Source organism: Streptomyces sp. NPDC051921, from assembly GCF_040680975.1.
Classification (GTDB): Bacteria; Actinomycetota; Actinomycetes; order Streptomycetales; family Streptomycetaceae; genus Streptomyces.
Genome location: NZ_JBFAXU010000009.1, coordinates 1 through 54,257, shown reverse-complemented (window position 1 = coordinate 54,257; position 54,257 = coordinate 1). Strand labels below are relative to the sequence as shown.

Annotated in this window: 51 protein-coding genes and 6 tRNA genes (1 of these 57 running past the window's edge); 20 read left to right on the top strand and 37 right to left on the bottom strand. The window is 73.7% G+C overall.

Annotation, left to right across the window (positions count from 1 at the left end; translation table 11 throughout):
• Together AB0M16_RS14290 and AB0M16_RS14285 are read right to left on the bottom strand one after the other, a co-directional pair.
• Positions 1-246, bottom strand: the start of a protein-coding gene (locus AB0M16_RS14290) for an aminodeoxychorismate lyase (RefSeq protein WP_365342462.1). It extends 585 nt beyond the left edge of the window; the window shows 246 of its 831 coding nt (coding positions 1-246); it begins with the start codon at positions 244-246; the stop codon falls past the left edge of the window.
• On the bottom strand, positions 243-1,295 hold the full coding sequence (locus tag AB0M16_RS14285) for a chorismate-binding protein (protein ID WP_365342460.1): 1,053 nt from the start codon (positions 1,293-1,295) through the stop codon (positions 243-245). The genes AB0M16_RS14290 and AB0M16_RS14285 overlap by 4 nt, the downstream gene beginning before the upstream one ends.
• Before the next feature lie 276 nt (positions 1,296-1,571).
• On the opposite strand from AB0M16_RS14285, the gene AB0M16_RS14280 reads away from it, so the two are divergent.
• The 6 genes from AB0M16_RS14280 (at position 1,572) to AB0M16_RS14255 (ending at position 2,139) form a co-directional block, all read left to right on the top strand.
• Positions 1,572-1,644: transfer RNA gene (locus AB0M16_RS14280), tRNA-Gly, on the top strand.
• Positions 1,645-1,683: 39 nt separating this feature from the next.
• Positions 1,684-1,757: transfer RNA gene (locus AB0M16_RS14275), tRNA-Cys, on the top strand.
• 1 nt (position 1,758) lies between these two features.
• Positions 1,759-1,830 (top strand) — tRNA-Val (locus AB0M16_RS14270).
• Between the two features lie 34 nt (positions 1,831-1,864).
• Positions 1,865-1,936: transfer RNA gene (locus AB0M16_RS14265), tRNA-Val, on the top strand.
• Positions 1,937-1,964: 28 nt separating this feature from the next.
• Positions 1,965-2,036, top strand: a tRNA-Val gene (locus AB0M16_RS14260).
• Between the two features lie 28 nt (positions 2,037-2,064).
• A tRNA-Val gene (locus AB0M16_RS14255) sits at positions 2,065-2,139 on the top strand.
• Between the two features lie 134 nt (positions 2,140-2,273).
• Here the strand turns inward: AB0M16_RS14255 and AB0M16_RS14250 are convergent.
• The 3 genes from AB0M16_RS14250 to AB0M16_RS14240 form a co-directional block, all read right to left on the bottom strand.
• Positions 2,274-2,546, bottom strand: coding sequence for a zf-TFIIB domain-containing protein (locus AB0M16_RS14250; protein WP_365342458.1), 273 nt, complete (start codon positions 2,544-2,546; stop codon positions 2,274-2,276).
• A gap of 39 nt (positions 2,547-2,585) precedes the next feature.
• A complete protein-coding gene (locus tag AB0M16_RS14245; protein ID WP_365342456.1) occupies positions 2,586-3,521 on the bottom strand; it encodes an aminoglycoside phosphotransferase family protein in 936 nt (311 codons plus the stop codon).
• Between the two features lie 343 nt (positions 3,522-3,864).
• The gene (locus tag AB0M16_RS14240) at positions 3,865-4,032 is read right to left on the bottom strand and encodes a hypothetical protein (RefSeq protein ID WP_365342454.1); all 168 of its coding nucleotides are present in this window, start codon (positions 4,030-4,032) and stop codon (positions 3,865-3,867) included.
• Positions 4,033-4,470: 438 nt separating this feature from the next.
• On the opposite strand from AB0M16_RS14240, the gene AB0M16_RS14235 reads away from it, so the two are divergent.
• Positions 4,471-5,715, top strand: a complete 1,245-nt coding sequence (locus AB0M16_RS14235) for a serine/threonine-protein kinase (protein WP_365342452.1) — start codon at positions 4,471-4,473, stop codon at positions 5,713-5,715.
• Between the two features lie 213 nt (positions 5,716-5,928).
• Here AB0M16_RS14235 and AB0M16_RS14230 read toward each other — a convergent pair whose 3' ends face one another.
• From AB0M16_RS14230 to AB0M16_RS14195, 8 genes are all read right to left on the bottom strand, one after another.
• Positions 5,929-6,747 (bottom strand): RNA methyltransferase, encoded by an 819-nt coding sequence (locus tag AB0M16_RS14230; protein WP_365342450.1) that lies wholly within the window; start codon positions 6,745-6,747, stop codon positions 5,929-5,931.
• A gap of 62 nt (positions 6,748-6,809) precedes the next feature.
• Entirely contained in the window at positions 6,810-8,042 is a 1,233-nt protein-coding gene (gene cobA, locus AB0M16_RS14225; protein WP_365342448.1) for a uroporphyrinogen-III C-methyltransferase, read from the bottom strand.
• Between the two features lie 274 nt (positions 8,043-8,316).
• Positions 8,317-11,784 carry a nicotinate-nucleotide--dimethylbenzimidazole phosphoribosyltransferase gene (gene cobT, locus AB0M16_RS14220; RefSeq protein ID WP_365342446.1) on the bottom strand — a complete coding sequence of 1,156 codons (3,468 nt, stop codon included), beginning with the start codon at positions 11,782-11,784 and terminating at the stop codon, positions 8,317-8,319.
• A gap of 308 nt (positions 11,785-12,092) precedes the next feature.
• Positions 12,093-13,271 carry a precorrin-6y C5,15-methyltransferase (decarboxylating) subunit CbiE gene (cbiE, locus tag AB0M16_RS14215; RefSeq protein WP_365342444.1) on the bottom strand — a complete coding sequence of 393 codons (1,179 nt, stop codon included), beginning with the start codon at positions 13,269-13,271 and terminating at the stop codon, positions 12,093-12,095.
• A 60-nt stretch (positions 13,272-13,331) separates the two neighbouring features.
• Complete coding sequence (locus AB0M16_RS14210; protein ID WP_365342442.1) at positions 13,332-14,006, bottom strand: GNAT family N-acetyltransferase; 675 nt, start codon at positions 14,004-14,006, stop codon at positions 13,332-13,334.
• Between the two features lie 100 nt (positions 14,007-14,106).
• Positions 14,107-14,964 (bottom strand): MetQ/NlpA family ABC transporter substrate-binding protein, encoded by an 858-nt coding sequence (locus AB0M16_RS14205; RefSeq protein ID WP_365342440.1) that lies wholly within the window; start codon positions 14,962-14,964, stop codon positions 14,107-14,109.
• 87 nt (positions 14,965-15,051) lie between these two features.
• Positions 15,052-15,720: a methionine ABC transporter permease gene (locus AB0M16_RS14200; protein WP_365342438.1), complete on the bottom strand. Its 669-nt coding sequence runs from the start codon at positions 15,718-15,720 to the stop codon at positions 15,052-15,054.
• Positions 15,717-16,775 (bottom strand): ATP-binding cassette domain-containing protein, encoded by a 1,059-nt coding sequence (locus tag AB0M16_RS14195; RefSeq protein ID WP_365342436.1) that lies wholly within the window; start codon positions 16,773-16,775, stop codon positions 15,717-15,719. The genes AB0M16_RS14200 and AB0M16_RS14195 overlap by 4 nt, the downstream gene beginning before the upstream one ends.
• A gap of 953 nt (positions 16,776-17,728) precedes the next feature.
• On the opposite strand from AB0M16_RS14195, the gene AB0M16_RS14190 reads away from it, so the two are divergent.
• Positions 17,729-18,091 (top strand): hypothetical protein, encoded by a 363-nt coding sequence (locus tag AB0M16_RS14190; RefSeq protein WP_365342434.1) that lies wholly within the window; start codon positions 17,729-17,731, stop codon positions 18,089-18,091.
• Positions 18,092-18,093: 2 nt separating this feature from the next.
• A complete protein-coding gene (locus AB0M16_RS14185; RefSeq protein WP_365342432.1) occupies positions 18,094-18,516 on the top strand; it encodes a hypothetical protein in 423 nt (140 codons plus the stop codon).
• Here AB0M16_RS14185 and AB0M16_RS14180 read toward each other — a convergent pair.
• Positions 18,513-18,914 (bottom strand): hypothetical protein, encoded by a 402-nt coding sequence (locus AB0M16_RS14180; protein WP_365342430.1) that lies wholly within the window; start codon positions 18,912-18,914, stop codon positions 18,513-18,515. The genes AB0M16_RS14185 and AB0M16_RS14180 overlap by 4 nt on opposite strands.
• 154 nt (positions 18,915-19,068) lie before the next feature.
• Here AB0M16_RS14180 and AB0M16_RS14175 point away from each other — a divergent pair, with 154 nt between their 5' ends.
• Positions 19,069-20,118, top strand: a complete 1,050-nt coding sequence (locus tag AB0M16_RS14175; protein WP_365342428.1) for a helix-turn-helix domain-containing protein — start codon at positions 19,069-19,071, stop codon at positions 20,116-20,118.
• Positions 20,119-20,131: 13 nt separating this feature from the next.
• Here the strand turns inward: AB0M16_RS14175 and AB0M16_RS14170 are convergent, their stop codons facing one another.
• The 3 genes from AB0M16_RS14170 to AB0M16_RS14160 all read right to left on the bottom strand — a co-directional run bounded on the left by AB0M16_RS14170 (position 20,132) and on the right by AB0M16_RS14160 (position 22,451).
• Positions 20,132-20,617 (bottom strand): GNAT family N-acetyltransferase, encoded by a 486-nt coding sequence (locus tag AB0M16_RS14170; protein ID WP_365342426.1) that lies wholly within the window; start codon positions 20,615-20,617, stop codon positions 20,132-20,134.
• Between the two features lie 37 nt (positions 20,618-20,654).
• Entirely contained in the window at positions 20,655-21,176 is a 522-nt protein-coding gene (locus tag AB0M16_RS14165; protein WP_365342424.1) for a sigma-70 family RNA polymerase sigma factor, read from the bottom strand.
• Between the two features lie 90 nt (positions 21,177-21,266).
• The gene (locus AB0M16_RS14160) at positions 21,267-22,451 is read right to left on the bottom strand and encodes a glycerophosphodiester phosphodiesterase (RefSeq protein ID WP_365342422.1); all 1,185 of its coding nucleotides are present in this window, start codon (positions 22,449-22,451) and stop codon (positions 21,267-21,269) included.
• A gap of 225 nt (positions 22,452-22,676) precedes the next feature.
• Between AB0M16_RS14160 and AB0M16_RS14155 the strand changes: the two genes are divergently transcribed.
• Complete coding sequence (locus AB0M16_RS14155) at positions 22,677-23,351, top strand: lysophospholipid acyltransferase family protein (RefSeq protein ID WP_365342420.1); 675 nt, start codon at positions 22,677-22,679, stop codon at positions 23,349-23,351.
• A gap of 70 nt (positions 23,352-23,421) precedes the next feature.
• On the opposite strand, the gene AB0M16_RS14150 is transcribed toward AB0M16_RS14155, so the two are convergent.
• Entirely contained in the window at positions 23,422-24,963 is a 1,542-nt protein-coding gene (locus AB0M16_RS14150) for an MFS transporter (protein ID WP_365342781.1), read from the bottom strand.
• Positions 24,963-25,514, bottom strand: coding sequence for a helix-turn-helix domain-containing protein (locus tag AB0M16_RS14145; protein ID WP_365342418.1), 552 nt, complete (start codon positions 25,512-25,514; stop codon positions 24,963-24,965). The genes AB0M16_RS14150 and AB0M16_RS14145 overlap by 1 nt, the downstream gene beginning before the upstream one ends.
• A gap of 87 nt (positions 25,515-25,601) precedes the next feature.
• On the opposite strand from AB0M16_RS14145, the gene AB0M16_RS14140 reads away from it, so the two are divergent.
• Positions 25,602-26,108, top strand: a complete 507-nt coding sequence (locus AB0M16_RS14140; protein ID WP_365342779.1) for an HAD domain-containing protein — start codon at positions 25,602-25,604, stop codon at positions 26,106-26,108.
• Positions 26,109-26,117: 9 nt separating this feature from the next.
• On the opposite strand, the gene argH is transcribed toward AB0M16_RS14140, so the two are convergent.
• Positions 26,118-27,545 carry an argininosuccinate lyase gene (argH, locus tag AB0M16_RS14135; RefSeq protein WP_365342416.1) on the bottom strand — a complete coding sequence of 476 codons (1,428 nt, stop codon included), beginning with the start codon at positions 27,543-27,545 and terminating at the stop codon, positions 26,118-26,120.
• Positions 27,546-27,646: 101 nt separating this feature from the next.
• Positions 27,647-28,840: an argininosuccinate synthase gene (locus AB0M16_RS14130; RefSeq protein WP_365342414.1), complete on the bottom strand. Its 1,194-nt coding sequence runs from the start codon at positions 28,838-28,840 to the stop codon at positions 27,647-27,649.
• Positions 28,841-28,980: 140 nt separating this feature from the next.
• Here AB0M16_RS14130 and AB0M16_RS14125 point away from each other — a divergent pair, with 140 nt between their 5' ends.
• The 3 genes from AB0M16_RS14125 to AB0M16_RS14115 all read left to right on the top strand — a co-directional run bounded on the left by AB0M16_RS14125 (position 28,981) and on the right by AB0M16_RS14115 (position 31,741).
• Positions 28,981-30,348, top strand: coding sequence for a hypothetical protein (locus AB0M16_RS14125; protein ID WP_365342412.1), 1,368 nt, complete (start codon positions 28,981-28,983; stop codon positions 30,346-30,348).
• Positions 30,349-30,402: 54 nt separating this feature from the next.
• Positions 30,403-31,008 (top strand): pyridoxamine 5'-phosphate oxidase family protein, encoded by a 606-nt coding sequence (locus AB0M16_RS14120; RefSeq protein ID WP_365342410.1) that lies wholly within the window; start codon positions 30,403-30,405, stop codon positions 31,006-31,008.
• Positions 31,009-31,075: 67 nt separating this feature from the next.
• Positions 31,076-31,741 (top strand): L,D-transpeptidase family protein, encoded by a 666-nt coding sequence (locus tag AB0M16_RS14115; RefSeq protein WP_365342777.1) that lies wholly within the window; start codon positions 31,076-31,078, stop codon positions 31,739-31,741.
• Between the two features lie 103 nt (positions 31,742-31,844).
• On the opposite strand, the gene AB0M16_RS14110 is transcribed toward AB0M16_RS14115, so the two are convergent.
• Genes AB0M16_RS14110 through argC form a run of 5 tightly spaced genes read right to left on the bottom strand, consistent with a single transcriptional unit; the run spans position 31,845 to position 36,705 of the window.
• Entirely contained in the window at positions 31,845-32,405 is a 561-nt protein-coding gene (locus AB0M16_RS14110) for an arginine repressor (RefSeq protein ID WP_365342408.1), read from the bottom strand.
• A gap of 7 nt (positions 32,406-32,412) precedes the next feature.
• Positions 32,413-33,612 carry an acetylornithine transaminase gene (locus AB0M16_RS14105; protein WP_365342406.1) on the bottom strand — a complete coding sequence of 400 codons (1,200 nt, stop codon included), beginning with the start codon at positions 33,610-33,612 and terminating at the stop codon, positions 32,413-32,415.
• Positions 33,609-34,532 carry an acetylglutamate kinase gene (argB, locus tag AB0M16_RS14100; RefSeq protein WP_365342404.1) on the bottom strand — a complete coding sequence of 308 codons (924 nt, stop codon included), beginning with the start codon at positions 34,530-34,532 and terminating at the stop codon, positions 33,609-33,611. Before argB ends, AB0M16_RS14105 begins: the two co-directional genes overlap by 4 nt.
• Entirely contained in the window at positions 34,529-35,680 is a 1,152-nt protein-coding gene (gene argJ, locus AB0M16_RS14095) for a bifunctional glutamate N-acetyltransferase/amino-acid acetyltransferase ArgJ (protein ID WP_365342402.1), read from the bottom strand. Before argJ ends, argB begins: the two co-directional genes overlap by 4 nt.
• Positions 35,677-36,705: an N-acetyl-gamma-glutamyl-phosphate reductase gene (gene argC, locus AB0M16_RS14090; RefSeq protein WP_365342400.1), complete on the bottom strand. Its 1,029-nt coding sequence runs from the start codon at positions 36,703-36,705 to the stop codon at positions 35,677-35,679. Before argC ends, argJ begins: the two co-directional genes overlap by 4 nt.
• Before the next feature lie 158 nt (positions 36,706-36,863).
• Here argC and AB0M16_RS14085 point away from each other — a divergent pair, with 158 nt between their 5' ends.
• Entirely contained in the window at positions 36,864-37,652 is a 789-nt protein-coding gene (locus AB0M16_RS14085; RefSeq protein WP_365342398.1) for an RNA polymerase subunit sigma-70, read from the top strand.
• Positions 37,653-37,837: 185 nt separating this feature from the next.
• Entirely contained in the window at positions 37,838-39,442 is a 1,605-nt protein-coding gene (locus AB0M16_RS14080; protein WP_365342396.1) for an ABC-F family ATP-binding cassette domain-containing protein, read from the top strand.
• Here the strand turns inward: AB0M16_RS14080 and AB0M16_RS14075 are convergent.
• The 4 genes from AB0M16_RS14075 to AB0M16_RS14060 all read right to left on the bottom strand — a co-directional run bounded on the left by AB0M16_RS14075 (position 39,429) and on the right by AB0M16_RS14060 (position 43,276).
• Entirely contained in the window at positions 39,429-40,589 is a 1,161-nt protein-coding gene (locus AB0M16_RS14075; RefSeq protein ID WP_365342394.1) for a methyltransferase, read from the bottom strand. The two genes, AB0M16_RS14080 and AB0M16_RS14075, sit on opposite strands and share 14 nt — an antisense overlap.
• Before the next feature lie 39 nt (positions 40,590-40,628).
• Positions 40,629-41,204: a histidine phosphatase family protein gene (locus AB0M16_RS14070; RefSeq protein ID WP_365342392.1), complete on the bottom strand. Its 576-nt coding sequence runs from the start codon at positions 41,202-41,204 to the stop codon at positions 40,629-40,631.
• A 69-nt stretch (positions 41,205-41,273) separates the two neighbouring features.
• Positions 41,274-41,726, bottom strand: a complete 453-nt coding sequence (locus AB0M16_RS14065; protein WP_365342390.1) for a GNAT family N-acetyltransferase — start codon at positions 41,724-41,726, stop codon at positions 41,274-41,276.
• Between the two features lie 113 nt (positions 41,727-41,839).
• The gene (locus AB0M16_RS14060; RefSeq protein WP_365342388.1) at positions 41,840-43,276 is read right to left on the bottom strand and encodes a PLP-dependent aminotransferase family protein; all 1,437 of its coding nucleotides are present in this window, start codon (positions 43,274-43,276) and stop codon (positions 41,840-41,842) included.
• Between AB0M16_RS14060 and AB0M16_RS14055 the strand changes: the two genes are divergently transcribed.
• Complete coding sequence (locus tag AB0M16_RS14055) at positions 43,275-44,252, top strand: DMT family transporter (RefSeq protein WP_365342386.1); 978 nt, start codon at positions 43,275-43,277, stop codon at positions 44,250-44,252. The two genes, AB0M16_RS14060 and AB0M16_RS14055, sit on opposite strands and share 2 nt — an antisense overlap.
• A gap of 94 nt (positions 44,253-44,346) precedes the next feature.
• Positions 44,347-44,550: a DUF1918 domain-containing protein gene (locus AB0M16_RS14050; protein ID WP_365342384.1), complete on the top strand. Its 204-nt coding sequence runs from the start codon at positions 44,347-44,349 to the stop codon at positions 44,548-44,550.
• A gap of 138 nt (positions 44,551-44,688) precedes the next feature.
• On the opposite strand, the gene AB0M16_RS14045 is transcribed toward AB0M16_RS14050, so the two are convergent.
• Positions 44,689-45,942 carry a family 10 glycosylhydrolase gene (locus AB0M16_RS14045; protein WP_365342382.1) on the bottom strand — a complete coding sequence of 418 codons (1,254 nt, stop codon included), beginning with the start codon at positions 45,940-45,942 and terminating at the stop codon, positions 44,689-44,691.
• Positions 45,943-46,112: 170 nt separating this feature from the next.
• Between AB0M16_RS14045 and AB0M16_RS14040 the strand changes: the two genes are divergently transcribed.
• Entirely contained in the window at positions 46,113-46,973 is an 861-nt protein-coding gene (locus AB0M16_RS14040; protein WP_365342380.1) for a 3-hydroxybutyryl-CoA dehydrogenase, read from the top strand.
• A gap of 93 nt (positions 46,974-47,066) precedes the next feature.
• Here the strand turns inward: AB0M16_RS14040 and AB0M16_RS14035 are convergent, their stop codons facing one another.
• From AB0M16_RS14035 to AB0M16_RS14010, 6 genes are all read right to left on the bottom strand, one after another.
• Complete coding sequence (locus AB0M16_RS14035) at positions 47,067-47,597, bottom strand: NUDIX domain-containing protein (protein WP_365342378.1); 531 nt, start codon at positions 47,595-47,597, stop codon at positions 47,067-47,069.
• 135 nt (positions 47,598-47,732) lie between these two features.
• Positions 47,733-49,073 carry a transcriptional regulator gene (locus tag AB0M16_RS14030; protein ID WP_365342376.1) on the bottom strand — a complete coding sequence of 447 codons (1,341 nt, stop codon included), beginning with the start codon at positions 49,071-49,073 and terminating at the stop codon, positions 47,733-47,735.
• 283 nt (positions 49,074-49,356) lie between these two features.
• Positions 49,357-50,424, bottom strand: a complete 1,068-nt coding sequence (locus tag AB0M16_RS14025; RefSeq protein ID WP_365342374.1) for a PP2C family protein-serine/threonine phosphatase — start codon at positions 50,422-50,424, stop codon at positions 49,357-49,359.
• Positions 50,425-50,543: 119 nt separating this feature from the next.
• Positions 50,544-51,032, bottom strand: coding sequence for a tetratricopeptide repeat protein (locus tag AB0M16_RS14020; RefSeq protein ID WP_365342372.1), 489 nt, complete (start codon positions 51,030-51,032; stop codon positions 50,544-50,546).
• A 19-nt stretch (positions 51,033-51,051) separates the two neighbouring features.
• Positions 51,052-52,188 carry an NAD(P)-binding domain-containing protein gene (locus AB0M16_RS14015; protein WP_365342370.1) on the bottom strand — a complete coding sequence of 379 codons (1,137 nt, stop codon included), beginning with the start codon at positions 52,186-52,188 and terminating at the stop codon, positions 51,052-51,054.
• Positions 52,189-52,442: 254 nt separating this feature from the next.
• Positions 52,443-54,089 (bottom strand): LuxR C-terminal-related transcriptional regulator, encoded by a 1,647-nt coding sequence (locus AB0M16_RS14010; protein WP_365342368.1) that lies wholly within the window; start codon positions 54,087-54,089, stop codon positions 52,443-52,445.
• Positions 54,090-54,257 lie beyond the last annotated feature (168 nt).

Sequence of the window (54,257 nt, the reverse complement as noted above, 5' to 3'; positions counted from 1 at the left end):
CTCCATCGGGTTGGCCTCGAGGACGGCGGCGCAGGCCCGGCGGACCTCGTCGAGGTCAGGGTCGGGCAGCCCGAGGCCGCGGGCGGAGCGGGTGAGGCGCTCCAGGTGGAGGGTGAGCGCAAACGTTTCGCCTCGCTCGGCCTTGACCGTCTCGAAGATGCCGTCGCCGACGGTCAGACCGTGGTCCAGGACGGACACCTGCGCGGTCTCGGCGTCGTGCAGTCCGCCGTTGACCCAGAGTTTCATCGAGATATGGCCCTTCCGCTCGCCTCGTACGCGCCAGACGCTATCGCGACGAGCCGGGCGGCCTTGAGCTCGGTCTCGGCCCATTCGCGCTCGGGGTCGGAACCCCAGGTGATGCCGGCGCCGGTGCCGAAGCGCAGCATGCCCTCGGGCCGGTCGATCCAGAAGGTGCGTATGCCGACGGCCAGCTCGGCGGTGCGCCGGTCGGCGTCGACCCAGCCGATGCCGCCGCAGTACGGACCGCGCGGGGCGGTCTCCAGGGCCTCGATGATCCGCAGGGCGCTCGACTTGGGCGCGCCGGTCACGGAGCCGGGCGGGAAGGTGGCGGCGAGCAGCTCGTGCCAGCCGGCCCCGTCGCGGAGCTCGCCGCGGACGGTGGAGACCAGGTGGACGAGGCCGGGGTGGGGTTCGACGGCGCACAGCTCGGGCACGGTGACCGACCCGGTGGAGCAGACGCGGCCCAGGTCGTTCCGTACGAGGTCCACGATCATCACGTTCTCGGCGTGGTCCTTCTCCAGGAGGTCCTCGGCGGTCCGGCCGGTGCCCTTGATGGGGCCGGACTCGACGGTGCCTCCCGTACGGCGCAGATAGAGCTCGGGCGACGCGGTGGCGATCTCCACCCCGTGCGCGGGCAGCCGGATCGTGCCCGCGTAGGGGGCGGGGTTGCCCTGGGCGAGCAGAGCGGTGAGCGCGTCGACGTCGGCGCGGGCCGGATCGGGCAGCGGCGCGGACATCACCCGGCAGAGGTTCGCCTGGTAGACCTCGCCGCGCGCGATGTGCTCGCGCACGCGGCGGACGCCCGCGGTGTACGCGGCGCGGTCGAGCGAGGACGTCCAGTCGCCGGCAGCGGGGCCGTGCCAGGCGCCCGGCACGGGCGCGGGCACCGGGTCGGGCCGCACGTCACCGAAGCGCGCACAGGTGAGACGGCCCTCGAAGTCCGCGCAGACGGCCCAGAAGCCGGAGGAGTCCAGGGCCTCGGGGTCGTGGGTCACGTCCCGGAGGTCGGTGGCGAGGAGGCCGCCGAAGCGGGCCAGAGGAGCGAGGGAATGCACGCTTGTGAGTCTAGGTGGGGGAACGGCTGGGCCGCCGGGTCGCGCGCGGACGCGGGAGACCCGTGAGGCGGCCGGGGGGCGGAGGATCTTCCGAGGCTCCTGGGGGCGCCTTCGCGCCACCTCGGGAACACGTGGAGTGAACGCCGCGCGAACGCTCCCGGACGCCCCGGCTGGTCCGCAGGTCAGCACGCTGCGGAAACGCGTTTTTGTGCTGGCCCAGGAATCCGCTAGAGTTCAACACGTCGCCGGGACGCGCAAGCGGAACGGAAACGACAAGCGGACGTGGCTCAGTTGGTAGAGCATCACCTTGCCAAGGTGAGGGTCGCGAGTTCGAATCTCGTCGTCCGCTCGATGTGGGGGATCATCCCGAACCCCCGTATTCACTCCTGGTGGAGTGGCCGAGAGGCGAGGCAACGGCCTGCAAAGCCGTCTACACGGGTTCAAATCCCGTCTCCACCTCCAAGGACGATTAGCTCAGCGGGAGAGCGCTTCCCTGACACGGAAGAGGTCACTGGTTCAATCCCAGTATCGTCCACTGGATCTTCGGATCCTGGATCTTCGGATGCCCCGCGCGATTAGCTCAGCGGGAGAGCGCTTCCCTGACACGGAAGAGGTCACTGGTTCAATCCCAGTATCGCGCACGCAGCACCTGCACCTTCGGGTGTGCCCGCGCGATTAGCTCAGCGGGAGAGCGCTTCCCTGACACGGAAGAGGTCACTGGTTCAATCCCAGTATCGCGCACGCAGTACCCGCACCTTCGGGTGCGCCCGCGCGATTAGCTCAGCGGGAGAGCGCTTCCCTGACACGGAAGAGGTCACTGGTTCAATCCCAGTATCGCGCACCAGACACGAAGCCCCCGGCCACGAACAGCGGCCGGGGGCTTCGTCGTGCGGTCGATCGTCCGGCCGCGGTGCGCGCACGCGCGCGCGTTCCCGCGAGCAGGAGGCGGGCAAGGCCCCCGGAGGGGCCCGCCATGCGTCAGGAGGAGAAGAGCATCCGGCCGAAGCCGCGGTGGTGGCCGCCGTGGTGACCGTGGTGACCGCCGTGGTGCGGGGCACCCCAGGCCGGAGCCGCCGGCTGCGCCGGGTAGGCCGGCGGGGCGGGCGGCGCCTGCCACTGCGACTCCAGGCGGGTCAGGGCCTCGAGCTCCCCGTAGTCCAGGAAGATGCCGCGGCAGCCGCTGCACTGCTCTATCTGGACGCCGTTGCGGTTGTACGTGTGCATGGGCGCGTGGCACTTGGGACACTGCATGCGGTCTCAACTCCCTGCCGTTCGAATGGTGCTCTCACCCTACGGGGACGCCGGCGGAGCCAACTCGGTTCGGAGCGAAGCGATTCGGGCGCAGGTGTCGATCATCACGTCCTCCACCTCGTCCAGCGGGCGCCCCTCGGCGGTGGACTTGGCGAGGGCGAGCGCGGCGGTCTGCACGGCGAGGGCGCGGGCCGGGACGTCGAGACGGGCCCAGGGGTCGCCCGACGGGCTCGTGGTCGCGGGGCCGCCGGCCGCCAGGTACGCGCCGAGGAAACGCGCCCAGACCTCCGGCGGCAGCAGGCCGGCCGCGAACCAGGCCGCCGGGCGGGCCAGGTCCCAGGCCGGGTCGCCGACCCCGAGGTCGTCGACGTCGATCAGGCGCCAGTACGGGGCACGGACGAGCTGGCCGAGGTGGAAGTCGCCGTGGCAGAGGGCGGGCCCTGCGGGCGGCGGGGCGTCCGGCGGGTCGGGGAGGGTCCGCCAGGCGCTCAGCACCGTCGCCGTGCCGGGATGGTCCGGAGCCGCGCGGCGCATGCGCGCGACGGCGAGCGCCGCCTTCACCGGGGCCCGCATGGGCGGGAGGCCCGGCGGGGGCGGGGTCCGGTGCAGGGCGGCCAGCAGGCGGGCGGCCTCCTCCCAGGGCGCGGCGTCGGGCGCGTCCGGGTCCACCGGGGCCCCGTACGGCCAGGCCGTGAGGGGGCGCCCGTCGAGCTCCGGGCGAGGCCGTGGCAGGGGCGCGAGGAGCACCTCACCCAAGCCGGGGGCCGCCGCGACCGCCACCCGCGACCGCAGCTCCCCCGGGACGCCGCCGGGCGCGTGCGCCTTCAGAACGAGGTCCCCGTGGCGCACCACGGTGCCGTCGTCCCGGTCCGCCAGCAGCCCCACCGGGCAGGAGCAGGGCGGGGCCGCCCCGTCGACGGGATGCGCGGTGTCCCGCGCGAGCGCGTACAGCTGTCCGAGAACGGTCTCCTCCACGCGGGGAGCCTACGCGGGCGGCGCCCGGGCCGGGCCGGACAGGGAGAAGGGCGCCGCCGGGCACGGGTGAGGCCGGGCACGGCGGTGCACGGGGCACCGGCGCCGCTCCGCGCGGGGGCGTCCGACTCTGGGGCTCCCGCCCGGGCGACGCCCGGCGGGGCGTCCGACTCTGGGGCTCCCGCCGCGGGCGACGCCCGGCACCGGGCCGGCCCGGAAAAGCGCGAGGGCCGGTCAGCTCCCCAGCTGACCGGCCGCACGCTGCCGTCCGCCGCACCCCCGTCCCCACGGGGTTGTTGGCCGGATGTCCCCGACCCGGGCCGCTCTCCCGGGTCCGGGGCGCCGTTCAGCGCCCCAGCATCACGCCTACGGACGACGCCTGTGTGACCACCGCGTCCCAGCCGCCGAAGGCGACCACGAGCAGGGCCGCGAGAGGGAGGACCATGGCGGTCGCCACCAGCGGGTGACGACGGCTCGAAGGGCGGGGGGTGATCCGCGGGGCCGGGTACGCCATGGTTCCTCTCCTGTCGTGTCTGACGCGGCGGGTGCGGTGACCTCGGGGGACGAGTGCTGCACCCGCCGCTTGACCTCAACACTAGGCAGCGGGCGCCGCCCGGGCGTCATGCCCGCGTACCGACTTGCAGGCCTCCCGGAGGATGACGAGCCTCCGCTCGGCGTACTCCCCTGGGTGGAGACGCCTCCCCCCGCCCTGGGGGACTTCCCCGAGGGGGTGCGTGACGTCGCTCACGTTTGCCGCCGCGGCCCGGGGTGTCGCACCGGGAAAATCCCAACGTCTTTGATAGGAGGGGGTGTTGGCGACCGCCACAGCTGACCGGGCCTCAAGTGTCCCCCTCAGCACTGACAATCGATGCGGCCACGAGGGCGCGGCCTGTGAGCGGGCCGGGTCGGCGGTACGTAAGCTGTGCCACGTCGAACGGACGAGGGGACGGACATGGCGATGATGCGGCTCCGGCGCGAGGACCCGCGGATCGTCGGGTCCTTCCGGCTCCACCGCAGGCTGGGGGCCGGCGGCATGGGGGTCGTGTACCTCGGCTCCGACCGGCGCGGGCAGCGCGTGGCGCTCAAGGTCATCCGGCCTGACCTGGCCGAGGACCAGGAATTCCGCTCACGGTTCGCCCGCGAGGTGTCCGCCGCCCGCCGGATCCGCGGCGGGTGCACCGCCCGGCTCGTGGCCGCCGACCTGGAGGCCGAGCGCCCCTGGTTCGCCACCCAGTACGTGCCCGGGCCCTCGCTGCACGACCGGGTCGCGGAGGAGGGCCCGCTGCGGGCCTCCGACGTGGCAGCGATCGGCGCGGCGCTCTCGGAGGGGCTGGTCGCCGTCCACGAGGCCGGCGTCGTCCACCGGGACCTGAAGCCGTCCAACATCCTGCTGTCCCCCAAGGGCCCCCGCATCATCGACTTCGGCATCGCCTGGGCCACCGGCGCCAGCACGCTGACCCATGTCGGCACGGCCGTCGGGTCGCCCGGCTTCCTCGCGCCGGAGCAGGTGCGGGGCGCGGCGGTCACCCCGGCGACGGACGTCTTCTCGCTGGGCGCGACGCTCGCGTACGCGGCGATGGGCGACTCGCCCTTCGGGCACGGCAGTTCCGAGGTCATGCTCTACCGGGTCGTCCACGAGGAGCCCCAGTTGCACGGCGTGCCGGACGCGCTGGCGCCGCTCGTCCGGGCCTGTCTGGCGAAGGACCCGGAGGAACGTCCCAGCACCCTCCAGCTGTCCATGCGGCTCAAGGAGATCGCCGCACGGGAGGCCCAGGGCCTGCCCGCCGCGCCCCGGCCGCCCGGGCAGCGCGAGCGGGCCGAGGAGCGGCCCCCCGTCCGGCCCACGGAGCGGTACACGGAGCGCACGACCGAACGGTCCGCCGAGCGCGCGGGTGAGCACTCGGGAGAGTGGCCCGTCGCGCGGAGCGCGGAGCGCCCGGCCGCCGACCGGCCCACGGGCGGGCAGGGTCGGTCCGGGGGCTCCCGGCCCTCCGCGTCCCGGCCGTCCTCACCGCGTACGGGCGGGGGCTCGCGGTCCCCGCAGTCCCGGCCCGGCACCCGGCCCGGGGCGCGCTCGACGTCCACCGGCCGCCGGCCCGCCAACCCCCGGCTGCTGCGCCAGCGCCTGTTCGTGTTCGTGGTCGTGACGCTGGTCGTCGCCCTCGGCATCGCGGCCGCGCAGGCCCTGCAGGGCTAGGCCGTCCCTTCCCGGACCAGGCCGGATCAGCCGGGGAGTCGCGTCCCGGTGCGTGCAGCTGCAGGGCGGAGCGAGGGGCCCGGCGACCGACGCCCACGCGGCAGACGCGTGGGCGCATGCGGGGCGCCTCGGGCGGAGCCTGGGGAGCCGCGCGCCCGGCCTGATCGAAGGTCCCCGGAACCGGCCTCCGGGCGCGGCCCTCCCCCGGGCGCTTCAGGCCTGCGGGCGTCCGCTCGTCACGGCGTAGAAGGCCACCGCCGCCGCGGCGCCCACGTTGAGCGAGTCCACGCCGTGCGCCATCGGGATCCGGACCCACTCGTCCGCCGCGCGCAGGGCCTGCGTCGACAGGCCCTCGCCCTCGGCGCCGAGCATCAGGGCGACCCGCTCCAGCTTGTGGGGGGCCGCGTCGTCGATCGAGGCTGCCCGGTCGGCGGGGGTCAGGGCGAGCAGCTTGAAGCCCGCCTCCCGCACCGCCTCCAGGCCTCGGGGCCAGGTGTCCAGGCGGGCGTACGGGACGGAGAAGACCGCGCCCATGGAGACCTTCACCGAACGGCGGTACAACGGGTCCGCGCAGTCCGGGGAGAGCAGCACCGCGTCCATGCCGAGCGCGGCGGCGCTGCGGAAGATCGCGCCGATGTTGGTGTGGTCGTTGACCGACTCCATGACGGCGACCCGGCGGGCCGTGGCGAGGAGTTCCGGCGCCGTCGGGAGCGGCTTGCGCTGCATCGAGGCGAGGGCGCCGCGGTGCACGTGATAGCCGGTGACGCGTTCGGCGAGGTCCGGCTGCACCGCGTAGACGGGCGCCGGGACCTCGTCGATCACGTCGCGCATGACGTCGACCCACTTGGCGGAGAGCAGCATCGAGCGCATCTCGTAACCCGCCTGCTTGGCGCGGCGGATCACCTTCTCGCCCTCGGCGATGAACAGTCCCTCGGCGGGCTCGCGCCGGCGGCGGAGCTCGACGTCGGTCAGTCCGGTGTAGTCGCGCAGACGCGGGTCGTCGGGGTCGTCGATCGTGATGAGTTCGGCCACGGGGTGATACTGCCTTGTCCGGTGGGTGGTGCCAATGTGTGCGGGTCGCTCGTGGGCCTGTCTCAGGCGAGCGGCTTGTCGGGGCCTTCGTTCACGACGTCGCCGATGACGATCACGGCCGGCGGGCGGACCTCCTCGGCCCTGACCGTGTCCGCCACGGTCGCCAGCGTCGCGTCCACGCGGCGCTGGGTGGCCGTGGTGCCCTCCTGGACCAGGGCCAGCGGGGTGTCCGGGGACTTGCCGTGGGCGATCAGCGCCTCGGCGATCTTGCCGATCTTGTCGACGCCCATGAGGATCACGAGCGTGCCCGTGAGCTTGGCGAGGGACGCCCAGTCCACGAGGGAGCGCGGGTCGTCGGGGGCCACGTGCCCGCTGACGACGGTGAACTCGTGCGCGACGCCCCGGTGCGTGACCGGGATGCCGGCCGCGCCCGGCACCGAGATCGAGCTGGAGATGCCCGGGACCACGGTGCAGACGATGCCCTCGGCGGCCAGGGCCTGGGCCTCTTCCATGCCGCGGCCGAAGACGAACGGGTCGCCGCCCTTGAGGCGGACGACCGACCGGCCCTGCTTGGCGTGCTCGATGAGCGCGTTGTTGATGGCCTCCTGGGCCATGAACCGGCCGTACGGGATCTTCGCCGCGTCGATCACCTCGACGTGCGGGGGCAGTTCGCTGAGCAGGTCGCGGGGGCCGAGACGGTCCGCGATGACCACGTCCGCCTCGGCGAGGAGCCGGCGGCCCCGGACGGTGATGAGGTCCGGGTCGCCGGGGCCGCCGCCGACGAGGGCGACGAAGGGGGTGCGGGAGCGGTGGGCGGGCGCGGCGAGCGAGCCGTCGCGCAGGCCCTCGACGACCGCGTCCCGGACGGCGGCCGAGCGGCGCGGGTCGTGGCCGGTGAGCACGGCCACGGTGACGCCCTCGACGTGGCCGGTGGCCGGGGTCCAGGCGGTGGCCGCCTCGGCGTCGTCGGAGCGCACGCACCAGGTCCTGGTCCGCTCGGCCTCGGCGGAGGCGGCGGCGTTGGCGGCCGGGTCCGTGGTGGCGACGAGCGCGTACCAGGCGTCGGCCAGGTCGCCCTCCTCGTAGCGGCGCCTGATCCAGGTGATCTCGCCGGCCTCGGCCATCGCCTCCACCGAGGGCGTGGCGGACGGGGAGATCAGGGTGACCTCGGCATCGGCGGCGATGAGGGCGGGGAGGCGGCGCTGGGCTACCTGGCCACCGCCGAGGACGACGACGCGGCGGCCCGAGAGGCGCAGTCCGACGGGGTAGGCGGGGTGGTCGGCGTGCTCGGCCATGTGCGGGCGGCTCCTCGGAGGGGCGTGGGTGGGCGCTGGCCCACCTCACGATATCGGTGACCTGGGGTTGTCACGCTGTGACGGATGTCCCTCGGGCCGAGCGCCGTCGGTCGGTGCGTGGGGGACGTGCTGGGGACTTGCGCGGGGAGGACGTGCGGGGACTTGCACGGGGAGGACGTGCGGGGACTTGTACGGGGAGGACGTGCGGGGGCCTGTGTCCGGAACCCGGACACAGGCCGCGTCGCGCGCTTTCGCCGTCCGCGCCTGCTTCCGACTACTTCTCCGTGACGCCCGCGGAGTCGAAGGTCGCGACCTCGTGCATGGCGCGTGCTGCGCTCTGGACCACCGGGAGGGCCAGCAGCGCGCCCGTGCCCTCGCCGAGGCGCAGGTCCAGGTCGACGAGCGGGCGCAGGCCGAGCTTGTTGAGGGCCGCGACGTGGCCCGGCTCGGCGCTGCGGTGGCCGGCGATGCAGGCGGCCAGCGACTCGGGCGCGATGGCGCGCGCGACGAGGGCAGCCGCGCCGGTGGAGACGCCGTCCAGGATGACCGGGGTACGGAGCGAGGCCGCGCCCAGGATCAGGCCGACGAGCGCCGCGTGCTCCAGGCCGCCGATGGCCGCGAGGACGCCGATCGGGTCCGCCGGGTCCGGCATGTGGAGGTCGAGGGCGCGGCGGACCACGTCCACCTTGCGGGCGTGCATCTCGTCGTTGATGCCCGTGCCGCGGCCGGTGACCTCGGTCGGGTCGACGCCGGTGTAGACCGAGATGAGGGCGGCGGACGCGGTGGTGTTCGCGATGCCCATCTCACCGGTGAGCAGCGCCTTGTTGCCGGCGGCCACGAGGTCGCGGGCGGTCTCGATGCCCACCTCGATCGCGGCGACCGCCTCTTCGCGGGTCATCGCCTGGCCGATGGTGAAGTCGCCGGTGCCCGGGCGGACCTTGCGGGGAAGCAGGCCGGGGGTGGAGGGGAGTTCGCTCGCGACGCCCACGTCGATGACGCAGACCTCGGCACCCACCTGGTGGGCGAAGGCGTTGCAGACCGCGCCGCCGCCGAGGAAGTTCGCGACCATCTGGCCGGTCACCTCCTGGGGCCAGGCGGTGACGCCCTGGGCGTGCACCCCGTGGTCGCCCGCGAAGATCGCCACGGCGGCGGGCTCCGGGATCGGCGGCGGGCACACCCGGGAGAGGCCGGCGAGCTGGGCGGAGATGATCTCCAGCATGCCCAGGGCCCCGGCGGGCTTGGTCATGCGCTTCTGGCGCTCCCAGGCCTCGCCGAGCGCCTTCGCGTCCAGCGGGCGGATGTTGGCGACGGTCTCCTGGAGCAGGTCGTGCGGCTCCTCGCCGGGCAGGGCGCGGCGGCCGTACGTCTCCTCGTGGACGACCCAGGACAGCGGGCGGCGCTTGGACCAGCCCGCCTGCATCAGCTCGGGCTCGTCCGGGAACTCGTCGACGTAGCCGACGCACAGGTACGCGACCACTTCGAGGTGCTCGGGCAGGCCGAGGGCGCGGACCATCTCGCGCTCGTCGAAGAAGCTGACCCAGCCGACGCCGAGGCCCTCGGCGCGGGCGGCGAGCCAGAGGTTCTCGACGGCGAGGGCCGAGGAGTAGGGGGCCATCTGCGGCTGCGTGTAGCGGCCGAGGGTGTGGCGGCCGCCCCGGGTCGGGTCGGCGGTCACGACGATGTTGACCGGGGTGTCGAGGATGGCCTCGATCTTCAGTTCCTTGAACTGCTTGGCCCGGCCCTTGGGCAGCGACTTCGCGTACGCGTCGCGCTGGCGCATGGCCAGTTCGTGCATGGAGCGGCGGGTCTCGGCGCTGCGGATGACGACGAAGTCCCACGGCTGCGAGTGGCCCACGCTGGGCGCCGTGTGCGCGGCCTCCAGGACGCGCAGGAGCACCTCGTGCGGGATCGGGTCGGAACGGAAGCCGTTGCGGATGTCGCGGCGCTCGCGCATCACGCGGAGCACGGCCTCGCGCTCGGCCTCCGCGTAGCCGGGGGCGCGGTCGCCCGCCGTCGCTTCGGTGTCCGGGGTCGCCGCGGCCTCGTCCGGGGTCTCCGTGGCGTCGGCGGCCACGGCCGGCTCCTCGGTGGCCGGCTGCCCGACGAGCTGCTGTTCGCCGAGCTGTTCCTCGACCGTGGTCGGCGTTTCGGGCTGCGGGGCGGCCTCGGCGCCCGGCTCCGTGGCGGGCTGCGGTGACACGGTCTGCGGGGCCTGCGCCTCGGGCTGCGTTTCCGGGATGTCCTCCGCCACGACGGGGACCTCCTCGGCCGTCGCCTCGATCGGGGCCGGGGCGGGGGCCGCCGCCGGCTGCTCGGGCGCGAGCCCCGGGGCGGGCTCGGCGGCCTGGGCCTGCTGCACGGCGGGCGCGGGCTCGGGGGTGGGCTCGGCGGCGGGCGCGTCGACGACGACGGGCTCGGCCACGACCTGCTCGGCCGGGGCCTCCTGCTCGGCCTCGCGCGGTGCGGGCACCGGGGCCGGGACCTCCTGGACGACGGGCTCGGCAGCGAGCTCGACGACCAGCTCCTCCACGACGACCGGCTGCTCGGCACCCGGCTCCTCGATGGTGACCGGCTGCTCGCCGACCGGCTGCTCGGCGAGCGCCTCCTCGACGGTGACCTGCTGCTCGCCGACGACCGGCGCGGCGACGGCTTCGGCCACGACCGGCTCCACGACGGGCTGCTCGGCCGCGGGCTGCTCGGCCGCGGGCTGCTCCACGACGGGGGCTTCCTCGACGGCGGTCTCCGCCGACGGGGCCTCCGTGGCGGGAGCCTCGACGACCTGCTCGGCCACGACCGGGGGCACCGGCTCGACGACGGCCTGCTCGGCCACGATCGGCTCGGCCACGACCGGCTCGGCGGGGGCCTGCTCGGCAGGGGCGGGCGCGGCCTGCTCCGCCGGCACCGGCTCCTCGGCCGACGGCGCCTCGGGTGCCGGCGACGGGGTCGGGGCCAGGTGCGGGGCGGTCGGGACGGAGCCCTCGACCGGGACGAACTGGGCGACCGGCGGGACGACCGTTTCTTCGGGCTCCTGCGGCTGCGCGGGCCACGGCACGGCGCCCTGCGGAGCGGTCTGCTGGTCCTGCGGGACGTCCAGGTACTCGGGGCCGGTCGTCGGCGGGCCCGGGGTGCGCACCGGCATGGGGGCGGGCGCGGCGGCGGCCGGGGCGGGGACCTGCGTGGGCACGGGCTGCGGGGCCGGGGCGGCGGGGCCGCGGTCGGCGAGCGAACGGACGACGCCGGTGGCGTCGGGGACGGGCGGGCCCATGTGCAGCGGACGGCGGGCCGGCGTCGGGCCCGCGGGCATGCGGACGGCTCCGAGGTCGACGGAGCCGGAGTCGCGGCCGGCGGCCTCGTGGGCGCCGGTGTCGAGGATGCCGGGCTCGTAGCCGTGGTCGGCGAGCACGGGCTCATGGGCGGCCAGGGGCACGCCGTGCGCGGGGGTGCCCTGCGGCGGGAGCTGGACGCCCTGCGGCGGGGTGGCGGTGACCTGCTCCAGGGGGGCGGTCAGCGGGTCCACGAACGCGGGGGCGGGCACGGTGACCGGCGGCGCGGGCGGGACACCCGGCTGCTGCTCGCTCCAGGCGCCCTGGGCGCCCGGCATCAGGAGCAGTTCGTCTTCCTCGGCTGCCGTCTCGGAGGGGTCCAGGAAGGTGTACGCGCCCGGAGCGGGGATGCCCGGCTGCTCGACCATGCCTGCGTTCTCCGGCAGCCCCTCGCCCGGGACCTGGCCGGTGTCCGTCATGCTGCGTACCCCTCGCCCATCGGTTGTGCTCCTTCAGACCTTGCCCGTCGACAAGAACGAGCGTGCGCGCCGCGTGGCACGAGGCGCGCGGACACCCATGCATTGTCGCGGCCTTCGGCCATCGTGGCAGGCGGATCCGCCACGGTGCGCTGTGGACTGCGCCACGTCGCGCCGTCCCCCGTTGCTCCGTACCACATCAGCGACCCAATGGAGCCACTACTTCCGGACATTGGGGAACAAAATGCCGAACGTCCGGGTGCGGTACAACAATCGGCCAGCCTACCCCGCCTGCCGGGCGGTGCGATCACTCAGGTCCGGTGGCCGGACAGCAGGAAGACGACGGAGCGGGACCGTTCGGCGAAGTCGCCCGGGTCCAGTCCGACGGTCTGGAGCAGAGCGCATTCGACCTGGTAGCCACCGTCGGCGAGGGCGGCGCCGACGGCCTCGGCCTCGTCGCGGGTGGCGGCGTGGGCGACGATCCGTTCGGGCCTGCGGTCGGTGCAGGCGGTGACGACGGGGACTCCCCCGCCGCCGACGCGGACCACATCCGGCTCGGGCAGGCGTTCCAGGACGTGCGGGGCACGTCCGGACACGGTCTGGAGCTGGACCCCGGCGCGGCGGGCGGCGGCCTCGGTGCGGGCGCAGGCCTCGGGGTCGGTGTCGACGGCGATGACGGCGGCGCCGAAGCGGGCCGCCTCCACGGCGAAGGCTCCGCCGGCGCAGCCGATGTCCCAGACGAGGTCGCCGACGCGGGGGCCGAGGCGGGCGAGTTGGGCGGCGCGCAGGGTGGCGTCCTGGCCGCTGCGGCCGTCGGTCTCCTCGGTGGGCAGGGCCCAGCCGCGTACGGACGGGGTGTCGTGGCCCATGAGCCAGCCGCCGGTGGAGCTGCCGCCGATGACGAGGACGACGTTGGGGTCGCGCCAGGCGTGGTCGGCGGCCTTGTCGGAGGTGAGGACGGTGACCTGTTCGCGTTCGGTGCCGAGTTCCTCGCAGATGACGAAGGTGCGGTGCACGCCGTCGAGGAGGAGGGCGAGTTCGGCGGGTCCGGCGCCCGGGGAGGTGAGGACGGCGACCTTCGGGTGGGCGCGGCAGACGTTGACGGCGCGGCGCAGGGTGCGCTGGTGGGCGACGACGATCTTGGCGTCGTCCCAGGGCATGCCGGCCCGGGCGAAGGCGGCGGCCACGGAGGAGACGGCGGGGACGACCTCGACCTCGAGGCCGTGCTCGGGGGCGCGCAGGGTGCGGACGACGCCGAAGAAGCCCGGGTCGCCGTCGGCGAGGACGACGGCGGTGCCGCGGTGTCCGGCGATCCGGCGGGCGGCGAGGTCGACGCTGCCGAGGCGGACGCGTTCGGCGGCGGCGGGTACTTCGGGCAGCGCCAGGTGGTGCGCGGCGCCGGCCACGAGCGTGGCGGCGGCGAGGGCGGACCGGGCCGCTGCGGTGAGGGGCGAGCCGTCCCAGCCGATCACCGTGACCCGGTCGGCCATCTGTGTCTGTCTCCCTGGGCGTGTGTGCAGGTCGGGGGCGGTTCGAGCCTACCTGGACGGTCAGCTCCAGTCGGCGTACGTGGAGAGTCCCGCGTCGGCCATCTGGTCGGCGACGCCGTCCAGGTCCTCGGGAAGGAGGCTCCAGACGATGAGGTCGGTGCGGATGTCGGTCCATTCGCCGGACTCGGTCTGGCTGCGCGCTATCCAGGCGTTGCGCAGGACGCCCTCGCTGATGCAGCCGATCTTCTGGGCGACCTGCTGGGAGGCGGTGTTGTCGGCGGCGGTGCGCAGTTCGAGGCGTTCGAAGCCGCGGTCGCCGAAGAGCCACTGCGCGGCGGCGAGGACGGACTCGGTGGCGTAGCCCTCGCCGCGGGCCCAGGGGGCGGTGACGTAGGCGACCTCGGTCGCGCGGGTGCGCCAGTTGGTGCTGTGGAGGTGGAGGGTGCCGACGAGGCGCTGGGTGAGGAACTCGGTGACGGCGAAGACGATGCCGCGGCCTTCGGTCCGTTCAGCAGGAGCGATCCTGCGGACCCAGGCCTCGGCGTCGGCGCGGGTGTAGGGGTGCGGGACGGAGGTCCAGGCCACGACGAGTTCGTCGTTCATCATCTCCACGAACGCGGGGATGTCGGCCTCTTCGTACGGGCGCAGCACCAACCGGTCCGTGCTGATGGAGATGGACGGGAAGGTCGTAGTCATCTGCAACTCCATACGTGAATGACCGTGAACGCACAGCATGCAGCATGCGACTGCCGCCGCGCATGCGCGGGTGAGCCGAAGGCCCCGTGCGCCGGACGGGGCGCAAGGGGCCTTCTGGGTGTGGACGTTACCGCGAGGGCTACTTGGCGGGAGCGCCGAAGGCCGGGATGACCGAACCCTGGTAGGTGTCCTCGATGTACTTCTTCACCTCGGGCGAGTTGAGGAGCTTGACGAGCTTCTGGACGCGGGCGTCCTTCTCGTTGCCCTCCTTGACGGCGAGGAAGTTGGCGTAGGGGTTGCCCTCCGCCTTCTCCAGGACGAGGGCGTCCTTCGCGGGCTGCAGCTTGGCCTCGATCGCGTAGTTGCCGTTGACGACGGCGGCGTCGACGTCGTTCAGGGCGCGGGGCACGGTGGCGGCCTCCAGCTCCTTGAACTCCAGGCCCTTCTTGTCGGTGATGTCGGAGAGCTTGGCGTCGGTGCCGACGCCCGCCTTGAGGGTGATGAGCCCGTTGTCGGCGAGCAGGTGGAGGGCGCGGCCCTCGTTGGTGGTGTCGTTGGGCACGGCGATGGTCTGGCCGGCCTTGATGTCCTTCACCGACTTGACCTTCTTGGAGTAGAGGCCGAGCGGCTCCAGGTGGACGTCGACCACCGGGACGATGTGGGTGTTGTTCTTCTTGTTGAAGTCGTCGAGGTACGGCTTGTGCTGGAAGAAGTTGGCGTCGACCTGGCCGGTCTCGGTGGCGGTGTTCGGCAGGACGTAGTCCGTGAACTCCTTCACCTCCAGCTTCAGGCCCTCCTTCGCGGCGAGCTTGTCCTTGACGAAGTTGAGGATGTCGGCGTGCGGCGTCGGGGACGCGGCGACGACGAGCGGCTTGTCGGCGGCGCCGGCCGCGTCCTTGGCGGAGGACGGGTCGGACGAGGTGCCGCAGGCCGTGAGACCGAGGGCGAGGGCGGCGGTGGCGGCGATGCCCGCGGTGATCTTGATGTTCTTGCGCACGAAGAGTGCCTCTTTCCGGTGGAGCGGTGATTTCGCCCTGGACGACAAGTCCGGGCTCTTCTTCGGGTTGCGAAGTCTGGGGTGCCGTCAGGCGGTGCGGCCGCGGCGGGCGAGGAGGCGGACGATCCCGTCGCCGACGAGCTGGACGACGGTCACGATCGCGACCAGGACGACGACGGTGACCAGCATGAAGGTGGTGTCGAAGCGCTGGTATCCGTAGGTGACGGCCTTGGAGCCGAGGCCTTCGCCGCCGACCGCGCCGGCCATCGCGGAGTAGCCGATGAGCACGATCACGGTGGTGGTGACGGCGGAGACGAGCGAGGGCAGGGCCTGCGGGAGCAGGACCTTGCGGACGATGGTCGGGATGCCGCCGCCCATGGCCTGGACGGCCTCGACGAGTCCGTGGTCGACCTCGCGGATCGCGGTCTCGACGAGCCGGGCGAAGAAGGGGATGGCGCCGATCGCGAGCGGCACGATCATCGCGGTCGGGCCGATGAAGGTGCCGACGACGAAGGTGGTGAACGGGATCAGGGCGATCAGCAGGATGATGAAGGGCAGCGAGCGGCCCACGTTCACGATCGCGCCGACGACCTTGTTCACCGGCCGGTTCTGCAGCAGTCCGCCCTTGTCGGTGAGGACGAGGAGGATGCCGAGCGGGAGTCCGCCGAGGACGGTGACGACGGTGGCCCACAGGACCATGTAGAGGGTGTCGACGGTGCCCTGCTCAAGGAGCGGCTGCATCTCGGACCAGGTCACTGGGCACCTTCCTTCACCAGCACGGACGCCTGGGCGGGCACGTGCGGGTCCTGCGGTTCGACGATCTCGACCTGGAGGCCCTGCTCGCGCAGGAAGCCGACGGGGACGACGTTCTCCTCGTAGCGCCCGGGGAGTTCGATCCGCATGCGGCCGATCTGGCGGCCGCCGACGGTGTCCATGGCCGCGCCGAGGATCGAGATGTCGATGTTGTACGTGCGGGAGAGCTGCGAGATCACCGGCTGGGTGGCGGTCTCTCCGTGGAACGTCACGTCCACGACCGTGCGGTCGGGAGCGGTGGCGGCGCCGCTGACCGGGAAGAGCTCGGCGGCCAGCTGCGAGCCGGGGGTGGCGAGCAGCTCGCCGACGGTGCCGGACTCGACGACGCGGCCCTTCTCCATGAGGGCGGCCGAGTCGCAGATGGTCTTGACGACGTCCATCTCGTGCGTGATGAGCAGGACGGTGAGGCCGAGCTGCTGGTTGAGGTCGCGCAGCAGCTGGAGGATGGAGCGGGTGGTCTCCGGGTCGAGGGCGCTGGTGGCCTCGTCGGAGAGCAGGACCTTGGGCTTGCCGGCGAGGGCGCGGGCGATGCCGACGCGCTGCTTCTGGCCGCCGGAGAGCTGGCCCGGGTAGGACCTGGCCTTGTCGGCGAGACCGACGAGGTCGAGGAGTTCCAGGGCGCGGCGGGCGCGCTCGGCGCCGGGGACGCCGAGGATCTCCAGGGGGAGCTCGATGTTGTCCTGGACGGTGCGCGAGGACAGCAGGTTGAAGTGCTGGAAGACCATGCCGATGCTGCTGCGGGCGCGGCGCAGGTCCTTGCCTGCGCGGCGGCTCTTCCCGGCGAGGGCGGTGAGGTCGACGCCGTCGACCGTCACGGTGCCGGAGGTGGGGCGCTCCAGGAGGTTGACGCAGCGGATGAGCGAGGACTTGCCGGCGCCGCTCTGGCCGATCACGCCGAAGACCTCGCCCTCGCGGACGTGGAGGTCGACGCCGTCCAGAGCGGTGACCTGGCGGCCTCGCGACTCGTAGACCTTGGTCAGGCCCGTAGTGGTGATCACAGGGTTTCCGTCACTGTCGAGTGCGCGGCGCATGGTTCCGCCGGGCACGGCATTCGTCATTCGGAAGTCAGGCGCATGGCGGCCGGTCGCGGCGGTGGGCCGGGAGGCAGCGTGTGCGCGGGGCGGAGCGCGGTCCGCCGCCGGAGCGGCGTGCGGATCGGCTCGGCCGTCGGGGCTCGCTTCGGGGCGCGATCTCGGCGGGGGCCCTCAGTTGGCGCACATTCGACACATACAACGAGCACCGGGCGTCTGGTTCGCCTCGGTCGCAAGGGTGCGGCTGCTCGTCGTGGTCATGGCTGCAAGTAAAGCATGCAAACGTGCGAACGAAAGGTGGATGTCCGAATAGCGGACATCGGTGAGACGCCATGCGGACAGCTCGGAGCGGTGCGCGATACGGACCGGGGGCCGCCGACGTGCTCCGCTCCCCCGGGTGCGGCCTGGGCCGGCACCACGGAAAGACCGCCCGCGACCACGCCGGTACGGGCTCGGCCCGATCGCGGGTTGTGGCCAAGGCCACGGTCCGAGGGCCCGCCGCGCGGGCGACGGAACGCCAGGAGGGGCGCCCGGCGGGGACGCCCCCGAGGACCACGCGGCGGGCCGGGCCGCCCTCCGGCTTCGCGGCCGCGAGCGCGGCAGCGGGCGGGGCAGCGCACAACGGCCCGGGGCGGGGCGGGGCGGGGCGGGGCGGCGTACCCGGCTGGCGTGCCGGGCGGCGCGCGCGGCCCGGGGCAGCGCACAACGGCCCGTGGCGGGACGGCGCACCCGCCAAGCGAGCGGGGCGGCGCACCCGGCCGCGTGCGGGGCGACGCACCTCGCGTGCGGGGCGGCGTGCCGAGACGGGTGCCGGGCGCCGTGCCGCTTCCCGCCGGTCGGCCCCGGGGAGACCCGTCGGCCGGACCCACGGGGAGGGGTCGCGCGCATCGGGCCATTCGGCCCGTAATACCCTCGGGCGCATGCTTGACGCCCTGACGGTCGCGGTATCGGTGGCCGCGCTCGCCCTCGCCGCCTGGTGCGGCTTCGCCTTCACCCGGAACCAGCCCACCAAGGACTGGCACTTCATCGGCATGGCCGTGGTGACCGTCCTCGCGCTGGTGCAGCTGGTGGTCGGCATCGTGCAGCTGGCGCGCGGCGAGACCGCCGAGGAGGGCACGACGATCTTCGTCGCCTATCTGCTGGGCGCGCTGTGCGCGGTGCCCGCGGCCGGTCTGATGTCGCTGACCGAGCGCAGCAAGTGGGGTTCCGCGACGGTGGCGGCGGGTGCGGTGGTGCTCGCCGTGCTCGAAGTGCGTCTCTTCGACATCTGGACGGTGGGCTGACCATGACGACGACCGAGACCGAGGGCGCCCCCACGACCGGCCGCCTGGTGAAGGGGCCGGGCCTGCTGCTCGTCTGGTTGTACGGCGTGATGTCGGTGGGCGCGGTGTCCCGCTCGATCTACCAGATCGCCACCGAGTTCGACCGTGCGCCGCTGGCGTACGGCCTGTCGGCGGTGGCGGCCGTCGTCTACGCCTTCATCACCTACACGCTGGTGCGGGGCGGCGAGACGGCCCGCAGGGCGGCGCTGGTGTGCTGCGCCGCCGAGCTCGCGGGCGTCCTGGTCGTCGGGACGTGGACGCTGGTCGAGCCCTCGGCCTTCCCGGACGCGACGGTCTGGTCGGACTACGGCTACGGCTACGTCTTCATCCCGGTGCTGCTGCCGCTGACGGGCATCTGGTGGCTCCGCCGGGCGCGGACCGCCTAGGCGGCGGCTGCCAGCAGCAGCGCCAGGGCGCCGCAGGCGTCGAAGACGCCGCACCACTCCGACCAGGCCCGGGGCACGACCCGGTCGCGGAGGTGGTGCACGAGGTCCCAGGCCGCGTGCCCCAGCCAGCCCACGGCCAGGACGACCAGGGCGACCGTGCCGTCGACGGCGACCGCACACAGGGCGAGGGCGGCGAAGCCGGCCAGGCCCACCAGCTGACCGGCGAGGACGCCCGGCCGCCGTAGTTCGCCGCGGAAGGCGCCGAAGGCCAGGTAGAACAGCGGCATCGAGGCCAGCACGGGCGCCAGGACCTTCGGACCGGGCAGGCCGTCGAGGAAGGTCAGGGCCGCCAGGGTGAGTGCGACCACGGTGGGCCAGCGGTGCGAAACGGCGGTCATCCGGTGCCTCCCGGGCGCGAGAACGGGTGAGAACGAGAACGGGTGAGAAGGAGCGGCGACCACCGTCCCGGTCGCCCGGCCGCGAGCGGAAGGCGCACGCTCCCCCGTGTCCGTCCCCTTGGGGTGGCTGTCCTTCCGGCATAGGGTCGGCGGCATGGCGGAGCGGCTCATGGTGGTGGTCGGTTACGAGGCGGCCGAACTGTTGGACATCGCGTGCGTCACCACGACCCTGGCCATGGCCAACGGGATCGGCGCGCCCGCCGTCCCGTACCGCGTCCTCCTGGCAGGCCCCGGCGGAGCCCCGCTCGTCTGCGGCTCCGGGCTCGTCCTCGGCAGCGAGCGGTCCCTGGAGCGGCTCGTCGGCCCCGTCGACACGCTCATCGTCTCCGGCGGCACGGGCTTCGAGCGGGCCGCCGCAGACGCCCGGCTCGTCGGGCACGTCCGGCGCCTGGCCCGGGAGAGCCGCCGGGTCGCGTCCGTGTGCACGGGGGCGGGGGTGCTGGCCGCCGCGGGGCTCCTCGACGGCCGCCGGGCCACCACGCACTGGCGGTTCGCGCGGCGGCTCGCCGAACGGCATCCCGAGGTCATCGTGGACCCGGCCCCCATCTACGTCCGCGACGGGAACGTCTACACGGCGGCCGGTGTCACCAGCGCGCTGGACCTCACCCTCGCCTTCGTCGAGGAGGACCACGGCCCGGAACTCGCCCGGCAGGTCGCCCGGGACCTCGTGGTCTATCTCCAACGACCGGGAAACCAGGCGCAGATGAGCCTGTTCACCGCGACCCCGCCGGCCCGGGACGACGTGGTGCGCGCACTCGTCGAGCACATCGCGGCCCATCCGGACGCCGACCTGAGCACGGCGGCGCTGGCGGCGCGGGCCGGGGTGACGCCCCGCCACCTCACGCGCCTGTTCACCGAGCAGCTGGGCGGATCGCCGGGCCGGTACGTCCGGCAGGCCCGTACCGAGGCCGCCGCGCAGCTGCTCGCCTCGAGCACGCTGCCGATGGCCGGGGTCGCGGCGCGCTGCGGGTTCGGCAGCGCCGAGGCACTGCGGCAGGCGTTCACCGACCGGTACGGGATCTCGCCGTCCCGCTACCGGGCGGCGATGCGGCCGGCGCGGGAAGGCGGCCGGCGGGACGACGCGGGCGCGGGGCGGGACCGGGGCCAGGAGGCGTCTCCTCGATCACGCCCCGGCCCGGCATGATCGGCGCGCTCCCCTAGGCCGCCTTCTCCAGGGTGACCAGGGTGAGGGTCGGCCCGATCTCGCGGGTGGAGACCTGCGCGTAGCCCTTGCTGCGGTAGAGCCGCAGATTGCCCTCGCTGCGGTGTCCGGTGAAGAGCTGGAAGCGCTTGGCGGCGGGGGCCGGTTCGTCCGCGTAGTGGGCCTCGATGGCGTCGAGGAGTCGGCCGCCGAGGCCGTGGCGCTGCATGCGGGGGTGCACGATGAGCTTGGCGATCCGTACGGTGCCGTCCTCGTCGAGCCGGCCGCGCACGGAGGCGACGATCTCGTCGCCGAGGCGGGCGACGAAGCCCTGTCCCTCGGCGAGTTCGGCACGCAGGGCGTCGAGCGACTGGGTGAGCGGCTCGATGGACCAGTCCTGGTAGATCTCCGCCTCACGCTGATAGCAGAGGAACTGCAGCTTGAGGATGTGCTCCGCGTCGTGCGTCGCGTCCGCCGCTGAGATGGTCACGCTCATGCCCATGTGTGCATGCCTCCCGCTCACCTGGTCCGCCGTCGGTCTACGGCACCCTTCCCCCAACGCCGGGGGCGGGAACCTCCGCAGCCAGCATTCTGCGCAGGCATCCCAGGCAACGGGAACGCATCGGCCCCAGACTGCCTTGTGAGATACCCAACGCTCCTGCGATTTCCCGGTAGGTGGGGTCGGCGGGATGGAGCATCGCGGTCAGCAGCCGGGGGCAGTGGCCGGGGGTGCGGCGCACGGCGGCACGCAGGACACGGCGGCGCTCGGAGACCAGCGCGGAGGTCTCGGGCGAGCGGTGCGCCTCCTGGGCCGGCTCGCCGTGGTACGGGCGTTCCCGGGCGGAGGCCCGGCGGGCGCGGCGGGCCTCGGCGCGCACGGCGCGGCGCAGCCAGTCGGCGGGGCGGTCGGGGGCGCCGTCCTCCTGGAGCCGCTCCAGGAGGCGCAGCCAGACGGCCTGTTCGAGGTCGTCCGGCTCGACGCCGGCGGCCGGGGCCTCCGCCCGGGACTCGGCGGCGAGCAGCGGCGTGAGGGTGGCGAGCAGCGTTTCTCGGGAGGTCATGCCCGCGACGATGCAGGGCGGGCCGCCGGTGGTTGCGGGCCCGGCCGCAAACCACCCGGTCGGGGGTAGGGGGCCGGGCCGCGCGGTGTCTCAGCGGTCCGAGAAGTCCGCCGCCGCGAGGAGTGCCGTGTCGGCGTTGTCGGAGAAGATGCCGTCGATGCCCGTCGCGAAGAAGCGCCGGAGCGCCCCGAAGGCGTCGCCGTAGGCGACCGGGTCGGTCCCCCGGCGGTACTCGGCCGGAAGGAAGCTGTTCTCGTTGCGCTGCGTGTACGGGTGGAGGATCAGGTCCTCGGCGTGCGCGTCGCGCACCAGGGTGGTCTCGGTGCCGAGCCGGCCGCTCGCGTCCCGGGGCAGGATCAGGTCGATGGTGGGTCCGATGCCCTGCGCGTACGAGGCGATCCAGCGCAGTCCTTCCGGCGTGACCAGGTCGGCGACGGTGCGCGGGTCACCGGACTGGACGAAGTCCCAGGGGCGGGTGCTCGCGGCGGACAGCAGCACGACGCGCGGGGAGTCCACGAGGCGGGCCAGGCGCTGGATGCTGCTCGGCTCGAAGGACTGGAGGAAGACCGGGGAGTCGGCGCGGTGGCGGCCGTAGCGGCGGAGCAGTCGGGCGAGCCGCTCCTCCAGGGCGAGGCCGAGGGAGCGGAAGTAGGTGGGGTGCTTGGTCTCGACGTGCAGCCACACCTCGCGGCCGCGGCGGCGGCCCTCCTGCTCGGCCCAGCGCAGCACCTCCTCGAAGGTGGGCACGGCCCAGCGTCCGTCGTAGAGGGTGTTCTCCTGGCGGGTGGCCGGAATGCGCTCCTTGGCGCGGAGGGTCTTCAGCTCGGCCAGGGTGAAGTCCTCGGTGAACCAGCCGGTGAGGGGGACCCCGTCGATGGTCTTCGTCGCCTTCCGGGAGGCGAACTCGGGGTGGTCGGCGACGTCGGTGGTGCCGCCGATCTCGTTCTCGTGGCGGCAGACGAGGTGCCCGTCCTTGGTGGGGACGAGGTCCTGCTCGATGACGTGCGCACCCATGTCGAGGGCGAGCTGGTACGAGCCGAGGGTGTGCTCGGGGCGGTAGCCGCTGGCGCCGCGGTGGGCGATGACGGTGGGGACGGGCAGCGAGCGGTAGCCGTGACCCGTGCGCCGACGGTCGTGGCCGGCGTCGGCGGCGACGGCGGACTGCACGGCCTGCGCGGTGCCGCCGGCGAGGACGGTGGATCCGCCCAGGACGGCCGCTCCGGCGGCTCCGAGGACGGCTCGTCGGGCCGGGGTCCGGCGCTCAGGCTGTGTCATGAACACTCCTTCGGTGTGATGTCCCGCACCTGTCAACTGCGGTCCCGACGCTAGGCAACGCCCCCCTACGGGCGGCAGACCTGCGCGGAACATGGCGGAAACACACGTCAACACGACGTATCCACTCCGTGAACCCGATGTGCGACACGCCGTGACCCGCGAGTATCGTCGCGATCTGCACATGTCGGCTCCGTGCGAGCCGCCCGCCCGACACCGGAGGAACCGTTGTCCCGTCTCGCGATCATGAAGGCCACCCTGGGCCCGTTCCTGCGCCTCATGTTCCGCCCCCGCGTCGAGGGCGCGGAGAACGTCCCCGGCACCGGGCCGGTCATCCTCGCGGGCAATCACCTGACCTTCATCGACTCGATGATCATGCCGATCTGCCTGGACCGCCAGGTCTTCTTCATCGGCAAGGACGAGTACGTGAAGGGCACGGGTCTCAAGGGCCGCCTGATGGCCTGGTTCTTCACCAGCGTCGGCATGATCCCGGTGGACCGTGACGGCGGCCGGGGCGGCGTGGCCGCGCTGATGACGGGGCGTCGGGTCCTGGAGGAGGGCAAGATCTTCTCGATCTACCCCGAGGGCACCCGCTCCCCCGACGGGCGCCTCTACCGCGGCCGCACCGGCATCGCGCGGCTGACCCTGATGACGGGCGCGCCGGTGGTGCCGTTCGCGATGATCGGCACCGACAAGATCCAGCCGGGCGGCGCGGGCGTCCCGCGCCCGGGCCGGGTCACGGTCCGCTTCGGCGAGCCGATGGAGTTCTCCCGCTACGACGGGATGGACCGCGACCGCTACGTCCTGCGGGCCGTGACGGACTCGGTGATGGCGGAGGTCATGCGGCTCTCGGGCCAGGAGTACGTGGACATGTACGCCACCAAGGCGAAGGAAGCGGCGTAGCACCACCGCACCCGACAGCACAGGAGGGCGCCCCCGGTTCCGGGGGCGCCCTCCGTCGTGCCCGGACGCGTCAGTGCTCGACGCCGTCGGCCAGCTTCTGGCCCTTCAGCAGGAACCAGGCCGCGACCGCGGTGGCCAGCAGGACCGCCGCGCCGACCCCCGACGCGATGCGCAGGCCGTCGACGAAGGCCTCCTGGGCGGCTGTGACCAGCGCGTCGGCCTGGGCCGGGGCGAGACCCGCGGAGGCCTCGACCGCGCCGCCGAGCGAGTCGTGGGCCGCCGCGGCGGTGTCGGCCGGAATGCCGGCCGGGGCGGCGAAGCCCCGGTAGACACCGGTCACGATGGAGCCGAGGAGCGCGATGCCGAGGGCCGCGCCCAGCTCGTACGCCGTCTCCGAGACGGCGGAGGCGGCACCGGCCTGGTCCTTGGGGACGGTCGAGAGGATCACGTCGGCGGTGACGGTGAAGGCGAAGCCCGCGCCGACGCCGACGACCAGCAGGCTCGCCCCGAGCAGCGGGTAGCCGGTGGACTGCCCGATGGCGGTCAGGGCCGCGAGGGCCAGGCCGATGGCGCCGAGACCGCCCGCGACGACGGCGCGCACGCTGTGGCGGCGGGCGACGCTGCCCGCGACCAGACCGGCCGTCACCGCGCCGATGGCGGCGGGCAGTTCGGCGAGTCCGGCCTCCAGCGGCTGGCGGCCCTGGACCAGCTGGAAGAACTGGGACAGGAAGAACACCAGGCCGGACAGACCGAGGATGGTCAGCAGGTCGGCGGTGACCGCGGCGGAGAAGCCGCGGTTGCGGAACAGGCGCATGTCCAGCAGCGGCGTCGGCAGGGTGAGCTGCCGGCGCACGAACCCGGCCAGGCCGCCGATGCCGAGGAGGGCGGCCACGGCCACGCCGTAGGTGAGGCCCTCGGACGCGAGTTCCTTGACGGCGTAGACGACGCCGATCATGCCGACGAGGGAGAGGCCGACGCTGGGCACGTCCCACGGGCCCGGGTTCGGGTTCCTGGACTCGGGGATCAGCTTGGCGCCGACGAGGACCAGGACGGCCATCACGGGCAGGTTGATGAGGAAGACCGAGCCCCACCAGAAGTGTTCGAGGAGGAACCCGCCGACGACCGGGCCCACGGCGGCGCCGGCGGAGGCCATGGCTCCCCAGATGCCGATGGCGAGGCTGCGCTCGCGCGGGTCGTGGAACAGGTTGCGGATCAGGGCCAGCGTGGAGGGCATGAGGGTGGCGCCGGCGACGCCCAGCAGGGCGCGGGCCACGATCATCATCTCGGGGCTGGTGGCGTAGGCGTTCAGCACGGAGACGGCGCCGAAGGCGATGGCTCCGGTCAGCAGCAGCTTCTTGCGGCCGATGCGGTCGCCCAGGCTGCCCATGGAGACCAGGAGGCCCGCGATGACGAAGGAGTAGACGTCGCCGATCCACAGCAGCTGGGTGCCGGAGGGCTGGAGGTCCTCGGAGAGGAACGGGGTCGCCAGGCCGAGGACCGTGGCGTCGACCGCCACGAGCAGCACGGCCAGGACGAGCACGGCGAGGGCGAGCCACCGGCCGGGACGGCGCACGCCCTCCGTATGGCTCTCGTGCGTGACGGGTTCGGTGATCACTTCTCCACGCTCCTGCGCGCTCCGCCGAGCAGCAGCTCGGCGATCATGTACTGAATGTCGTTGGCGGCGACCCGCCCGTCGGCGACGGCCCAGGCACCCGAGCCGATCAGGCCGTAGAAGGCCTCGCAGAGCCAGGCGGGGGTCAGGTCGATCCGGAAGGCGCCCTCTTCCTGGCCGCGCCGGAAGAGCCCGGCAAGCCGGTCGTCGAGGCGGGTCCAGCCCGGGTTCTGCTGCTCGCCCTCGAAGAGCTGGTTCTCGGTGTAGAGGAAGGCGAGCAGGGGGGCGACCGGCTCCGAGGCGCCGATCAGGCGCCGGACGGCCTCGTCGGCCGGCCCCTCGTCGAGGCGGGCCGCGTCGAGCGCGGCCTCGGTCTCCTCGATGCACATCTGCTCCAGCGCCCGGACCAACGCGTCCCGCCCGGCGAAGTGCCGGTGCAGCGTGGCCCGGCCGATCCCGGCCGCCCGGGCGACCTCGTCCATCGTGGCGGTCGCCTTGCGGGAGAGCAGGGCCGCGGCGGCGTGGAGCACCTGGGTGCGGTCGACTGACATGAGACAACCATACACCGAATGAGACATCAATGTCTCATTCGAAAATTCGATGCCTCACAACGGGCGGGGAGGAATGCTGCGGACATGATGAAGCCGCTGCTGTTGATCGACGTGGACGGACCGCTGAACCCGTATGCGGCGCAGCGCGAGCGCCGCCCCGAGGGGTACACGACCCACCGCATGCGCCCGAGCGGCCGGCCGGACCCGAAGCCGCTGCGGGTGTGGCTGAACCCCGGGCACGGGGACGAGCTGCGCGCGCTCGCCGGTGCGCACGAGCTGGTCTGGGCGACCACGTGGAAGGGCGAGGCCAACGAGTGGATCGGCCCGCGTCTGGGGCTGCCCGAGCTGCCGTACGTCGACTGGCCCCAGATGCACGGAAAGGCCCCCCGCGGGACCTTCTGGAAGACGCAGTACATCCTGGAGTACGCACAGGGGCGGCCGTTCGCCTGGGTGGACGACGACATCACCTCGTACGACCACGAGTACGTGGAGCAGAACCACTGCGCCGCCGCCCTGCTGCTGCACGTCGATCCCCGGCTCGGGCTGCTCCGGCCGGACTTCGACGTGCTCGCGGACTGGGCGGCGGCGCTGTAGGAACGGGATTCAGTTCTTGGCGGTGGCCCAGGCGTGCTGGATCACCAGGTCCGCCTTGACCTCGACCAGCTGGGCGGCGACCGCCGACGGGGCGGTGCCGCCCCGGCCGTCGCGGGAGGCGAGGGCGCCGGGCACGTTGAGGACCGTACGGACCTCGGGGGTGAGGTGCTCGGAGATCTTGGCGAACTGCTCGTCCGTCAGGTCGTCGAGCTCCTTGCCCTCGGCCTCGGCGACCTTGACGCACTCGCCGGCGACCTCGTGCGCCACCCGGAAGGGCACGCCCTGCTTGACCAGCCACTCGGCGATGTCGGTCGCGAGGGAGAAGCCGGCCGGGGCGAGCTCCTCCATCCGCTCCCGGTTGACCGTGAGGGTCGCCATCATGCCGGTGAAGGCGGGCAGCAGGACCTCCAGCTGGTCGCAGGAGTCGAAGACCGGCTCCTTGTCCTCCTGGAGGTCCCGGTTGTAGGCCAGCGGGAGCGCCTTGAGCGTCGCCATGAGACCGGACAGGTTGCCGATGAGGCGGCCGGACTTGCCCCGGGCCAGCTCGGCGATGTCCGGGTTCTTCTTCTGCGGCATGATCGACGAGCCGGTGGAGAAGGCGTCGTGGAGGGTCACGAAGGAGAACTCCTTCGTGTTCCAGATGATGATCTCCTCCGCGATGCGGGAGAGGTTCACCCCGATCATCGCCGTGATGAAGGCGAACTCGGCGACGAAGTCGCGCGAGGCCGTGCCGTCGATCGAGTTGCCGGCCGAACCCCGCTCGAAGCCGAGGTCCTTGGCCACCGCCTCCGGGTCGAGACCGAGCGAGGAGCCCGCGAGGGCGCCGGAGCCGTACGGGGAGACGGCGGTCCGGGTGTCCCACTGCCGCAGCCGCTCGGCGTCCCGGGAGAGGGACTGCACGTGGGCGAGCACGTGGTGGGCGAAGAGCACCGGCTGGGCGTGCTGGAGGTGCGTCCGGCCCGGCATGGCGACGTCCGGGTGCGCCTCGGCCAGGCCGACCAGGGCGTCCTGGAGCTCGGCGATCAGACCGCCGATGATCCGGGCGTGGTCCCGCAGGTACATCCGGAAGAGCGTGGCGACCTGGTCGTTGCGGGACCGGCCGGCCCGCAGCTTGCCGCCGAGCTCGGCGCCGAGGCGCTCCAGGAGGCCCCGCTCCAGGGCGGTGTGGACGTCCTCGTCGGCGATGGTGCCGACGAAGGAGCCGTCGGCGACGTCCGCCTGGAGCTGGTCGAGACCGGCCAGCATGCGGGTCAGCTCGTCCTCGGTGAGGAGCCCGGCCTTGTGCAGCACGCGCGCGTGGGCACGGGAGCCGGCGATGTCGTACGGCGCGAGACGCCAGTCGAAGTGGACCGACGCGGACAGCTTCGCCAGGGCCTCGGCGGGGCCGTCGGCGAACCGGCCGCCCCAGAGCCGGACGTCACCGTTGTTGCTGCTCACTGCTGTGCTCCTCAGGACAGTGTCTGGATGTGCGGCCGCCTCCCTGCCGCGTCCTTCGACGGCGTACGGAACAGGGAGGCGGCTTGTTCAACGTGCGGGGGTCAGCCCAGGTCGCGCTTCGCGGCGATCTTCGCCGAAAGGGCGAAGATGTCGATGAAGCCCTGCGCCTTCGACTGGTCGAACGTGTCGCCGGTGTCGTAGGTGGCGAGGTTGAAGTCGTACAGCGCCTCGGCGGACTTCCGGCCGGTGACGACGGCGCGGCCGCCGTGCAGGGTCATCCGGATGTCGCCCGTGACGTGCTGGTTGGCCTCGTTGATGAAGCCGTCCAGGGCGCGCTTGAGCGGGGAGAACCACAGGCCGTCGTAGACGAGCTCGCCCCAGCGCTGCTCGACCTGCCGCTTGTAGCGGGCCAGCTCGCGCTCGACGGTGACGTTCTCCAGCTCCTGGTGGGCGGTGATCAGGGCGATCGCGCCGGGAGCCTCGTACACCTCGCGGGACTTGATGCCGACGAGACGGTCCTCGACCATGTCGATCCGGCCGATGCCCTGGGCGCCGGCGCGCTCGTTGAGCTGCTGGATCGCCTGGAGGACGGTGACGGGCTTGCCGTCGATGGCGACCGGGACGCCCTCCTTGAAGGAGATGACGACCTCGTCGGCCTCGCGGACGACCGCCGGGTTCTGGGTGTACTCGTAGATGTCCTCGATCGGGGCGTTCCAGATGTCCTCGAGGAAGCCGGTCTCGATGGCCCGGCCGAAGACGTTCTGGTCGATGGAGTACGGGGACTTCTTGGTGGTCGCGATCGGCAGGTTCGCCTTCTCGGCGAAGGCGATGGCCTTGTCGCGGGTCATCGCGTAGTCACGGACCGGGGCGATGCACTTCAGGTCCGGGCCGAGGGCCTGGATGCCGGCCTCGAAACGCACCTGGTCGTTGCCCTTGCCGGTGCAGCCGTGCGCCACGATCGAGGCGTTGTGCTTCTTCGCGGCGGCCACGAGGTGCTTCACGATGGCCGGCCGGGACAGGGCCGAGACCAGCGGGTAGCGGTCCATGTAGAGGGCGTTGGCCTTGATCGCCGGGAGGCAGTACTCGTCGGCGAACTCGTCCTTGGCGTCCGCGACCTCGGCCTCGACCGCACCACAGGCGAGCGCGCGCTTGCGGATGACGTCCAGGTCCTCGCCGCCCTGGCCGACGTCCACGGCGACGGCGATGACCTCGGCACCCGTCTCCTCGGCGATCCAGCCGATGGCGACGGAGGTGTCCAGGCCGCCCGAGTAGGCGAGTACGACGCGCTCGGTCACGGGGTTCTCCTTACCTTGCAACCACTGATGGGTATAACTATGCAGTCCTCCGTATGTTTTGTCAACGCGCTCCCCTTCGGGTCCCTGCACGGACGGAAAACCGCAGGCAGGAACGGGTGTACGGGCCCTAGGCTCCGTGCATGACGAGCCAGGAGCTGCCGCTGGACGCGGTGATACGGGGTCTCGCGCGCGGACGCGCGCTCGGCACAGTGCTGGACGTGTGGCGCCCGGGGGCATGGCTGGAGCTGGACGAGCGGATCCGCAGGGGATACGCCTGGCGCGGCGACGGCTACCCCACGCACCGCTGGCTCGCGACCGGCGCGCGCCCCGCGGTGCCGCGGGGCCTCCTCGGCGCCCCGGCACCCGCCGAGGGGGAGCTCGCCCTCGCCCTGTGCGACTCCGACGGGCGGGTCCGTGCCGCCGCACTCCCTTACGCCGCCGAACGCCCCGCCGTCCTCCCGTTGGTCGCGATCCGCGCGGCCGACTGGGCCGCTCCGGTACGCGAGGAGGCCCACGCGGCCCTCGCCGCCGCCCTGCCCGGCGCCGAGGCCGACGCGCTGGCCGTCACCGCCCCGGTGATCCTCCGCCTCAGCGGCCGACTGCGCGGGGGCGCGGCGGCCGCGCTCCTCCGGGAGGCGCTGCGCACCGCCCCGCCTGCCACCGTCTCCGCCCTCCTGCTCAACCGGGACCGGCCCACCCGCCGGCTCGCCCTGGACGTCGCGGTCGAGCGGCGGTCGCTCACGCCGACGGAGCTGGCCCGGATCGCCGCGTACGACATCGACGTGGCCGTACGGGACCGGGCCGCCACGGCCGCCCTCGCCGCCGGCGTCCCCGACGAGACGCTCCCCCTGCTGCTCGCCGCCCGCTCCGGCGGCGTGCGCTCGGCCGGGGTCACCGCCCTGCGCAAGGCCGGCCGGGCCGCGGAGGCCGAGCCGTTCCTCCACGACCGGTCGGGCCTCGTCCGGGCCTGCGCCCGCTGGGCGCTGCGGCAGGACGGCCGGGATCCGGTGGCCCTCTACCGGGCGGCCTGCGCGGATCCGGCGACCGTGCCCGACCGGGCGCCGCTCGGGCTCGCGGAGTGCGGCGAGCGGGGGACGGACCTGCCGGTGCTGTGGGAGCTGACCGGCCACGAGCGCGCGCTGGTGCGCACCTCCGCCGTCGCGGGCCTGCGCGTCCTCGATGTGGCCGACTTCGCCCGGCTCCTTCCGCTGCTCGACGACCCGGCTCCCGGGGTCGTACGGGAGGCGGCGCAGGCCCTGCTGCCCTGGGCGGACCGGCTGCCGGAGGAGGAGCTCCTGCGGCGCACCGGCCCCGGCCGGCCGGCGCACGTCCGCGTCCGGGCGCTGCGGCTGCTGCGCGACCACGGCTCCTGGGCCTACACGGAGACGGCCGGGCGGCTCGCCGAGGACCCGGACCCGGTGCTGCGCGCCCAGGTCCGTCGGGCCCTCGGCATCGAGGAGGCCGGCGCCCGGACCCCGCGCGTCCCCTGGTGGTTCGGGCGGCGGTGACCGGACCGTGGAACACCCGGTCACCCGTCGTGCCCCGCGACCACAATGGGCCGCATGGGAAAAACGTACGAACGCATCGACGGACGTCTCCGCGCCTTCATCGAAGCCCAGCCGCTCTTCTTCACCGCCACCGCCCCGCTCGCCGGCGGCGGGCATGTGAACCTCTCCCCCAAGGGGCGCCGGGGCACGCTCGTCGTCCTCGACGAACTCACCCTCGCGTACGTGGACTTCGGCGGCAGCGGCGCCGAGACCCTGGCGCATCTGCGCGAGCCGGGCAACGGGCGGATCACGCTGATGTGGACCGCCTTCTCCGGGCCGCCGACCGTCGTGCGGGTGCACGGTACCGGAGACGTCGTGCTGCGCGACGACCCGCGGTTCCCCGAACTCTTCGCCCGTTTCCCGGCGGAGGCGGTGGAGGGCCAAGGGGGGGTGCGGGCGATCGTCGTGGTGCACGCCCGGCGGGTCAGTGACGCCTGCGGCTACGCCGTCCCCCTGATGGAGTACCAGGAGGAGCGGCAGCTGCACGCGGACTACTTCAACCGCAAGTCGGAGGAGGAGTTCGACGCGTACTGCGCGCGCAAGGACCACATCGCCACCAGCCTCGACGGGCTGCCCGCGCTGCCCCTGCCGCTGCCGCCGCTCCCCCGGACGGTCCGCTAGCCCGGCGGGGACGGCGCGGGGCGCTTAGCCTCGCGCCATGCGCACCCTTCTCGCGCTCGGCGCGGTCATGTTCACGCTCGTCCCGGCTCCCGGGAGCCCGTCGCGTGCTCCCCTGCCCGCGCGGATGGCGCACACCGGCGGCGGCTCGCAGCTGATCACCGCCGAGGCGCCGGACACCGGATCCACCAGGGGCACGCTCACCTGGTGGGACCGGCGGGCCGGGGCATGGGTGAAGGCGGGATCGGCGCCTGCGCGCTTCGGGGCGAAGGGCCTCGCCGAGGGGACGACCCGGCGGCAGGGCACGAGCACCACGCCCACCGGGCTCTACGAACTGCCGTACGCCTTCGGGGTCGAGCCCGCGCCGGCCGGGACGTCGTACCGCTACGCCCGGGTGACGAACCGTTCCTGGTGGTGCGAGGACAACCGCTCCACCCGGTACAACCGCTGGGTGGAGGGGCTGCCACGGGACTGCCGGGCCGCCGAGTCCGAGCGGCTGGGCGCCTATCCGACGCAGTACGCGTACGGCCTGGTGGTCGGCTTCAACTACGCCCGTCCGGTGCGCGGGCGCGGCGCCGGGATCTTCCTGCACGTGAACGGGCGCGGGGCGACGGCCGGCTGTGTCTCCGTGCCGGCGGACACCATGCGCCGGCTCCTGGCCTGGGTCGATCCGGCCCGCCGGCCGCACATCGCCGTCGGCACGCGGGGCGGGCCGACGGCGATCACACGGTACTAGCGGTGTCGCGTACGTCCCGGGCGGGCCGCCGCTGTCCGGTGCGGCGAGGGTGCGCGCCGGGCGCCGCGGGTGCTGTCCGGGACTCTCACACCCCTCTGTCGCCTCAACGTTCCTTCTGCGCGAGGCGCAGCAGGTGGTCGGCGAGCGCCTGGCCGCCGGCCGGATCGCGGGAGATGAGCAGCAGGGTGTCGTCGCCCGCGATCGTGCCGAGGATCGCGTGGAGTTCGGCCTGGTCGATGGCCGACGCGAGGAACTGGGCGGCACCGGGCGGGGTGCGGAGCACCACCAGGTTGGCCGAGGCCTCGGCGGAGATCAGCAGTTCGCCGGAGAGGCGGCGCATGCGCTCCTCCTTGGCCGACTCGCCGAGCGGGGCCTGCGGGGTGCGGAAGCCGCCCTCGCTGGGCACCGCGTAGATCAGCTCGCCGCCCGTGTTGCGGATCTTCACCGCGCCGAGCTCGTCGAGGTCACGGGAGAGCGTCGCCTGGGTGACGCTCAGCCCGTCGTCGGCGAGCAGCTTGGCCAGCTGGCTCTGCGAGCGCACGGGCTGCCGGTTGAGGATGTCGACGATCCTGCGGTGGCGTGCGGTGCGGGTCTGCGGAACGGACGGTCCCCCGGACTCCGGCTGGGCGGATCCCCAGCGTTCGGTTCCCTGCGCGTCGGTCATCGTCGCTTCATTCTCCGCTTCGTCCTTCCCCGTTCGCCACGTCGAGGACACCGGGCAGAGCCCGGAGGAAGGCGTCCACCTCCGCGTCGCCGATGATCAGCGGCGGCATGAGCCGTACGACATCGGGGGCGGGCGCGTTCACCAGGAGACCGGCGTCCTGAGCCGCCTGCTGCACCTGCGGCGCGAGGGACTCGGTGAGCACGATACCCAGCAGGAGGCCCGAGCCACGGACATGGGAGACCAACGGGTGGCCCAGACCCTCGATTCCGTCGCGCAGCTTCTCGCCGAGCCGCTTGACCTCGTCGAGCACGGCGTCGGCTCCGAGGGTGTCGAGGACGGCGAGTCCGGCGGCGCAGGCGACCGGGTTCCCGCCGAAGGTGGTGCCGTGGTGGCCGGGCGCGAACAGCTTTGCGGCCGGGCCGAAGGCGACGGTCGCGCCGAGCGGGAGGCCGCCGCCGAGGCCCTTGGCGAGGGTGACGATGTCGGGGTCGACGCCGTCGTGGGCCTGGTGCTCGAACCAGGTGCCGCACCGGCCGATGCCGGTCTGCACCTCGTCGAGGACGAGGAGGGTGCCGGTGGCGCGGGTGATCTCGCGGGCGGCCTGGAGGTAGCCGGGGGGCGGGACGACGACGCCGTTCTCGCCCTGGACGGGTTCGATGACGACGAAGGCCGTCTCCTCGGTGACGGCGGCGCGCAGGGCCTCGACGTCGCCGTACGGCACGTGCGTGACGTCGCCGGGCAGCGGCAGGAAGGGGGCCTGCTTGCCGGGCTGGCCGGTCAGCGCGAGGGCGCCCATGGTCCGGCCGTGGAAGCCCCCGTCGGTGGCGACCATGTGCCGGCGGCCGGTGAGCCGGCCGAGCTTGAAGGCGCCCTCGTTGGCCTCGGCGCCGGAGTTGCAGAAGAAGACCTTGCCTGGCCGGCCGAAGAGCTGCAGCAGCCGCTCGGCGAGGGCGACGGGCGGTTCGGCGACGAACAGGTTGGAGACGTGGCCGAGGGACGCGATCTGCCGCGAGACGGCCTCGACGACGGCCGGGTGGGCGTGGCCGAGGGCGTTGACCGCGATGCCGCCGACGAAGTCGAGGTACTCCGTGCCGTCGGCGTCCCAGACCTTGGCGCCCTCACCGCGGACGAGCGGCAGTCGGGGGGTGCCGTAGTTGTCCATCAGCGAGCCCTGCCACCGCTGGGTCAGGTCCTGGTTGGCGGTCATTTCTCCCCCTGAACGTGCTGGTCGTCGGGCACGACCATGGTGCCGATGCCCTCGTCGGTGAAGATCTCCAGCAGGATCGAGTGCTGGACCCGGCCGTCGATGACGCGGGCCGTGGTGACCCCGTTGCGGACGGCGTGGAGACAGCCCTCCATCTTGGGGACCATGCCGCTGGAGAGCTCGGGCAGCAGCTTCTCCAGCTGGCTCGCGGTGAGCCGGCTGATGACCTCGTCGCTGTGCGGCCAGTCCTCGTAGAGGCCCTCGACGTCGGTCAGGACCATCAGGGTTTCGGCGCCCAGCGCAGCAGCGAGTGCCGCAGCCGCCGTATCAGCATTGACGTTGTAGACATGGGCGTCGTCCTGGGAGCGGGCGATGGAGGAGACGACCGGGATCCGGCCGTCGTCGAGGAGCGCCTGGATGGCACCGGTGTCGATGGCGGTGATCTCGCCGACCCGGCCGATGTCGACCTGCTCGCCCTCGATGACCGGCTGGTGCTTGGTGGCCGTGATGGTGTGCGCGTCCTCGCCGGTGATACCGATGGCGAGCGGACCGTGCTGGTTGAGCAGTCCGACGAGTTCGCGCTGGACCTGTCCGGCGAGGACCATCCGTACGACGTCCATGGCCTCGGGGGTGGTGACCCGCAGGCCCGCCTTGAACTCGCTGACCAGTCCTGCCTGGTCCAGGGCGGCACTGATCTGCGGGCCGCCGCCGTGCACGACGACCGGCTTGAGGCCGGCGTGGCGCAGGAAGACCACGTCCTGGGCGAAGGCGGCCTTGAGCTCGTCGTCGATCATGGCGTTGCCGCCGAACTTGATGACCACGGTCTTGCCGTGGTGACGGGTGAGCCAGGGCAGCGCCTCGATCAGGGTCTGCGCCTTGGGCAGCGCGGTGTGCTTCCGGGTCGGGCTCTTGGAGTCGCTCATGAGGAGTAGGCGCTGTTCTCGTGGACGTAGTCGGCGGTGAGGTCGTTGGCCCAGATGACGGCGGATTCGGACCCGGCGGCGAGGTCGGCGGTGATGACGACCTCCCGGTAGCGCATGTCGACGAGCTCGCGGTCCTCGCCGACGGAGCCGTTCTTGCAGACCCAGACGCCGTTGATGGCGACGTTGAGCCGGTCGGGCTCGAAGGCGGCCCGGGTGGTGCCGATGGCGGAGAGCACCCGGCCCCAGTTGGGGTCCTCGCCGTGGATGGCGCACTTGAGGAGGTTGTTGCGGGCGATGGACCGGCCGACCTCGACGGCGTCGTCCTCGGTGGCCGCGTTGACCACCTCGATGCGGATGTCCTTGCTGGCGCCCTCGGCGTCGCCGATGAGCTGGCGGGCGAGGTCGGCGCACACGTCCTGGACGGCCCGGGCGAAGTCGTCCTGGGCCGGGGTGACGCCGGAGGCACCGGAGGCGAGCAGCAGCACGGTGTCGTTGGTGGACATGCAGCCGTCGGAGTCGACCCGGTCGAAGGTGACCCTGGTGCTCTGCCGCAGGGCGGCGTCGAGGCCCTTGGCGTCCACGTCGGCGTCGGTGGTGAGGACGACGAGCATGGTGGCGAGGCCGGGGGCGAGCATGCCCGCGCCCTTGGCCATGCCGCCGACCGTCCAGCCGTCCCCGCCGGCCACGGCGGTCTTGTGCACGGTGTCGGTGGTCTTGATGGCGATGGCGGCCTTCTCGCCGCCGTGCTCGGAGAGCTCGCCGGCGGCCTTCTCGACGCCGGGGAGCAGCTTGTCCATGGGGAGCAGGACGCCGATGAGGCCGGTGGAGGCGACGGCGACCTCGCCGGCGCCGATGCCGAGGACGTCCGCGACCTTCTCGGCGGTGGCGTGGGTGTCCTGGAAGCCCTGGGGGCCGGTGCAGGCGTTGGCGCCGCCGGAGTTGAGGACGACGGCGGTCAGCTCGCCGTCGGCGAGGACCTGCTGGGACCACAGGACGGGGGCGGCCTTGACGCGGTTGGAGGTGAAGACTCCCGCGGCGGCGCGGCGCGGCCCGGTGTTGACCACGAGGGCCAGGTCCGGGTTGCCGTTCTCCTTGATCCCGGCCGCGATGCCCGCGGCCGTGAATCCCTTCGCTGCGGTGACGCTCATGGAGCGACTCCAATCGTGGAAAGTCCGGTCTCCTCGGGGAGCCCGAGGGCGATGTTCATGCTCTGCACCGCTGCGCCTGCGGTGCCCTTGGTGAGGTTGTCGATGGCGCTGATCGCGATGATCCGGTTCGCGGCCGGGTCGTGGGCGACCTGGATCTGAACGGCGTTGGAACCGTAGACCGAGGCCGTGGCCGGCCACTGCCCCTCGGGGAGCAGGTGGACGAAGGGTTCGTCCGCGAAGGCCTTCTCGTACGCGGCGCGCAGGGTCTCGCCGGTCACTCCGGGCCGGGCGCCGGCCGAGCAGGTGGCGAGGATGCCGCGGGGCATCGGGGCGAGGGTCGGGGTGAAGGAGACGGTGACCCGCTCCCCCGCCGCCGCGCTGAGGTTCTGGATCATCTCGGGGGTGTGCCGGTGGCGTCCGCCGACGCCATACGGGGACATGTTGCCCATGACCTCGCTGCCGAGCAGGTGCGGCTTGGCGGCCTTGCCGGCGCCGGAGGTGCCGGAGGCGGCGACGATCACGGCCTCGGCCTCGGCGAGCCCGTTCGCGTACGCGGGGAAGAGGGCGAGCGAGACGGCGGTGGGGTAGCAACCGGGCACCGCGATGCGCTTGGACCCCTCCAGCGCGGCGCGGGCACCCGGCAGTTCGGGGAGGCCGTACGGCCAGGTACCGGCGTGCGGGGAGCCGTAGAACGCCTCCCAGTCAGCCGGGTCCTTGAGCCGGAAGTCGGCGCCCATGTCGACGACGAGGGTGTCCGGGCCGAGCTGCTCGGCGACGGCGGCGGACTGTCCGTGCGGGAGGGCGAGGAACACGACGTCGTGGCCGGCGAGGGCCTCGGCGGTGGTCTCCACCAGGACGCGGTCGGCGAGCGGCAGCAGGTGCGGCTGGAGGCCGCCGAGCCGCTGCCCGGCGTTGGAGTGGCCGGTCAGGGCGCCGATCTCGACGTGGGGGTGGGCGAGGAGGAGGCGCAGGAGCTCTCCGCCCGCGTATCCGCTCGCGCCCGCGACTGCTGCTCGTACCGTCATCGAAACCCTCCTCATGGATGGCATGACTATACGTGTCGCCGCACTTTTATGCAAAGCCCCTCGTGTCACGCCGCCGGTCGCCCCCCTGCCCTGTCACATCCCCGCCGGTCGGAGCGTCAACGCAGCGACGAAGGAGCCACCACGAGGAGTGAGGACCGATGCACGAGAACACCTTCCTGACCGCACAGTTCGACGCGGACGAGGAGCGGTTGCGGGCCGCGGCCCGACGCATGCTCGGAGGGCACGGAGAGGTGGAGGACGTGCTCGCCGAGGCGCGGGCGGCGGTCGGGAACGGCGTGCGGGAATGGCTGCTGACCGTCCTGGGGAGGGCGTGCCTGCGGCGGCTGCAGGGCCGGTCGGGCGCGGAGCATCCCGGCCGGGCCCCGGAGCCGGGCGCCGTCGACCCCGTGTGGCTGGCGCTGCTCGTCGTCCTCGGCGGGCTGCCGCCCGGCGAACGGATCGCCTATGTGCTCCACGACCTGTTCGGGCTGCCTCTCGACGACACCGCCCGCCTCACCGGCGGCACGGCGCAGGACGCGGGCGGGCTCGCCCGCTCGGCGCGGCTGCGGGTGCGGGGCGCCGGGGCGGGCGGGCCGGACCCGGCGCGCGGGCGGGCCGTGGTCGAGCACTTCGTCGCCGCCGCCCGCGCCCGCGACGCGCGGGCCCTCGCGGCCGTCCTGCACCCGGAGGTGGTGGCCTACTCGGCGCACGGCCAGGCGCACGGGCCCGCGGCCGTCGCCGAGGGCGCCGCGGCCGCCTTCGCCCGGACGGTCGGGACGACCCGCGCGGCCCTGGTCGACGGCACGATCGGGGTGGTCGGCTTCGCCGACGGGCGCCCGGTGACAGCGATGGCCTTCACCCTGCGCGCGGACCGCATCGTGGTGCTCGACATCACGACGGGCGAGGACGGGGTACGGGGTCTGGACCTGACGTTCCCGGACCACTGACGAGCGCCGAGGGCACCGGCCCGGGGCCCGGCCCCGGGCACGGAGCGTCCGGCGGGCGGAAATCCGGGTGCGCCGGCCCGGCCCGGCCCGTAGCCTCGGCTGCATGTCTACGCCCCGAATTTCCTAGCCGAGGACCCGCTTCCACGCCACCCGTGTGTCCTTCAGCTTGTTCGGAGCGTCATCCCATGATCACCACCCGTGGTGTCGACGTGCGCGTCGGCGCCCGTCTTCTGCTGTCCAACGTGTCCTTCCACATCGCGCCCGGCGACCGCATCGGCCTGGTCGGCCGCAACGGCGCCGGTAAGACCACCCTGCTGCACACCCTCGCCGGGCTGCGCGCCCCGGCCGCCGGCCACGTCCGGCGCACCGGGCCCGTGGCGCATCTGGCGCAGGACTCGCGTGCCGCCGATCCCGCGGTGTCCGTGACCGACCGGATCCTCTCCGCGCGCGGCATGGACGTGGCCGTGCGCCGCCTGCGCGAGGCCGCCGACCGGCTCGCCGAGCGGGCCGACGCCGCGGCCATGGACGAGTACGCGCGCGCCGAGGCCGTCTTCGAGGCCTCCGGCGGCTACGCGGCCGAGGCCGAGGCGGCCCGGGTCGCGGCCGGCCTCGGGCTGCCCGCCGACGTCACGGGGCGGCCCGTCGGCACGCTGTCCGGCGGGCAGAAGCGCCGCGTCGAGCTGGCCCGCATCCTGTTCGCCGGACACGGCCGTGAGGGCACCCTGCTGCTCGACGAGCCGACCAACCACCTCGACGCGGACTCGGTCGGCTGGCTGCGCGGCCATCTCGCCGCGCACCAGGGCGGCCTGGTCCTCATCAGCCACGACCTCGACCTGGTGGCCGCCACCGTCAACCGGGTCTTCCACCTCGATCCGCAGCACGCGACGATCGACGTCCACAACACCGGCTGGACGGCGTACCTCACCCGACGGGAGGCCGACGAGCGCCGTCGCACCCGCGAGCGTGCCCACGCCGAACGCAAGGCGGCGACCCTGCACGCGCAGGCGGAGAAGATGAAGGCACGCGCGGCCACCTCGGTCACCGCCCGCAGCATGGCGCGCCGCGCCGACCGACTCCTGGAGGGCCTGGAGGCGGCCCGGCGCACCGAGCGGGTGGCCCGGATCCGGCTCCCCGAGCCCGCCCCCTGCGGCCGTACGCCGCTGGGCGCGATCTCTCTGACCAAGGGGTACGGCGGCGGGCGGGGGAAGGTCCTGGACGGGGTCGACCTCGCGGTGGACCGGGGCAGCCGCCTGGTCGTGCTCGGGCTGAACGGCGCGGGCAAGACGACCCTGCTGCGGCTCCTCGCGGGCGAGGAGACCCCGGACGCCGGGCGGGTGGTCCACGGGCACGGGCTGCGCCTCGGCTACTTCGCGCAGGAGCACGAGACGCTCGACCCCGCCCGTACGGTCCGGGAGAACCTGGCCGCCGCCGCCCCGCACCTGACGGACGGCGAGGTCCGCCGGGTCCTCGGCGCGTTCCTGTTCCGGGGCGACGACGCCGACAAGCCGGCCGGGGTCCTCTCCGGCGGCGAGAAGACCCGGCTCGCCCTGGCGGGCCTGGTCCACTCGGGGGCGAACGTGCTGCTGCTCGACGAGCCGACGAACAATCTGGACCCCGCCTCGCGCGACGAGGTGCTGGCAGCCGTGGGCACCTATCCGGGCGCGATCGTCATGGTGACGCACGACGAGGGCGCGATCGACGCGCTGCGCCCGGAGCGGGTGCTGATCCTGCCGGAGGCGGAGGAGGACCTGTGGAACGAGGGCTACCGAGAGCTCGTCAGCCTCGCCTGACGGCCCTGAGGACCACGAACTTCGGGTCGCTCGCGACGAGTTCGCAGTTGCCGAAGATCCGGCGCAGAGTGACGTGGTAGCCGAGGTGGCGGTTGCCGACGACGAGGAGTTCCCCGCCGGGCCGCAGGGCCCGGCGGGCGTCGGTGAACATCCGGCGGGCGGTGCGGTCGGTGGTGGCCTGGTGGCTGTGGAACGGCGGGTTGTTGAGGACGACGTCCACCGAGGCGGGCGCGACGTCCGCGAGCCCGTCGCCGACGACGAACTCGGCCTTGCGCCCGGCGTGCCCGAGGTGTGCGGCGAAGTTCTCCTCGGCCGAGGCGACGGCCTGGTACGACTCGTCGGTGAACAGCAGCTCCGCCTCCGGCTCGGCGAGCGCCACGGCGAGTCCGACGACGCCGTTCCCGCACCCCAGGTCGACCACCCGGGACCGCCCGAGCCCGCGCGGCAGGTGCTGCAGGAAGAAGCGCGTGCCGATGTCCAGCCGGTCGGCGCAGAACACCCCGGCCTCGTTGACGACCGTCCGCCCGGCGAGCCCGGCCGGGGCGTCGGCGGGCAGCTCGTAGCGGTACGGCCAGGGGTTGGCGCGCGCGTCCCGCCCCTCGGGTGTGGTGTGGATGAGCCGGGCCTTCTTCACGGCCAGCGAGGTCCGCGTGGTCCCGAGGATCCGCTCGAACAGCGAGAGCGTCGAGGTGTGGATCTCCTTCACCATGCCGGTGCCGACGACGACGGTGTCCGCGTGCACCGCCGGTGCGAGCCGGTACAGCTGGTCCTCGAGGAGCGCGAGGCTCTTGGGCACCCGGACGAGCAGCACGTCGACCCGCTCGGGCGGCGGGTCCTGCGTGGTCAGCAGCCGCACGGCGGTGCGGCCGGCGTCCGAGCGCGCCAGGTTCCGGGCGGTGGCGGTCCGGCCGAGGTACGAGTCGGAGATCTGGACCAGCTCCGTGGGGCCCGCGGCCGCGAGCGCCGTGACGAGGGCGCCCCAGCGGTCCCCGACGACGGCGACGGTGCCGGACAGATCGGTGCCGGTCTCGGCCAGGTGGTTCAGCAGGTACTCGTCGGCCGCGTCCCAGGCGCGCAGCTGGTCGCGCGGGTCCTCGGGGAAGCGGGTGAGCGGGAAGGTGCCCCATGACGTGGTCAGACGGTTCATCGTGCCCCCAGGCTAGCCGGTCGCACGCCCCGGGCCTCGTCAGCCCACGGCCGCCGCCAGCTGGAGGTGCCACAGCCCCGGGCGGCCCGCGAGGGTGACCGTCGACAGGGGCCGGACGTCGACGTTCCAGTAGGTGGCGGGGGGCGCCTTCAGGGCGTAGACGAGCGCGGCGCGGACGACGGCGGGTTCGGCGACGGCCACGATCTCGCCGTCGTCGGCCGGCCGGGTGTCGAGCCAGCCGCCGACCCGCGTGATGAACGAGAGGAGCGTTTCTCCACCGTGTGGCGCGCTGCACGGGTCGGAGAGCCAGGCATCGACGGCGGCCGGCTCGAGCGCGGCGACCTCGGCGAGCGTGAGTCCGCGCCAGCGCCCCATGTCGCAGTCGCGCAGGGCCGGCTGGGCGAGCGGGGCGTAGCCGAGGGCGGTGCCGGTGGCCCGGCTGCGGGGCGTCGGGGAGCAGTAGCGCAGCTCGGCCGCGCCGAGCGGAACCAGCCGGGGCGCGGCGAGCTGCACCTCGTACCAGCCGGCCTCGTCGAGCGGCCGGTCGTCGTCGAAGCGTTCGGCGAGCAGGGAGGAGCTGCGTGCCGCCGCGACGAGCGTGACCCGAAGACCCATGGCCGCGATCGTGAGGCCGGTCGCCCCGCAGGTCAAGGGGTCCTTGCCCAGGTCAGGCGGCGGAGCCGGTCACTGCTGTCCGAGAGCCATCCACTTGTCCGGATTCTGCAGTGGCGTGAAACCGACCTTCTCGTACACTCCGTGCGCATCGGCGGTGGCCAGCAGGATGCGGCGCAGCCCGTGCGGTTCCAGGTGGTCGCGGACGGCGGCGACCAGGGCGGTGCCGAGGCCGGTGCCACGGGCCGGGCGGTCGACGTAGACGTCGCAGAGCCAGGCGAAGGTGGCGTAGTCGGTGACGATCCGCGCGTAGGCGCTCATCTCACCGCTCTCGACCTCGTAGGCGCCGAAGTTGAGTGAGCCGGCGATGGCGCGGTCCTGCTTCTCCCGAGGTCGACCCAGGGCCCAGTAGGCGTCGGTGGAGAGCCAGTGGTGGACGCGGGCGGCGTCGATCCGGGCGGGGTCGGCTGAGATCTCGTACGCCCCGTGCAGGACGGCGCCGTCCGCGGTGCTGGTGTCGGTCATGGCTGCAGGCTGCCAGGGCCGCCGTCCCGTGTCAGGTGAAATTGCCCGGGGCGAAGACCGGACGCGGGCGGGGCGGAGGGCCGCCGGCAGCCGCGTCCGACCGCCCCGCGGCCTCATCGGGTGATCTCGTCGACGGCGGTACGCAGCCGCCGCACTCCCTCGACGATCTCCGCGGCTCCCGCGACACCCGCGAAACTCAGCCGGATGTGCCCTGCGGGCGGCTCGGCGCAGAAGTAGGGCCGGCCCGGGGCGACGGCGACTCCGGCGCGCAGGGCGGCGGGGAGCAGCTCGGCCTCGGGGAGGGTGTCGGGGAGCCGGAGCCACAGGTGGTAGCCGCCGGACGGGACGTGCGGCACGGCGAACTCGGGGAGCCGCAGCGCGACGGCACCGGTCATGGTGTCCCGCCGGTTCTTCAACTCCTGCGAGACCGCCCGTAGATGACGCTTCCAGGCGGGCGAGCCGACGAGTTCGAGTGCGGTCTCCTGCAGGGGCCGGGGCACGAAGAAGCTGTCGACGACCTGGATGGCGCGGAGCCGTTCGAGGACGGGTCCGCGCGCGGCGAGCGCGCCGACCCGGAGGCTCGCGGAGGTGACCTTGGTGAGCGAGCAGACGTGGACGACGACGCCGTCGGGATCGTCGGCGGCGAGGGTGGGCGGCACCGGCCCGGCGTCCTCGTGGACGAGTCGGCGGGCGAAGTCGTCCTCGACGACGAAGGCGCCGGCGGCGCGCGCGATCCGCACGACGGCGGCCCGTCGCCCGCCGGAGAGCGCGGCCCCGGTGGGGTTCTGGAAGAGCGGCTGGCAGACCACGACGCGCGCGCCGGTGGCGCGGAACGCGGCCTCCAGGAGGTCCGGGCGGATGCCGTCGGCGTCGGTGGGGACGGGCACCGGCCGCAACCCGGCGGCGCGGGCGACGGCGAGCATGCCCGGATAGGTCGGCGACTCGACGAGCACGGGGGTGCCGGGCGGGGCGAGCGCGCGCAGCGCGGTGGTGATGGCGGACTGGCCGCCGGCGGTGATGAGGATCTCGGCGGCGGTGACGGTGCCGCCGATCTCGCGGGCGAACCAGTCCCGCAGTTCGGGCAGGCCGTCGGCGGGCGGGCGGCCCCATGCGCCGGGGCGGCGGCCGGCCCGGGCGAGAGCGGCGGCGAGGGCCCGTTCGGGCTGGAGGGCGGGGTGGAGGTAGCCGCCGTTGAACTCGACGACGCCGGGCGGGGGCGCGGAGAGGGTGACGAGGACGCCGGAGGCGTCGACGGACCGGGGGACGAGCTCGGTGGCGGTGTCGGCGCTGAGCGCGAGCTCCTGCCAGGACGTGTCACCGACGGCGGGCGCGGCGCCCCGCGGCTCGGCGCGGAAGGCGCCGGCGCCGGGGCGGGTGACCACGAGGCCTTCGGCGGCGAGCTGGGCCAGGGCCCGGGTCACGGTGACCGGGGAGACGCGGTGGCGCTCGACGAGAGCGCGACTCGACGGCAGTTTCTCCCCTGGCGAGTAGCGGTCGAGCTCCGCCTTCAGGGATTTCACCAACTCACCCACACTGCTACGCTCATGCATGAGAGCACAGAATAGCGCTACTACCCCGAGCACGATAGCGGTCACCACCTCGGCCGGAGCCGCCGGGATCGCCGGGGCGGGGCCCGCCGCCTCCGCGGCCACCGCCTCCCGCCGTACGCCCCTGGGCAACGGCACCCTGCTCGCCGCGCTCGGCGTGGTCTCCTTCTCGCTGACCTTCCCCTCCACCGTGTGGGGCCTGGAGAGCTTCGGCCCCTGGTCCCTGGTCGCCGTCCGCTCGGTGCTCGCCGCGCTGATCGCGGGCGCCTTCCTGCTGGCGGGCCGGGTACCGCCGCCGGAGCGCCGGCACTGGGCGGGGCTCGCCGTCGTCGCGGGCGGCGTGGTCGTCGGCTTCCCGCTCCTGACCACGCTCGCCCTGCAGACCGCCACCACCTCGCACGCCGCCGTGGTGGTGGGCCTGCTGCCGCTGACCACGGCGACGTTCGCCGCAGTCCGCACCGGGCGCCGCCCGTCCCGTACGTTCTGGATCGCGGCCGTCGCCGGAGCCGTGGTCGTGCTCGGCTTCACGCTCCAGCAGAGCGGCGGGGCGCTGTCGACCGGCGACCTGTACCTCTTCGGAGCCCTGCTGGTCTGCGCCGCCGGCTACACCGAGGGCGGCCGGCTCGCGCGACTGATGCCCGGCTGGCAGGTGGTCGGCTGGGCGCTGGTGCTGTGCCTGCCGCTGATGGCGGTGGGCGCGGCCGTGGCCCTCGCCTACGAGCCGGTGCACATCACCGCGCACGGGATCGTCGGCCTGATCTGGGTGGCGGCCGGATCCACGTTCTTCGGCCTGTACGTCTGGTACCGGGGCATGGCGGCCATCGGCATCCCGCGCGCGAGCCAGCTGCAGCTCGCCCAGCCGCTGCTGACGCTCTTCTGGTCGGTGACGGTGCTCGGCGAGGAACTCGCGCCGGCCGCGCCGCTGGCCGCCGGCGCGGTGCTCGTCTGCATCGCGGTGACCCAGCGGGCGAGGAGCTGACGCGGGCTCCCAGCGCGACGCCAGGGGGTGGGGCAGGTCACAATGGCAGACGTAGACTCCGAGTAGGGCAAGCCCAGCCGCGAGGAGGTCACCGATGCGTGCGTCCGAGGGCGACCAGCTGGTCGTGCACGGCCGGACGGTCGGCCACCACGACCGTACGGCCAAGGTCCTGAAGGTACTGGGGGAGGACGGCAACCCCCCGTTCCGCGTGAAGTTCGACGACGACGGCCATGAGGCCGTGGTGTCGCCGGGCCCCGACACCGTCGTCCGCCACCACCTGGAGACCGGGGGCACGTGAGCCCCCGGGCGCCGGGGGTCCGCCCCCGGCGGCTCCCGCCCCACGCCGACCGCGAGGGCCTGCCCGGCGGAACAGGCCCGCGCAGGGGGTGCCCGGCGGAACGGGCCCGCAGGGGGCGCCGAGGCCGGCCACGCCGGCCTATCCCTCCGCGATGGCGGCCGTCAGCGCGCCCAGCGGGTCCTTGGCGACCTCGCCGGCCGCGAAGTAGCAGTGTCCGCCGACGGCCGGATGCCTCCTGGCCAGCGTGACGTGGCGGGCCAGTTCGCGCGGGTCCTGCCAGGCCGCGGGCTGGGCGGGGTCGCCGACCTTGTAGAGCGCCTCCCCGAGGTAGAGCCGCACACCGGTGTCGCGGACGGTCTCGGCCCACCAGGGGACGAGCTTCGCGTAGTCGGCGCGGTCGTAGCCGATGTGCCAGTAGAGCTGCGGGACCACGTAGTCGATCCACCGCTCCTTGACCCACTTGCGGCTGTCCGCGTGCAGGTCGTCGTAGCTCGCCCCGGCCCGGGAGGTGTCGGAACCGAGGGGGTCGGTGCCTGCGTGGCGCCAGATGCCGAACGGGCTGACGCCGAACGCGACCCGGGGCTTGAGCGCCTTGATGCGGGCCGCCGTCTCGGACACGAGCAGGTCGATGTTGTTCCGTCGCCAGGCCGCACGGTCCGCGAACCCGGCCCCGTATCGCCGGAAGGCCTCCGCGTCGTCGAAGACCTGCCCGGCCACCGGGTAGGGGTAGAAGTAGTCGTCCCAGTGCAGGGCGTCGATGTCGTAGCGTCGCACGGCGTCGAGCATGGCGTCCCGGACGAAGTCGCGGACCTCGGGCAGGCCGGGGTTGTAGTAGAGCTGCCCGCCGTAGGCCACCGCCCATTCGGGGTGGCGCCGCACCGGGTGGCCCGGGGCGAGCCGTGCGGGGTCGGGCTGGGCCGACACGCGGTACGGATTGCACCAGGCGTGCAGCTCCAGGCCGCGGGCGTGCGCCTCGGTCACGGCGGTGCCGAGCGGGTCCCAGCCGGGGTCGCGGCCCTGGACGCCGGTGAGGCACGCGGCCCAGGGCTCGTACGGCGAGGGCCACAGGGCGTCGGCGGAGGGCCGGACCTGCAGGACGACCGCGGTCATCCGGCGCCGGACCGCGAGATCGAGCAGGGCGAGGAGCTCGGCGCGCTGCTCGGCGGCGGTGAGGCCGGACCGGGAGGGGAAGTCGCGGTTGAAGATCGTCGCGATCCACATGCCCCGGAACGCCGCGGCCTCACGCCCGCCGCGTCCGGCGGCGGCGGACGCCCGGACCGCCTTGGGCGGCGGCACGGCCTCCGCGTCACCCGCCGCAGCTTCACCCGCGGCCGCGCCGAACGCCGCGAGCGTCACCCCGGCCACGAACCCTCTTCTACCGATCGGCGGCATTTGTCACCCCTCGCTATCGGATACGTCACAGTTCCCGGGAGAGCATGCCCCGCCCAGAACGATCGATCATCTGCTCCGTCGGGAGTACCGTCGTGGGGTCGAGGCGGAAGCACCGGAATCACACGGGCCCGCCGCCAGGAAACAGCGAAAGGCACGAGGTGACGGACTCCATGGCCGACATTGAGCGCGTCGGAGTGGTGGGCTGCGGCCAGATGGGCGCAGGCATCGCGGAGGTGTGTGCCCGCAGCGGTCTCGAGGTGAAGGTCGCCGAGACCACCGGCGAGGCGCTGGAGATCGGCCGCACGCGGCTCTACAACTCGCTCTCCAAGGCCGCCGAACGCGGCAAGATCAGCGAGGAGGAGCGCGACGCGACGCTCGCGCGGCTCAGCTTCACCACCGACCTGGGCGAGTTCGCCGACCGCGATCTCGTGATCGAGGCGGTCGTGGAGAACGAGCAGGTCAAGACCGAGATCTTCCAGGTGCTCGACCAGGTGATGACCCGGCCGGACGCCATCCTGGCCTCCAACACCTCCTCCATCCCGTTGGTGAAGCTGGCCGTGGCGACCTCCCGCCCCGACAACGTCATCGGCATCCACTTCTTCAACCCGGCCCCGGTGCAGAAGCTCGTCGAGCTGATCCCCGCCCTCACCACCTCCGAGGGCACGATCAGCCGGGCGCAGCTCTTCGCCGAGAAGACCCTGGGCAAGCACGCGATCCGTGCGCAGGACCGTTCGGGCTTCGTGGTGAACGCGCTGCTGGTGCCGTACCTGCTCTCCGCGATCCGGATGTTCGAGTCGGGCATCGCGAGCCGTGAGGACATCGACAACGGCATGGAGTTCGGCTGCGCCCACCCGATGGGGCCGCTGAAGCTCTCGGACCTGATCGGTCTGGACACCATCGCCTCGATCGCCGACTCGATGTACGCCGAGTACAAGGAGCCGCTGTACGCCGCTCCCCCGCTGCTGCAGCGGATGGTGGACGCGGGCCGGCTGGGCCGCAAGACGGGCTCGGGCTTCTACCCGTACTCCTGAGACCTCTCTCCCCTGCCGTCGGACGGCCCGTACACCGCACAGGTACGGGCCGTCCGGCCTTTGCACCGGCCGACGTGCCGGTCCTGCCCGGGGTCACCCCAGGCGCAGGTGGTGCAGCATCAGCAGCCCCGCGGCCATGTTGGCGGCGGGGACCTCGCCCCGGGCGATCATGTCGGGGACGAGCTTGAGCGGGACCCATTCCAGACGTGAGGACTCGAAGGCGTCCTGGGGCGGTCCGGTCCAGGTGGCCTGTTCGCTCCAGTACAGGTGGTGACGGGCGTCGGTGAGGCCGTTGCACGGCTCGACGGTGAGGAGCGGGCGCAGCGGCCCGGGGCGCCAGCCGGTCTCCTCCTCCATCTCGCGGGCCGCCGCGGCCTCGACGTCCTCACCGTCCTCGACGACGCCGGCGGCCAGTTCCCAGCCCCAGCTGTCGGTGATGAAGCGATGGCGCCAGAGCAGCAGGACCTCGTCGGCGTCGTTGACTGCGGTCGCGGCCGCGACGGGGCGTAGCCGGATCAGGTAGTGGTCGAGACGGCGGCCGTCGGGGAGTTCGACGTCCGCGAGATTGACCCGGAACCAGCGGTTCTCATAGACGGGGTGTTCGCTTATTTTCGTCCACTGCACGTTTTTGCCACCTTCCGACTGGTCGGTGATTACTTGGTGGCAATATCGCAGCTACTCCTCGGTCGCAAGCCAAAGCTCACGGGGGCACGGACGGCGCACTGCCGAGGGGAACCTCACCACGGCGCGCGGCGGGCCTCACAGCGGCACGCGCAGCGCGCCGTCGATGAGCTCCGCCGCCTCCCTCGCGTCCCCTCCCCCACTCGCCAGCAACTGCTCCCGGACCAGCCGCAGCCGGTCCCGCAGCCGGCGCGACTCCATCCCGCGCGCCCGCTCCGTCATCTCCACGGCCGTCCGGGCGGCCCGGTCCTGCTCGCCCTGGCGCAGCTCGATCTGGCACAGCATCGCGAGCCGGTGCACCCGCCCCCGATCGTGGGCCGGGGTGCCGACGGCCGCCTCCGCGTGCTCGTGGGCCGCGGCGAGTTCACCCAGACTGAGCAGGGCCTCGGCGACCTGCACGTTGACGAGGCCCGGCTGGACGTAGCCGGTCTCGGCGGGCTCGGTGCCGGGGCTGATCCGCTCCGCCTCCGCCTCGGCCCGGCGGATGCAGGCCACCGCCGAGGCGCCGTCGCCCAGGTGCGCGTACGCCTTCGCCTGCATGGCCGTCAGGTCGGCGGCGAGCGCGGGGGTGATCTCGCGGCCCGCCGAACGCAGCGCCGCCTCGGCGAAGGCCACGGCCTGCCGGTACTCCCCCATGAACAGCGACTGGTTGACCAGCAGGGCGACCACGTAGGCGCCCAGTCCGCGGTCGCCACTGGCCTTGGCGAGCCGCAGCGCCTGGTGGAAGTAGCGCTGGGCGAGCCCCTGGGCGTCGGAGTCGTACGCGCAGATGCCGGCCACCGCCACCAGGCCGCCGGTGGCGCGGTGCAGCCGCCGGCCGAGCGCGTCGCCGTAGGCGCCGCGCAGCAGCGGCGCGGTCTCGGTGTTGAGGAAGCCGACGATCCGGGAGCGCGTGGCCAGGCCCCCGGCCTTGCGGTACATCTGCTCGTAGTGCGCGCGGGCCGCGCTCAGCATCTCGACGTCGGCGGCCGAGACGCGGGTGCGGCCGTCACGCGAGACGTCGACGTCCTCGGGCGGGTTCTCCCACTCCCACACGGGCATCACGGCGGGCGTCCCGGTCACCGCCTGGGCGCCGCGGATGTGCGGGCGTTGCTGCTCGTCGGAACGCCAGAGGGCGGCGGCCCGCTCGACGAACCCGGAGAGCGGGGTGCCGGGCGCGGGCAGACCGGCGCCGGGTACGCCGAGGCCGATGTCGTCGAGGGTGACGGCCCGGCGGAGCCGCCCGGCGAGCACCTCGCAGATCAGGTCGGGGACCTGGCCGCGTGGCCGCTGGCCCTTCAACCAGCGGGCGACGGCGGTGTGTTCGTAGCGCAGGGCGAGGCCCCGGGACCTGCCCGCCTGGTTCACCCGGGAGGCGAGACCGGCGTGGGAGATGCCCGCTTCGTCGAGCAGGGCGTCGAGGAGGGTGTTGGGCTGCATGGGACCGCTCCGGTGCTGGGGGGCACTCACACTAGTGACGGGTACGGTTTCGCACGGGGTGTGAACGAAGTGCGTGTTGTTCCCTTCCGCGTACGGTGCCGAAGTCGCCCCGGTACGGGTTGACTTGGGTCCTCGCCGAAAGGCGAGGACCGGGCCGCCGGCTCCCCCTCGAACAGTGCGGCAGCCCGGTCGGCGCGCCGCTCGCGCTGTTGATCTGCCCGACACTCCGTGGCAGCGCGAGCGGCGCCGGCCGCAGTCCCCCCTGTCTCACTGGTGAGGATCATCAATGCGGGGAGGGAGCGGGCCGGGTACGGCGCAGCCCGGGTTCGGCGGGCTGCGCCGGTACCCGTACCCGGTCGTTGCGTACGACGAGCAGGGCGACGTCGTCGGCGAGCCGACCGCCCGTATGGCGCAGCAGGGCACGGTGGACGTGGTGGACGAGCGCGGCGGGGGCTTCTCGCGCCGCTCCGGCGAGGACCGCCGCGAACGGGAAGAACCGCCCCCGGTCGTCCCGCGCCTCCTCGGCGCCGTCGGTGTAGAGCACCAGGGTCTCGCCGGGCAGCAGCCGGGCCGCGCGGTGCGGAACGAGGTCGGCCGGCAGCGGGAAGGCGCCGAGCGGGGGCATCGGATCGCCGACGGACACGGGCTCGACCCGGCGGCCGCCGATCCGGTACGGCCCGGGGTGACCGCAGTCCAGCACCTCCACGCAGCCGTCGGACCGGATCTCCAGGAGCAGCAGGGTCACGAACTCCTCGGCCGCCGGATGCGCGGGCGCCCGCCCCGCCCGCGCCGGGTGCTCCTCCCGGGCCCGCTCGCACAGGTGCCGGCCGAGCGCCCGTTCCAGTCGGCGCAGCACCCCCGCGAGTTCGGGCTCGTCGTGCGCGGCCTCCCGGAAACTCCCGAGCACGGCCACCACGGCCCCGAGCGCGGCGAGCCCGTGTCCCCGCACGTCCCCGATGACGATCCGCACCCCGTACGGCGTGGCGGTCGCCTCGTACAGGTCCCCGCCGACCACGGCCCCGCGGGAGGCGGACAGCTGCCCCGCGGCCACGGCGAGCCCGTCGAGTCGCGCGGGCGGCGGCCGCAGCAGCACCTGCTGCGTGGCGTCCGCCACGGCCCGCACGCGCGCCAGCTCCCGGACCAGCCCATGCCGCAACCCGAGCACGAGCCCGAGGCCCACGCTGAAGAACACGACACTGGTGGCGATCCGCATCGGCAGCCCCGGCTGCCGGGCCAGTGGACACCACAACCGCCACGCGACGGCCACGGCCCCCCATCCGACCGGAGCCGCCAGCGGAGTGATCCGCCGCAGCCGGGAGCCTTCGGCAACCAACGCCCTGTCACGGAACATCCACGGCCCTTCCCGAGGCCCGCCAGCGCCCGAAGACCCTGCGGCACACAGGCCCGCCCCTGTGGCCGCGTCGATTCTGTCGACGGTCCCGGTCGCATGGGGGGCATCCGCCCGACATCTCACTCGAAGGAGTGAGCGCCGGTCCCGTGCCGGAGGGCGCCCCCGCCGCGCCCCCCGCACACCCGCGGGAACACCGCAGGGGTGCGCAGAAAGGATGCGGCGGCGCGTCGGGCCGCCGAGCCGGCCGCGATGCCCACGACCCGGGCGTAGAGCTGCTCGGCCCCGGTCAGGTCGCCCCGTCGTTGCCGGACGGCGCCCAGGGCGTTCAGCGGCGGCGCGAGGCGGGGATCGTCGGGGCCGTAGGCGCGCTGGTAGAGGTGCACCGCGAAGCGCAGCGCCTCCTCCGCCTCGGTGGCCCGGCCCAGCGCTTCGAGCAGGATGCCCAGGGCCGAGGCCGCCTCGGCCGCGTCGGCGGGTACGGGGCCGGTGCGGGCGAACCGGAGGGCCGTACGCAGGTCGCGCTCGGCCTCGGCGTACCGGCCGTCGGCCCCGTGCCGCCTCGCCCGGGCCAGGTGCCGTCGCACCCGCCGCCGTCTCGTCGTGTCCACGATCCCGAACCCCGAGGCGCTAGGCGGGGACCTTCGCCCGGGCCCGGCCGCGGCTGACGGGCTCTCCCCCGAGGTGCTTCACCAGGTGGTTCACCACGTGCTCCGCGTCCCTGCCCGCGCCCCCGACGAGCATCGACGCGAAGGCGTACTGGAAGGCCAGTCCGACGAAGTACAGCCCTGGCGACGAGGACACCACGCCGCGCCGCTCCAGTGGCCAGCCGTCCTCGTCGACGACCGGGAGGTCGATCCAGGAGAAGTCGTGGCGGAAGCCGGTGCACCAGACGACGTTCGCGACGTCGAGGACGCGACCGCCGTCGAGGACCGGGAGCCCGTCGCGCACGCCGACGGTCCGCTCCGGAGCCTGCTCGACGCCGACGCGGGTCAGATCGGCCCGCTTGATCCGGATCAGCGGCCCGCCGTGGGCGCGGACCTCGGGACGCATCCTGCGGCCGACGGGCGTCCGCAGCGTCAGCACGTGCTGGGCCAGGAACCACAGGACCGGGAAGATCGCGTGCGCCGGACCGCCTTCGATGTCGAACGGGATCTCGCCGTGGATCGTGCCGCTGAGCACGGTCGGATGGCCGGCCGAGGCCGCCTCGTACGCGATGTCGCCGCCGGAGTGCGAGGCGCCGACCACCAGCACGCCGCCGGGCCGCAGCTGTGCCGGGTTCTTGTAGGCGCTGGAGTGCAGCTGCAGGAGGCGCGGGTCGAGTGCGTCGGCGAAGCCGGGGACGTACGGGGTCCGGCCGAAGGTGCCGGAGGCGACGACGACGTGGTCGCACACGTAGGTCGACGCGCCCGTCGTCACGACGTACTTCCCGTCCTCCCGGCGCAGCCGTGCGACGCGCTCGCCGGTGCGCACGGGCAGGCCGAAGGCCTCGGCGTACGTCTCCAGGAAGTCGGCCATCTCGTCCTTGGTGGGAAAGGACATCGGCGGCGCGGGAAAGCGCATCCCGGGCAGCGAGGCGACCCGCGCCGGACTGAAGAGCCGCAGGGAGTCCCAGTGGCACCGCCAGTTGTCGCCGACGCGGGCGTTGCCGTCCAGCACCAGGAACGGCCGGCCGCGCCGGGCGAGGTGGTACCCGGTGGCGAGCCCCGCCTGCCCGGCTCCGATGACGACCGTCTCGATGTGTTCCGTCCTGCCGGTGGGGTTCATCGTCGGCCTCCTCCGTCGTTCCGTGTCCTCGACACTAGGAGCCGGGGAGTCGTGACCGCTTCGGGAGAACGCCCCAAATCCGCGCGCGGGGACCATGGGTCATTCTGTCCAGCGTGCCGTCGCCCGAGGCCCGTCCCCGTCCCCGGCCGCGTCTCCGGCCGTGTCTCCGGCCGGAGACTCCGGCGACGCGGCGTACCGGCGCTGTCGGGTCGGCGGGAGCCCGCTGCCCGCCACGGCGGGGCCGGCGGGGTCCGCTACCCGTCGCGGCCGACCAGGTCGTGCTCGTAGGCGTAGGCCGTGGCCGCCGACCGGGAGGAGAGGCCGAGCTTGGCGAAGATGTTGCTCAGGTGGCGGGCCACCGTCTTGTCGCTGAGGACCAGCTCCTCGGCGATCGCGTGGTTGGTCCGGCCGGTGGCGACGAGGCGCAGCACCTCGGTCTCCCGGCTGCTGAGCACGGGGTCCGCCGGTGGCCGACCGCGGCGGGGCCCGTCGAGCCGGGCCAGGTCGGGGGCCGCGCCGAGCTGCCGGAACAGCTGACGCGCCACGTCCCGCTCCAGCCGGGCCGTGCCGGTGTCGCCCAGCCGCTGCCGGGCGAGCCCCAGCAGCACGACGGAACGTGCCCGGTCGTACGGCGTCTCCAGCTCGCTCCAGGTCCGGCACGCCTCCAGCAGGGCGTCGAGCGCGGCGGCGGCGTCGCCCTCGGCCAGGAGCACGGCCCCTCGCGCGTGGGCGGCCACCGCGGACAACAGCGGAACGCCGATCTCGGCGGCGATGAGCGACAGCTCGTCCGCCGCCTCGCGGGCGCTCGCCGCGTCGTCGGCGGCCAGCAGGATCTCCACGTACGCGGCCAGTACCTTGGCGCGGCCGAGCTTGTCCGGCGTCTCGTCCGCCGTACCCCTGATCGCCGCCACGGCCGCGTCCGTCCGGCCCTGGGCCAGCCACAGCAGCGCGAGGCCCGGCTGGGCCGTGCGCCCGGCCCCGGCGGCCCGGCGGTAGGCCTCCTCAGCCTCGTCGAACGCGCCGCGCACCCGGTGCAGCTCGGCCTGCTGGTAGTAGGCCATGCCGAGCGCCGGCTGGCCCGGCGGCTCGGAGAGCCGTGCGCACGCCTGCCGCGCCTCGTCGAGCGCGTCGGGCCATGCACCGCGTGTCTGGAGAACCTGGGAGCGATGGACCATGCACTGGCCGCGGTACGGAACGAGGTCCGGCTGGGAGGCGCACCACGCGGACAGCGCCGCGGTCCACTCCTGCGCGCGGCGCAGGTCGAGCAGGTCGTCGCAGGCCTCGATGACGCTGCAGTAGACCAGGCCCGTGACGAGCGGCGACAGCTCGCCGGAGGTGACCGCCACCATGGCCTCGTCGAGCAGCGTCAGACCGGCGGTGGTCTCTCCCCCCGCGATCAGCGCCCGGCCCTGTCCGTGCCGTGCGAGGGCGACCAGCTCCGGGTCCCCGAAGCGTTCGCCGATCTCGACGGTCCTGGTGAAGAGGGCGTACGCCGCCCCGTAGTCGCCCTCGTGGACGAGCCGCACGCCGGAGGGGAAGAGGATGTAGCCCTGCTCCACGCAGTCCAGCCGCCCGTCCTCGAGCAGGCGCCGGCCCCTGGCGAGCCAGCCGCCGCCGCGGGCCACCTCGCCGTTCAGGATCAGCGGCATCGCCAGCCAGAAGGCACACCGTACGGCTCCCGTCGTACGCCCCTGCCGCAGGTACGCGTGATGCGCCCGCTCGGTCGCCGCGCCGCTCTCCGCGTCGTGCCCGATCAGGTAGGCGGCGGTGGCCAGCCGTACGAGGTCGTCGGGCCCGAGCGGGTCCTCCTGGTCGGCGTGCGACAACCGGGCGTAGGCGTCGCCCCACGCCCGGCGGTCGTAGGCCTCCCGGGCCCTGCCGAGTTCCGCAGCGACGTCCATGGCGCCTCCTTCCCCCATTGCACCTCGCCCTCGTGTGGCTTGCAGGCCGAGGAGGCCCCCGGGGGAACGCCGGAGCCACCGGCCGTTACCGTCCATGACGAACGCGACGTGCTCGGGCACGAGCTCCGGCTGGTGCTTCGGCGGGCGGGCACCGGAGGGGTGGGGCTC

Excerpts from the sequence above, each read along its gene's own strand:
- AB0M16_RS14250 (WP_365342458.1), bottom strand. The coding sequence starts at position 2,546 with ATGCAGTGTCCCAAGTGCCACGCGCCCATGCACACGTACAACCGCAAC.
- AB0M16_RS14240 (WP_365342454.1), bottom strand. The coding sequence starts at position 4,032 with ATGGCGTACCCGGCCCCGCGGATCACCCCCCGCCCTTCGAGCCGTCGT.
- AB0M16_RS14235 (WP_365342452.1), top strand. The coding sequence starts at position 4,471 with ATGGCGATGATGCGGCTCCGGCGCGAGGACCCGCGGATCGTCGGGTCC.
- cobA (WP_365342448.1), bottom strand. The coding sequence starts at position 8,042 with ATGGCCGAGCACGCCGACCACCCCGCCTACCCCGTCGGACTGCGCCTC.
- cobT (WP_365342446.1), bottom strand. The coding sequence starts at position 11,784 with ATGACGGACACCGGCCAGGTCCCGGGCGAGGGGCTGCCGGAGAACGCA.
- cbiE (WP_365342444.1), bottom strand. The coding sequence starts at position 13,271 with ATGGCCGACCGGGTCACGGTGATCGGCTGGGACGGCTCGCCCCTCACC.
- AB0M16_RS14210 (WP_365342442.1), bottom strand. The coding sequence starts at position 14,006 with ATGCTGTGCGTTCACGGTCATTCACGTATGGAGTTGCAGATGACTACG.
- AB0M16_RS14190 (WP_365342434.1), top strand. The coding sequence starts at position 17,729 with ATGCTTGACGCCCTGACGGTCGCGGTATCGGTGGCCGCGCTCGCCCTC.
- AB0M16_RS14185 (WP_365342432.1), top strand. The coding sequence starts at position 18,094 with ATGACGACGACCGAGACCGAGGGCGCCCCCACGACCGGCCGCCTGGTG.
- AB0M16_RS14180 (WP_365342430.1), bottom strand. The coding sequence starts at position 18,914 with ATGACCGCCGTTTCGCACCGCTGGCCCACCGTGGTCGCACTCACCCTG.
- AB0M16_RS14175 (WP_365342428.1), top strand. The coding sequence starts at position 19,069 with ATGGCGGAGCGGCTCATGGTGGTGGTCGGTTACGAGGCGGCCGAACTG.
- AB0M16_RS14170 (WP_365342426.1), bottom strand. The coding sequence starts at position 20,617 with ATGGGCATGAGCGTGACCATCTCAGCGGCGGACGCGACGCACGACGCG.
- AB0M16_RS14165 (WP_365342424.1), bottom strand. The coding sequence starts at position 21,176 with ATGACCTCCCGAGAAACGCTGCTCGCCACCCTCACGCCGCTGCTCGCC.
- AB0M16_RS14160 (WP_365342422.1), bottom strand. The coding sequence starts at position 22,451 with ATGACACAGCCTGAGCGCCGGACCCCGGCCCGACGAGCCGTCCTCGGA.
- AB0M16_RS14145 (WP_365342418.1), bottom strand. The coding sequence starts at position 25,514 with ATGTCAGTCGACCGCACCCAGGTGCTCCACGCCGCCGCGGCCCTGCTC.
- AB0M16_RS14140 (WP_365342779.1), top strand. The coding sequence starts at position 25,602 with ATGAAGCCGCTGCTGTTGATCGACGTGGACGGACCGCTGAACCCGTAT.
- AB0M16_RS14125 (WP_365342412.1), top strand. The coding sequence starts at position 28,981 with ATGACGAGCCAGGAGCTGCCGCTGGACGCGGTGATACGGGGTCTCGCG.
- AB0M16_RS14120 (WP_365342410.1), top strand. The coding sequence starts at position 30,403 with ATGGGAAAAACGTACGAACGCATCGACGGACGTCTCCGCGCCTTCATC.
- AB0M16_RS14115 (WP_365342777.1), top strand. The coding sequence starts at position 31,076 with ATGTTCACGCTCGTCCCGGCTCCCGGGAGCCCGTCGCGTGCTCCCCTG.
- AB0M16_RS14110 (WP_365342408.1), bottom strand. The coding sequence starts at position 32,405 with ATGACCGACGCGCAGGGAACCGAACGCTGGGGATCCGCCCAGCCGGAG.
- AB0M16_RS14105 (WP_365342406.1), bottom strand. The coding sequence starts at position 33,612 with ATGACCGCCAACCAGGACCTGACCCAGCGGTGGCAGGGCTCGCTGATG.
- argB (WP_365342404.1), bottom strand. The coding sequence starts at position 34,532 with ATGAGCGACTCCAAGAGCCCGACCCGGAAGCACACCGCGCTGCCCAAG.
- argJ (WP_365342402.1), bottom strand. The coding sequence starts at position 35,680 with ATGAGCGTCACCGCAGCGAAGGGATTCACGGCCGCGGGCATCGCGGCC.
- argC (WP_365342400.1), bottom strand. The coding sequence starts at position 36,705 with ATGACGGTACGAGCAGCAGTCGCGGGCGCGAGCGGATACGCGGGCGGA.
- AB0M16_RS14085 (WP_365342398.1), top strand. The coding sequence starts at position 36,864 with ATGCACGAGAACACCTTCCTGACCGCACAGTTCGACGCGGACGAGGAG.
- AB0M16_RS14080 (WP_365342396.1), top strand. The coding sequence starts at position 37,838 with ATGATCACCACCCGTGGTGTCGACGTGCGCGTCGGCGCCCGTCTTCTG.
- AB0M16_RS14075 (WP_365342394.1), bottom strand. The coding sequence starts at position 40,589 with ATGAACCGTCTGACCACGTCATGGGGCACCTTCCCGCTCACCCGCTTC.
- AB0M16_RS14070 (WP_365342392.1), bottom strand. The coding sequence starts at position 41,204 with ATGGGTCTTCGGGTCACGCTCGTCGCGGCGGCACGCAGCTCCTCCCTG.
- AB0M16_RS14065 (WP_365342390.1), bottom strand. The coding sequence starts at position 41,726 with ATGACCGACACCAGCACCGCGGACGGCGCCGTCCTGCACGGGGCGTAC.
- AB0M16_RS14055 (WP_365342386.1), top strand. The coding sequence starts at position 43,275 with ATGAGAGCACAGAATAGCGCTACTACCCCGAGCACGATAGCGGTCACC.
- AB0M16_RS14060 (WP_365342388.1), bottom strand. The coding sequence starts at position 43,276 with ATGCATGAGCGTAGCAGTGTGGGTGAGTTGGTGAAATCCCTGAAGGCG.
- AB0M16_RS14050 (WP_365342384.1), top strand. The coding sequence starts at position 44,347 with ATGCGTGCGTCCGAGGGCGACCAGCTGGTCGTGCACGGCCGGACGGTC.
- AB0M16_RS14045 (WP_365342382.1), bottom strand. The coding sequence starts at position 45,942 with ATGCCGCCGATCGGTAGAAGAGGGTTCGTGGCCGGGGTGACGCTCGCG.
- AB0M16_RS14040 (WP_365342380.1), top strand. The coding sequence starts at position 46,113 with ATGGCCGACATTGAGCGCGTCGGAGTGGTGGGCTGCGGCCAGATGGGC.
- AB0M16_RS14030 (WP_365342376.1), bottom strand. The coding sequence starts at position 49,073 with ATGCAGCCCAACACCCTCCTCGACGCCCTGCTCGACGAAGCGGGCATC.
- AB0M16_RS14025 (WP_365342374.1), bottom strand. The coding sequence starts at position 50,424 with ATGTTCCGTGACAGGGCGTTGGTTGCCGAAGGCTCCCGGCTGCGGCGG.
- AB0M16_RS14015 (WP_365342370.1), bottom strand. The coding sequence starts at position 52,188 with ATGAACCCCACCGGCAGGACGGAACACATCGAGACGGTCGTCATCGGA.
- AB0M16_RS14010 (WP_365342368.1), bottom strand. The coding sequence starts at position 54,089 with ATGGACGTCGCTGCGGAACTCGGCAGGGCCCGGGAGGCCTACGACCGC.